This window comes from Rhodoferax sp. U2-2l, from assembly GCF_020594515.1.
In the GTDB taxonomy this organism is placed as follows: Bacteria; Pseudomonadota; Gammaproteobacteria; order Burkholderiales; family Burkholderiaceae_C; genus Rhodoferax.
Genome location: NZ_JAJCTH010000011.1, coordinates 57672 through 112256, shown reverse-complemented (window position 1 = coordinate 112256; position 54585 = coordinate 57672). Strand labels below are relative to the sequence as shown.

Here is a 54585-nt window from a genome sequence, read left to right as displayed (position 1 = left end):
TGATCAGGCCGGCCTCGTCGTTGTCGTCGCGGCTCATCTCGAACAGCTCGGTGTTGTCGGACAAATCGCGCTGCAGGTCGGTGAGCGTGACCACCACGCCGTCGAGCAGCTTTTTCTCTTTGCCCAGCTCCTGGGCGCGTTTGGGGTCATTCCAGACCGTGGGGTCTTCCAGGCTGGCGTTGACGGTTCTCAGACGTTCGAATTTGGCATCGAAGTCAAAGATACCCCCGTAAATCAAGGGCCCGGGCGCTCAAATCAGCGAGGAGGTTGCCAATGGCGTTGATGCGTTCTGCTTCCATGATGAATATCCTGTGTGGTTCTGTCTGACAAATAACAGGCTATTTTCTCACGCCGGGCTCGGTGATGAAGGCTTCCATCAACGCCGCCACCGCCTGCGGCTGGTCATGGTGCAGCATGTGACCGCAGTCGGGCAGCACCTCCAGGCGCAGATCGGGTACCGCCTGCAGGCGTTGGCGATGTTCGGCGCGGGTGAACTTGCTGTGCCACCACTGGGCAATGCTGTCGTCTTCGGCCTCCACCATCAGCACGGGTGCGCTGATGTGGCGGTGGATGGCCAGGATTTCGTCCACGCGGTAGAGCTGCGGGTTGGCCAGCTTGTGCGCCGCCTCGGCCAAAATTTGCCATTGGCCGGGAGCCGCCTCGACCGCCCAGTGGCTGGCCAGCCAGCTGGCCTTGTCGGCACCCAGGCGCGGGTTGTTTTTCTTGAGGCGGGCGGCCACGGCGTCCAGCGACGGGTAGGCTTTGAGCTGTGTTGTCTGGCCGTTTGGCGCTTTCAGCTCGTCCAGCCACTGGGTGAATCGCGCCACCGCCTGTTCGGGCTGGGTGGCGGGCAGGCCAAAACCTTCCAGATTGACCAGGCTGCGCACCCGCTGTGGGCGAATACCGGCGTACAACATGGCGATGTTGGCGCCCATGCTGTGGCCGACCAGATGCACCGGCGTATCGGGCGCGTAGTGGGCCAGCAGCGCGTCCAGGTCCGCCAGGTAATCGGGGTACCAGAAGCTGTCGGCGCCGCCTGAGGCGGTCAGGCCAAAACCGCGCCAGTCGGGGGCGATGATGAAGTGGTCCTGTTCCAGCGCGTCCACCACAAACTGGAAGCTGGCCGCCACATCCATCCAGCCGTGTAACAGCACCAGCGGCGGCTGATCCGCCTGGGGTTCGCCCCAGACCCGGACGTGGTAGTGCAGGCCGCGCACGGGAACAAAGACACTGCGGGAGATTTTTTGAGCGCTGTACATGCTGCCGATGATAAAGACGCCGCCAGTTCCCTTGGGGCACATCGTCAAGCCGTATGGGCATCGTTGCATAATTGATGACCCGATAAAAAATAACGAAAGTTGGCAATGACGCAGACGCTTTTAGTGGTCGACGACAGCAAGGTTTCCCGCATGATGATCAAGGCCAAGGTGCAGCAACTGCAGCCCACCTGGACGCTGTTGGAGGCCGCCAGCGGGGAAGAAGCCGTGGCCATGGTGCGCGTGAGTGCGCCGGACTTCATCACCATGGATGTCAACATGCCGGGTATCAACGGTTTCGAGGCTGTTGAGCAGATCCGCACCTTCAACACCACCGCGCGCATCGCCATGCTGACCGCCAACATCCAGGAAGCCAGTCGCGACCAAGCCGCTGCCTTGCAAGTCACCTTCATCAAAAAGCCCGCCACCGAGCCCGCCATTCGCGAGGCGATTGGCTATTTTCTTGCAGCAACATGAACCTGAACGACATTGAACTCGATGCCCTGACCGAGGTTTTCAATGTCGGCGTCGGTCAGGCCGCCGATGCCTTGAGCCAGCTGGCTGGCTCGCCGGTGCGCCTGAAGGTGCCGCTGGTCGCCATGCTGTCCAAGCAAGACATCAGCGACGACCTGATGGCCCAGGGCACGGAGCGCATTTGCGCGGTACGCCAAGATTTCAGGGGTGTGCTCAACACCGAAGCCGTGCTGATGTTCCCGGTGCAGCAAAGCCTGCAACTGGTGCAGATGATGGTGGGCGGCGACGTGCCGCTGGAACAGCTTGGCGAAATGGAGCAGGAAGCCATGGCCGAGATTGGCAACATCCTGCTCAACTCGGTGGTTTCAGGCATTGCCGATGTGCTGCGGCTCAGGTTTGAAGGTTCCCTGCCGCAGGTTGAAATGGGCCCGGTGCGCGACGTGTTGTGCGGCCAGGGGCAACTGCAAGAACAGGTGCTGAGTCTGCAGATTGACTTCACCCTGGATGCCTTGGCCGTCCAGGGTTATCTGGTGTTCATGCTGGATGTGGAGTCTGTCGCATCGCTCAAGGCCACGGTGCAAGCCTTCCTGCAGACCTTGCACACATGAATTCGCCCGAAATCGCCGCCAACCCGCCCTGGTCAGACTGGGCGCTCGACAACCTGCAGCTGGGCCTGATCGTGCTGGATGGCCAAAGCCGCGTGGTGTTTGCCAACAAGTGGTTTTTGCGCCATGCCGAGATGGCGTTTGACCAGATGGCGCAAAAAAAGCTCGACGAGGTCTTTCCACAGCTGGTGCGCAGCCACTTCATGCTGTTTCTGACGCAGGCGCTGGCCAGCGGCTTCCCGGCGCTGCTGTCGCAGACCTTGCATCCGGCACCTTTTCCGCTGTACCTGCCATCGGCACAGCGCAGCCAGGACAAGGTGTTGCGCCAGTCCATCCGCATCATTCCGATGGGTTTTCAGGCGACCCGCATGGCCGACCAGCGTTACACAATGATCCAGATCAGCGATGTCACCAACTCGGTGATGCGTGAGCGCCTGCTCAAGGCGCAGGCCGACAAGCTGCACGACATGGCCAACCTCGACACCCTGACTGGACTGGGTAACCGTCGCCTGCTGGATGACAAGCTCGCACAGGAGCTGCGTGCCGCTGACCGCCTGGGCACCAGCGTGGCGGCAGTCATGTTCGACATCGACTACTTCAAGCAATTCAATGATTTGTACGGTCACCTCAAGGGTGACGACGTCCTGCGCAGCGTGGGGGCCGTGCTGCGCGAGATTTGCCGGCGCCCGCGCGACGTGGCAGCACGTTTTGGCGGCGAGGAATTGGTGGTCATCCTGCCCGAAACCGACCAGGCCGGCGCCATGCAACTGGCCCATGAGGTGTTGCGGCGCGTGCGCGATCTGCAAATAGCGCACGCGGGCAGCGATTGTGCGCAGGTGTTGACCCTAAGCGCGGGAGTGGCGGTGTCCGCCCCCCACCAGGTACTCACTGCCGAGAGCCTGCTGAACCTGGCAGACATCGCGCTGTACCGCGCCAAGGATGCCGGGCGCAACCAGGTCTGCGGCACAGCGCCTGTTTTTTCAGAGCATGTGGATCAACCTCAAGGTGCGTGACACTGTCCCGGCTGCGTTCAAACGTGGCGTTGCGGGCTTGGATGCGGGCCATAAACTTGTGCGACCGACGTTTTGACAACTTTTTTGACACCCATGAATACGCTTCAACTTGGCAGCAGCGATCTCTTTGTGACCCCCATTTGCCTGGGCACCATGACCTTTGGCGAGCAAGTCGATGAGGCCCTGGCCTTTGCCATTCTGGATCGCGCGCTGGAGCGCGGCATCAATTTCATCGACACGGCCGAGATGTACGCCGTGCCGCCGCGTGCCGAAACCTTCAACGCCACCGAGCGCATCCTTGGCAACTGGCTGGCGCAGCGTCCGGGCGCGCGGCAAAAGCTCATTCTTGCCACCAAGGTGGCGGGCCCCAGCCGTGGCATGCCGTGGATTCGCGGTGGCAGCACCGACTTGACGCCAGACGACATCCTGGCCGCGTGCGACGCCAGCCTGCAGCGCCTGAAAACCGATGTGATTGACCTCTACCAGATCCACTGGCCGGTACGCAGTGTGCCGATGTTTGGCAGCCTGTATTTCCAACCGCGTGAGGAAACAGGCGCCTCCATCCACGCCCAGTTGGAAGCGCTGGGCCAACTGGTCAAGGCCGGCAAGGTGCGCGCGGTGGGTTTGTCGAATGAAACGCCGTATGGCGTGCACGAATTTGTGCGCCTGGCCGAGCAGCACGGCTTGCCGCGTGTGGCCACCGTCCAAAACGGCTACAGCCTGCTCAACCGCAGTGTGGAGAACGCGCTGGACGAAACCCTGCACCACCTGAGCGTGTCGCTGCTGGCGTATTCGCCGCTGTCATTTGGCTTGCTGAGTGGCAAATACGACGACACCGGCCTGACCGGGCCCGGTGCGCCCGCACAAGCGCGCCTGACCAAATTCGAGGCCAGCCGCAAACAGCGCTGGGGCCGCCCCGAGGCGCTGGTGGCAGCCAAACGCTACAGCGCATTGGCCCGCGCGCACGGGCTCACGCCGACGCAACTGGCGCTGGCCTTTTGTTACAACCAGTGGCGGGTGGCCAGCACCATCATCGGTGTGACCTCGGTGGCGCAGCTGGATGAAAATATCGACATCTGGGGCACGTCCTTGTCGCCTGAACTGCTCCAGCAAGTGGATGTGATCCGCTGGGAGCTGCGTGACCCGGCCATGTGAGTGTTTGGCTGACGTGCTGTTGGAGGGTTAAATGAGTTTGGTGCAGTTGATCTACGTGAGCGATTTGGTCAATAAGGACGAGACGCAGATTCCGGCCATTCTGGCCTCGTCGGTGCGCCACAACGAGGAAGACGGCATCACCGGCATGCTGCTGTACGCCCAGGGCAATTTTTTGCAGGTGCTTGAAGGCGAGCGCGAATTGGTCAAGCGCACCTACGACCGCATTTGCCAGGACGTTCGCCACCGGAACACGGTGCTGCTGACCGAAGAAACCGTGACCGAGCGGCATTTCGCCGACTGGCGCATGGGTTACCGGCAACTTGAGCCCGGTTTGGCTGCCAAGGTGCCTGACTACGCGCCGTTTTTCGAGTTTGGTTTTGATGCCGCCGCGATCAGTGGCAAGCCAGGGGTGGCGCTCGAAATGCTGGAACTCTTCAGCCGGGGCATGCTTTGACGGTCACATGGCCAAGAAAGACCACGTCAGCCTGACGCCTGCCACTCAGCTGCTCAAAGCCAGCCGGGTGGCTTTCTCTGAACACCCTTACGACTATCTGGAACACGGTGGCGCTTTGCACAGCGCGGCCGAGCTGGGCTGGGATCCGTACGCGGTGGTCAAGACGTTGATCATGCAGGACCAAGACGCCAAACCGTTGGTGGTGCTGATGCATGGCAACCGCAAGGTGTCGACCAAAAACCTGGCGCGCCAGATCGGCGCCAAGTCGGTGGAGCCGTGCACGCCGGAGGTGGCCAACCGGCACAGCGGTTATCTGGTGGGCGGCACCTCGCCGTTTGGCACCCGAAAAACCATGCCGGTGTTTGTTGAGGCCACCATTTTGGCGCTGCCCAAAATCCTGATCAACGGCGGACGCCGGGGTTACCTGGTGGGGCTGGCGCCGCAGGTGTGTGTGGACCTGCTGGGTGCAAAGCCGGTGACTTGCGCGCTGGCTGAGGGGCTGGGCTGAGGTTTTGGCGCGGCCAACGCAGGCTGGCAAAATACCGGTTTCACGCCCGCCATGTCGGGCAGCAGGAGTGTTGTTTGGAATTCATGCAAAGTTTTGGGCCTTTTCTGGCCGTGCTGGCCGCGTATCTGGTCGGGTCGCTGTCGTTTGCGGTGATCGTCAGCCGCATCATGGGCCTGAACGATCCGCGCACCTTTGGCAGCAAAAACCCTGGGGCCACCAATGTGTTGCGCTCGGGCTCCAAGGCGGCTGCCATCATCACGCTGCTGCTGGACGCCGCCAAGGGCTGGCTGCCGGTGGCGCTGGTGAGTTGGTATGGCGCACCCTATGGTCTGGGCGAGGGCACGCTGGCGATGGTCGGGCTGGCGGCTTTTCTGGGGCATGTGTACCCGGTGTTTTTCAAATTTGAAGGCGGCAAGGGCGTGGCCACCGCGCTGGGTGTGCTGCTGGGGGTGAGCGGTTGGCTGGGTCTGGCCACGCTGCTGATCTGGGTGCTGATGGCAGCCGGGTTCCGCTACTCGTCGCTGGCGTCGATCACTGCGGCGGTGATGGCGCCGGTGGTGTACCTGCTGGCGGGTGATACGTTTTGGCTCAAAAACACCCCGGTGGCGTTTGGCATCACCGTGATGGCGCTGTTTCTGCTTTATCGCCACGCTGACAACATCAACCGGCTGATCAAGGGCACCGAGTCAAAGCTGGGCAAAAAAGCAGTGCCACCGGCGGCGTTGCCGGACCATGGTGCGCACCGTGGCCACCCGCATCACCGGCCCGCCAAGTCAGACCACCCGGCTGAACACAAGCCACCCCACTCAGGCAAACGTCGCTCATGAAACTCTGCATCCTCGACAACGATTACCTCGACCCGGCGGTAGCGCCGATCTACCAAAGTTATGGCGCCATGACGGAGCGCCTGCTGCGCGATGCCGGTGCCACCGGCCAGATCGACCTGTTCAACACCATGCAGGGGCACTATCCTGCGTCATTTGATGCGTATGACGCGGTGTTGTTGACCGGCAGCCGGGCCGACGCTTTCTCGCAAGAGCCCTGGGTGCTGGCGTTGCGCCAGCAGGTCGAGCAGCTGCTGCAGGCCAAAAAGAAATTGATTGGCATCTGTTTTGGCCACCAGTTGATTGCGCTGTGTCTGGGCGCACGGGTCGGCCGGGCGCCGCAGGGTTGGGGTGCCGGGCGCATGGCCTACCAATGGCTGGCGCCCGACATGGCCCAAGGACGCACTGACCTGGGCTTGCTGGCCAGCCACCAGGACCAGGTGTTTGACTTGCCCGAAGGCGCCACGCTGCTGGCCACCAGCGACTTTTGCCCGGTGGCGGCCTTCGCGGTGGATGACCGGGTGTTTTGTGTGCAGCCGCACCCGGAGTTTGTGGAAGCCTACAGCGCGTTTTTGCTCGACAAACGGCGTGTGGCGCTGGGCGAGGCGCAGTATCTGGCGTGTACCGACAGCCTGGCCAAGGGGCATGACGGCGCTGTCGTGGCGCGCATGATCGTCGCCTTTATCGAGGGTGTACCGTCGCCGGTCTGACCTGACGTTGCCAAGGCCCGCCGGGCGGATCGTGTCCGCCACACCTGCCAGCATCAGCGCGGCTTGAGCACGCTGGCCAAATCCTCGGGCGCCACCGATCGGGCTGCACCGAAACCCGCCACCTGTCGCGCGGCCAGGGCGGTGATGGCAAAAAAGCTGAAATCACCCAAGTGGGTCATCATTTCCGCGTCAGGAAAGCGCGCGAGATAGGCGCTTTTGGCAGCCCGCCAGTCTGCGCTGTCAGGCATCAGGCGGGCAGCGGTGCCCTCCAGCGACAGGCGGGGCAGGGCGTGCACCGGCTCCCCCGGCACCTCGGCCTGCATCACCAGCATCGACACCGTTGGGTCAGACATCAGGTAACGCGTGTGCGGCGCCAACTGGCTGACATGGATGATCAGCGCGCCACGGTGTGGCTCAATGGCAAACGGCACCATCGACACAAATGGCTTGCCCTGCCCATTGAGCGTGCCCAGGGCGGCCACGCGCTGGGTGTGGAGCAGGGTGCGCAGGGCCCGGTTCAGGCGGGTTTCGTGCGGCTGGGTGCCTTCAGGTTCTTCAGCGTTCATAGATCAAAACGGCCTTCAGTCCTTATGGATCATGGGCTGGCAGCTATCCCTAACGGTTCAGGCGGGGACGGCACTCGCAGCCCCAATTTGCAGAATCAGGTGGTGGTTGACCCGCTCACGCACGGCCGAGGCCAGCAGCGCCGACGCAATGCCCGCGCCCGCACCCGAGGTGGCATGTAACAGCGGTGGGCGGATCAGCTTGGCCTGCGCGTCCATCACCACCACCACGTCGGGTTGGTTGATCTGTTGGGTGCGCCGCGTGACGATGGCCACGCGCCCGTCTTCCAGTTGCACAAAGGTGCCTGGCGGGCAAAACCCCACCCTGCGAACCAGCGCCTGCCCGATGGCGCCGCCGTGTTCGGTGTGGCCCTGGATCAGGTGGCGGGCCGAGTCGGCGGCACTTTGCCCTTCGCGCGACTCACGCGGGCTGATCATGGCGGCGTAGCGGTCGACCACCAGCAGAATATGCGCCAGTCGCCGTGGCGCGGGCAGCATGATCAATGCCACGGGCGAGCGGTCTTCGACATGGTGCAGCCGCACCACATCCAGCCACAGCGCGTCGGTGATGCCCTTGCCCGCCAGCATCTCGGCACCTTTGATCGGGTGCTCGTTGATGGCGGCCTGCTGTTCGCGCGTGGGGCGGCTGCGCTGGCTGGCCATCTCGTCCTGCAGCACGGTCATGGCCACGTTCATGGTGAGCGCGGCGCGCACCAGGCTGTCGCGCTGGCTGCGGGGCAGGGCAAAGTCGGTGGCGATCAGGTCGCACAACACGGCGCACACCAGGGCATGCGAGGCGCTGTAACCCACTGGCGACTTGGTCGCGAGCTGAAAAAGCAGGTACAGGCTGACGTCGGTGTCTTGTCTGAGCAAGTCCTGCAGCCAGCGGTCGTACTGGTGAATGCGCTGGCTGAATTCCTGCACGCTGTCAGGATGCGTCAACACCATCGCCAGCCCGGACTCGAGGTCAGACCATTGGCCGAGCAAGTCCTCGTACTCGTCTTCGGTTTTAACGATCAGCGCCATGCTCAAAAACGCTTGTCCAGCACCATCTGATCGTTGTTGCGGTTCATCTGGAAGCGGCTCAGAAAGTTGTTGCCCAGCAGCACGTAAGGCATGGCGCCTTCGGACACCACCGCGTCCATGTTGTACAGCGTGACGCTGCCCACGCGCAGTTGGTCGAGCTTGATGCGCCAGGCGGGAATGACGCCATTGGCCGTGCTCATGGCTTGTGGCCGCCCCTGTGTGTAATTGAGGCCCAATTGCCGGGCTTGCTCTGCCGACAGGCTGACCATGGAGGCGCCCGTGTCGACCATCATCGACGCGCTGCGCCCGTTGATCTGCCCCTGCGTCATGAAATGGCCACGTGCGTCAGCATTCAGCACCAGCTTGTTGCCACCCGCGGCATCGCCAGAGCCACCCACGCTGACCGGTGTGCCGCCCAGGCGCAACAACATGCGCTCGCCCGCCATTTCCACCGTGGCTTGATCACCCTGCAGGCTGAGCAGTTTGACGCCTTCGTGAGATTCTCCCGGTGCCAGACTGCGCGGCTGGCCGCCGTCGATCACCAGCAGCGCCTTGCTGCCCAGCAGGCCAGCCAGCGCCACATTTTGGGCGGCGCTCGGCAAGGCCACAGTGCACAGCAGCATCGCGCTGGCCACGGCGGGCAGGGTGCGCAGCAGCGGGTGCATCAGTCGCGGTAGTTGTCAAAACTCAGGGGAATGTCGGTGATTTCCTTGCGCATCAGGGCTTGGGCGGCCTGCAGGTCGTCGCGGTCTTTGCCGGTGACGCGCAATTTTCCGTCCTGGATGGCAGCCTGCACCTTGATCTTGCTGTCCTTGATCAGGCGCTGGATTTTTTTGGCCAACTCGGTCTCGATGCCGTCGCGGATCTTGATGACCTGCTTGACCTTGTCACCGCCGATTTTCTGGACGTCACCCTTGTCTAGAAAACGCACATCCACCTCGCGTTTGGTGAGTTTGTTGCGCAGGATGTCCTCGATCTGGCTGAGCTGGAAGTCGGCGTCCCCAATCAGGGTGATTTCCTTGTCTTTGAGTTCGACAGCGGCGGGTGTGCCTTTGAAGTCAAAACGGGTGGCAATTTCTTTGGACGTGTTTTCCACGGCGTGTTTCACGTCCACCATCTTGGCTTCACAAACGGTGTCAAAAGAGGGCATAAGAGTTCTCGCTAAATAAATGTTCGACAATTCCGCCATGTTAGTTCAGAACAATGTGCCGCTACAGGCCTACAACAGCTTTCACATCCTGGCCAAAGCCAATGCGCTGGCCCACATCAGCACCCAAGCCGACATCAGCACCCTGCTGGCCGACCCGCTGTGGGTCGATTTGCCCAAATTTGTGCTGGGCGGCGGCAGCAATGTGATCCTTACCGGTGATGTCAAACCACTGGTGCTCAAGGTCGAGATTTTGGGCCGCCAACTGGTGGCCGAGACCGACAAAGCGGTCATCGTTGAAGCCGGTGCCGGTGAAAACTGGCACGATTTTGTGGCCTGGACGCTGGCGCAGGGCTGGCCCGGCCTGGAGAACATGGCGCTGATCCCGGGCACCGTGGGCGCCGCGCCGGTGCAGAACATCGGCGCTTATGGGGTGGAGCTGCAGGACCGCTTTGATTCGCTCGACGCGATTGACCTGGTGACTGGTCAGGTGTTCACCCTGAACGCCGCCCAATGCGCCTTCGGTTACCGTGACTCTGTTTTTAAACATAGCAGTGCAGCCAATCCAGATGCGGGCCAGCAGGCCATTGGCCTCAAAGACCGGGCGCTGATCCTGCGTGTGCGTTTTGCCCTGCCCAAACCCTGGAAACCGGTGCTGGGTTACCTGGACCTCGAGAAAAAAATGGCCGAGCACGGTGTGGACCAGCCCACCGCGCAGCAGCTGTTTGACTGGGTGTGTGAGATCCGCCGCGCCAAACTGCCCGATCCGGCGGTGATTGGCAACGCGGGCAGTTTCTTCAAGAACCCCACGGTGACACCCGAGCAGTGCGCCGACATCATTGGCCGCGACCCCAAGGTGGTGTTTTACCCGCTGGCCGACGGCAGCTTCAAGCTGGCGGCGGGTTGGCTGATCGACGCCTGCGGCTGGCGCGGCAAGTCGGTCGGCAAAGCGGGCGTCTACGAGAAACAGGCGCTGGTGCTGGTGAACCGTGGCTCGGTCGACGGCCCCGATGGCGCCACCGGTGGTGAGGTCATGACCCTGGCCAAAGCAATCCAGACCAGTGTCTACGAGCGATTTGGTATTTGGCTCGAGCCCGAACCGGTGGTGGTGTGAGCTGCTTTCGGTAACAGGCCGCAACGGATAGTTTGTGTTTTTTTTGGCCTCTGGCCCCGGATTTATTGGGCATCTAGCTATTGTTAGCATAGTGTGTTGATGGCTTCAATCGGCCACTGCGGCGGGTGCCCTGTGGCAGCGTCGGGCTATCTGTGCGCTTAAGCGGATTTCAGCGCCCATTTGAGACATGATGCAGCCATGAAAAAAATCCTTGTGCTTGGGGGTACCGGCTTTGTAGGTGCCCATGTGTGTGAAAAACTGGTGCGTGACGGCTGGGCCGTCACCGTGCCCACAAGGCGGCGCGCCAACGCGAACCACATCAAGCTGCTGCCCGGCCTAACCGTGCTGGAACTCGATGTGCACAATGAAGCAGCCCTGGCCCAGGCCGTGGCTGGACACGACGCTGTGGTCAACCTGGTGGCCATCCTGCACGGCACACAAGACGCGTTTGAGTGCACCCATGTGGCCCTGCCACGAAAAATTGCCAAGGCTTGCCTGGCCCACGGCGTGAAACAGCTGGTGCATGTCAGCGCCCTGGGCACCGATGCGCTGCAGCCACAAACCCTACCGTCGATGTATTTGCGCTCCAAAGGCGAGGGTGAGGCGGTGCTGATCCAGGCCGCCACCGGTGCGGTGGCAGGCAGCAGCGAGCGCGGCGGCTTTGACCTGAGCATCCTGCGCCCGAGCGTGATTTTTGGTGCCCAGGACAAGTTCCTCAACGTGTTTGCCAAGTTGCAAAAAATCTTCCCGGTGCTGCCGCTGGCCGGTGCCAACGCGCAGTTTCAGCCGGTGTGGGTGCAAGACGTGGCCAGCGCCGTGGTGCGTTGCCTGGCTGGCGCCAGTCAAGCGGCCTCACCACGCACCATCGAAGTGGTCGGCCCCGAGGTGTTCACCCTGAAACAGCTGGTGCAACTGTCCGGCCAGCTGGCGGGCCTGGGTGGTGGTTTTGGCCGCCCCGTGTTTGGCCTGCCCGACTGGGCCGCCCGCCTGCAAGCCAAACTGATGGGCCTGGCACCGGGTGAGCCGGTGATGAGCACCGACAACCTCGACTCGATGAAAGTGCCCAACGTGGCCACTGGCAAATTCCCGGGCCTGGACTCCCTGGGCATCACCGCCTCGGCCTTGCAGCCGATTGCTCAGGGGTATTTGCAGGGGAGGTAGGGGCAAGCTGGCGCGCTCATGTCGTCAGAAACGACATGAGCGCCATACGTGTCGTCCTATTGCAAAAACGAGGGCGAGTTTTCTGGGGAAAGAGGGATAGGCAATCGTAAGATTGCCGGTTTCACCCCGGTCATCCGAAAAGCGCGATCTTTCAACCATGCCCCCGTCCCACTTCACCTACGACCAGCCTGCCAGCAAGCCGAGTCACGTTGTCAAAGAAGATCAGATCGAATACGGCTTTATCGGCAAGCTGCAGGGGCTGAAGTACGAGTACCGCCAAGACATTCGCGACCGTGCCGCGCTTGAGCGCAACTTCCGCGAGAAGTTTGAAGCGCTCAACCGCGTCAAGCTCTCAGACGGCGAGTTCGCCCGTCTGCTCGACGACATCGTCACCCCCGACGTGTTCACGGCGGGCAAGACCCTGCGCAGCATCAACGCGTTCACGCGTGAAGACGGCACACCGCTGAACTACACCCTGGTCAACATCAAAGACTGGTGCAAAAACACCTTCGAGGTGGTCAACCAGCTGCGCATCAACACCGACTACAGCCACCACCGGTATGACGTGCTTATCCTGATCAACGGCGTGCCCTGTGTGCAGATTGAGCTCAAAACGCTGGGTATCAACCCGCGCCGCGCCATGGAGCAGATCGTTGACTACAAAAACGACCCCGGCAACGGCTACACCAAGACGCTGCTGTGCTTTTTGCAGCTTTTCATCGTCAGCAACCGCACCAACACCTATTACTTCGCCAACAACAACACGCGTCACTTTGCGTTTAATGCGGACGAGCGCTTTTTGCCCATTTACCAGTTTGCGGACGAAGCCAACAACAAGATCACCCAGCTCGACGAGTTTGCCGACAAGTTTTTGGTGAAGTGCACCCTGGGCCAGACCATCAGCCGCTACATGGTGCTGGTGGCCAGTGAACAAAAGCTGCTGATGATGCGCCCATACCAGGTGTACGCGGTCAAACAAATCGTGGACTGCATCCACCAGAACTGCGGCAACGGCTACATCTGGCACACCACCGGCAGCGGCAAAACACTCACCTCCTTCAAAGCCTCCACCCTGCTCAAGGACAACCCCGACATCGAGAAATGCCTCTTTGTGGTGGACCGCAAAGACCTGGACCGCCAAACCCGCGAAGAATTCAACCGCTTCCAAGAAGGCTGCGTAGAGGAAAACACCAACACCGCCACGCTGGTGCGCCGCCTGCTGTCTGACGACTATGCCGACAAGGTCATCGTCACCACCATCCAGAAGCTGGGTTTGGCGTTGGATGAAAACAGCAAACGCAACAAACAACAAAAGAAAGACGGCAAGGCCACCTTCAAAGAGCAGCTGGCACCGCTCGCCGACAAACGCATCGTCTTCATCTTTGACGAATGCCACCGCTCGCAGTTTGGCGACAACCATGACGCCATCAAGACCTTTTTCCCGAAAGCCCAGCTCTTTGGCTTTACCGGCACGCCCATCTTTGAAAAGAACGCCACGGTCAAGCAGTTCGAGGGTGAGGAAGGCCAGTACCGCACCACCGAAGACATCTTCCAAAAGCAGCTACACGCCTACACCATCACCCACGCCATTGAAGACGCCAACGTGCTGCGTTTCCATGTGGACTACTTCAAGCCAGAGGGGAAAAACCCACCCAAGGCCGGTGAGGCCCTGGCCAAAAGGGCCGTCATTGAAGCCATCCTGGCCAAACACGACACGGCCACTGCAGGCCGCCGCTTCAACGCCATCCTGGCCACCGCCAGCATCAATGACGCCATCGAATACCACAGCCTGTTTGCCGACCTGCAAAAGGCCAAGCAAGCGGCAGACCCCGCTTTTGTGCCCCTGAACATCGCCTGCGTGTTTTCGCCCCCGGCGGAGGGCAATGCCGATGTGAAGCAACTGCAGCAAGACCTGCCGCAAGAAAAGCAAGACAACCAGGTCGACCCCGATGGCAAAAAGACCGCCCTCAAAGCCATCTTGGGCCAATACAACACCCGCTACGGCACCAACCATCAGCTGAGCGAATTCGACTTGTATTACCAGGACGTGCAAAAGCGGATCAAAGACCAGCAGTGGCCCAATGCCGACTACCCGGCAGCCAAAAAAATCGACATCACAATAGTGGTCGACATGCTGCTCACCGGCTTTGACAGCAAATACCTCAACACGCTGTATGTGGACAAAAACCTCAAGCACCATGGCCTGATACAGGCGTTTTCGCGCACCAACCGCGTGCTCAACGGCACCAAGCCCTACGGCAACATCCTCGACTTCCGCTATCAAAAAGACGCAGTGGATGCCGCTATCGCTATGTTCTCCGGTGAAAAGACTGCTGAACAGGCCCGTGAAATCTGGCTGGTGGACAAGGCCCCGGTGGTTATCCAGAAGCTGGACGCCGCCGTCACCAAACTGGCTGATTTCATGCAAAGCCAGGGCTTGGCTTGCACGCCCGAAGCCGTGCACAGCCTCAAGGGCGACGACGCCCGCGCCGCCTTCATCAAAAATTTCAAAGAAGTGCAGCGCCTCAAAACCCAGCTCGATCAGTACACCGACTTGACCGAAGACAACACCGTAGCCATCGAACACATCTTGCCCGCAGTGGACCTGCAAGCCTTTCGCGGTGCGTACCTTGAAACCGCTCAGCGCCTGAAAGCCCAACAGGCCAAGCAAGACCATGGTGGCGCGGCAGGCAGCGACGCCGCCGCTGTAGACCAGCTCGACTTTGAGTTTGTGCTGTTTGCCAGCGCGGTCATTGACTACGACTACATCATGGGCCTGATGTCCCGGTATTCGCAGGGCACCGGCAAACAGAAGATGACCAAGGACGAGCTGATTGGCCTGATCTTGGCCGACGCCAAGTTCATGAACGAGCGCGACGACATTGCCGCCTACATCAACACCCTGAAGGCGGGCGAGGGCCTGAGCGAGACCGCCATCCGTGAGGGCTACACCCGGTTCAAAAAGGAAAAAGACAGCACCGAGCTGAGTTCAATAGCCACCCGGCATCAACTGGCTCCTGCCGACCTGCAAACCTTTGTCGATGGCATCTTGCAGCGCATGATTTTTGACGGTGAAGCGCTCAGTGACCTGATGGCCCCGCTGGACTTGGGCTGGAAGGCACGCGCCCAGGCAGAAACGGTGCTGATGAAAGAGTTGGTGCCGTTGCTGCAAAAACGTGCGCAAGGGCGTGACATTTCGGGGTTGAGTGCGTATGAGCAGTAGAGCGCTACTTGAAGAGGTGTTAACGCTGGAGTCCCCTCAGGGCCCAGACGTCAGCAGCACCTTGCATGCTCAATACACCGAGGCGCTGGCCTTCATCAAACGCAACCTGCGCCGCGTGCAGGGTGACCAGGGCTTCAACTCGCCGGGTATCCTGGAAGTGCCTGAAATCGCCCTGCAAGAACTGCTGGTCAATGCGCTCGTCCACCGCGACTACTTCACCAGCGCCTCCATCCGCATTCTGGTGTTTCGCGACCGCATCGAGATCATCAGCCCCGGCCCCTTGCCCGACAGCCTGAGCATTGACGACATCCGCCACGGCAAAAGCAACCGCCGCAATCCCACGCTGAGCGAGCACGCCTTCCGACTGCTGCCCTACCGAGGCATGGGCAGCGGCATCTCCCGGGCGCTGGGCGAATGGCCGCAAATTGAGCTGATCAGTGAGGTCAGCGGTAACCAATTCACCGCCCTGGTGCGGCGGCCTCAAGGGCAAGGGGAAGCCGCTGGCGAACAAGTCACAGGGCAAGTCACAGCGCTTCTCATGGCCGTCGGTGAAGGTTCGTGGAGCCGCAAAGAGCTGATGGAAAAGCTAAATCTCAAAGGCAGAGACAATTTTGAAAAACTGTATCTGGCACCTGCGCTAGAGGCAGGCTTGGTTGAACGCACCATCCCCGACAAACCTAACAGCCGTTTGCAGAAATACCGCCTGACCGAACAAGGCAGGGGGGTGCTGAAATGATTTTGCCCCCACCGCACGCCACCGCGCCGAACGCTGACCCTTACCTGGAGTTGCTGGATACGCTCTCTGCGGCCATGGCCCCACTGCAGGCACTTCACCAACAGGCCGTCGAGGCACTGGCACCCACCGTCCAGGCCATCCTGCGCAGCGACAGCCCCGATGCCCTCTGGATCGAGCACACGCTGGATCAACTTCTGAATCACGCTTGCACACCCAAAGGACTTGCTCTCTTCAAAGCCCTGTGCCGCCATTACTGGCAACTGGACCCGCAAGCGACCGCCAGCTACATCCATGCCTACCGTGAGATGTGGGATGGTGAGGACAAGAACGACACAGCAGAGGGGGAGCCATGAACCGCAGAACAACCAAGACCAGCACCCTGGACATCCAGGGCACCAGCGTAGCGGTAGTCACGTCGCCTCAAGGCGACTACATCTCGCTCACCGACATGCTGCGCGCGAAAGACGGTGACTTTTTCATCTCAGATTGGCTGCGCAACCGCAATACGGTCGAGTTCTTGGGCATTTGGGAGTCCATCTACAACCCTGCTTTTAATTACGGCGAATTCGCCACAATTAAAAGTCAGGCAGGCCTCAACAGCTACAAAATCAGCGTCAAAGAATGGGTTGAAAAGACGGGAGCGGTTGGACTTAAAGCGACTGCAGGGCGCTATGGCGGCACGTACGCGCACCCCGATATTGCCTTTGAATTCGGCATGTGGATCAGCCCCGAGTTCAAGATTTACCTGGTCAAAGAGTTCCGCCGTCTCAAAGAAGAAGAAAGCAGCCGCCTCCAACTCGGCTGGAACTTGCAGCGCACCCTGTCCAAAATCAATTACCGCATCCACACCGATGCCATCAAAGAAACCTTGGTTCCACCCACCATCACCAAAATCCAGGCCAGCCATGTCTACGCCAGCGAGGCCGACTTGCTGAATGTGGCCCTCTTTGGGCAAACCGCCAAACAGTGGCAAGACAGCCATCCCGACGCCCAAGGTAACCAGCGCGACAACGCCACGCTGGAGCAATTGGTGGTGCTCACCAATCTGGAAAGCCTCAACGCCGTCTTCATCCGCCAAGGGTTGCCCGCACCAGAGCGCCTACTCAAGCTTAACGACATTGCCATCACGCAAATGCGTAGTTTGTTGGCTGACCACCATATGAAGAGACTGGCATCATGAAACGAGAAAAAACCAACTTGGTGCCGAAGCTGCGGTTTCCGGCGTTTCGGGATGCGGATGGGTGGAGCGAACAATTTGGCGATAACCTGTTCAAGCAGATAAGCGATAAGAACCCCGAGCCCGGTCTTCCCGTATTGGCGATTACCCAAGAATATGGCGCGATCCCCAGACACATGATTGACTATCACGTATCGGTGTCTGAAAAAAGCATCGAAAGTTACAAGGTAGTTCAGGTAGGTGATTTCATCATCAGCCTCAGGTCGTTTCAGGGCGGCATTGAGTACTCGCAATACAAGGGAATATGCAGTCCGGCTTACGTCATCCTTCGGCGGCGCGGTCAAGGAAACGATGCATATTTCAGGCATTACCTGAAGACTGACAGATTCATTCAAATCCTCACAAAAAATCTGGAAGGTCTTCGCGACGGGAAGATGATCAGCTACAAGCAGTTTTCAGAATTACGAATTCCCGTCCCATCACCAGAAGAACAGAAAAAAATCGCCGACTGTCTGAGTTCCTTGGACGAACTGATCGCCGCGCAGGCCCGCAAAGTGGACGCGCTCAAGACCCATAAAAAAGGGCTGATGCAGCAGCTTTTCCCCCGCGAAGGTGAAACCCAACCGCGCCTGCGGTTTCCTGATTTTCGGGGTGCGGGGGAGTGGGAGCTTAGGAAGCTTGAAGACTTGGCCAAAAGAGGCTCTGGCCATACACCCAGCAAAAGCAGTTCAGAGTATTACGACGGAGGCATCAAATGGGTTTCTCTTGCCGATTCGAAGCATTTGGATGCAGGATTGATTTCGACTACCAAGATAGAAATTTCCAAACAAGGTATTGAGAACTCGTCAGCGGTACTGCATCCCGCAGGTACGGTGCTAATTAGTCGTGATGCGGGTGTTGGCAAAAGTGCTGTCATGGCTGTGCCCATGGCGGTTAGCCAGCATTTCATTGTCTGGGTTTGTGATGATCAAAAACTAGTAAATTGGTTTTTGTATTACTTGCTTCAGCTAATGAAGCCTATTTTTGAACGGATAGCCACGGGTAGCACGATCAAGACCATCGGCCTTCCCTTTTTCAAAGAGTTGTGCATATCAGTGCCGCCCTTGCGTGAGCAACAGCGAATCGCCGACTGCCTAATCTCCCTCGACGCCCTCCTCACCACCACCAACCAAGAGCTCGACACCCTCAAGACCCACAAAAAAGGGCTGATGCAGCAGCTCTTCCCCTCGGTGGAGGCAGTTGAGGGATGAGCGAGAAGATCAAGATTCACCGCTTCACCAGCTTGCGCAGGCTCGCTGCCCGGCTGCGCGATGACTTGAATGGTGGCAGCCAGGACTTTGTGCTGCTCTATGCCTACAACGGCACGGGCAAAACCCGGCTCTCCATGGAGTTCAAGGATGCAGGCAAGCGCAAAAATAAGGGCCAGCCCGACACGTTGTATTTCAACGCCTTTACCGAAGACCTGTTCTACTGGGACAACGACCTGGATCAAGACAAAGAGCGGCGGCTGCACATCAATGCAGATTCCAAGTTTTTCAAGGGCGTGAAGGACTTGGCCCTGGATGAGCGCATTGGCCACTACCTGGGACGGTATGCAGACTTTCTGTTCGACATTGATTACGACAAATGGACCATCAGCTTTCGCAAAAGTGAAGAGGAGCGCCACATCAAGGTGTCGCGTGGTGAAGAGAACATCTTCATCTGGTGCCTGTTCATGGCGATTTGTGAGCGTGTCATTGACGGGCTGGAAACCTATGCATGGGTTAAATACCTTTACATTGACGACCCCATCACCTCGCTGGACGACAACAACGCCATAGCTGTGGCCAGCGATTTGGCCAAGCTGCTGCGCAAGGCCAAGAGCAGAACCCGACCTGAAGCCGTGGTAGCCGACGGGCCTGGGCAGGCTGATAACCCACCACGCATGGTGCCTGCGCCCATCAAGGCCGTGGTGTCATCCCACCACGCCTTGTTCTTCAATGTGGTGTGCAATGAGGTAAAGAAGGATGCGCACAAGAAGTACTTGCTGCAACGGCCTGAGCGCGGCACCATCTACACGCTGCGCGCCACGGACGATACGCCGTTTTTTCACCATGTCTCGATGTTGGCAGAGCTTCAAAAGGCATCTCAGGGCGGCACGCTTTACACCTACCACTTCAACATGCTGCGTAGCATTTTGGAGAAGACCGCTACCTTTTTCGGTCGCGACGATTTTTCTGCCTGCATTCATGGGCTGGATGATGCGGACCTTTTTTCTCGCGCACTCAACCTGCTAAGCCACGGCAAGTACGATATCTACCAGCCCTTGGAGATGGTGGATGACAACAAGAAATTATTCAGACAGATTCTTGATGCGTTTTTGGGTCGCTATGAATTTGTGCTACCCGACGTCTTTGAATCCCCAACCAAGAAGAAAGCTGAAGGGGCTGCTGCATGATTGACGTACTCCTCTACGACTGGAAATGTGGCATATCAGTTGTCAAGCATTGGTTGACAACTGAAGTTACGACAGGTAGCTGGGCAACTGGCAAGGAATTCTTGACAGTTCAGACCTGCGGAAAAGGCGAGCTTGCAAAATGACGAAAAAAATCATCATCATCGCCGGGCCAAATGGGGCAGGCAAAACCACGTTTGCCCGGTCGTTCCTGCCACAAGAAGCACAGTGCCAGCGCTTTATCAACGCCGATCTGATTGCCGCAGGTTTGTCCCCTTTTGCGCCCGAGCAAGCGGCTATCAAGGCGGGGCGTTTGATGCTCTTGGAAATGGATGAATGTGTGCGCAAGGGCGAGAGCTTTGCGTTTGAAACCACGCTGGCAGGGCTGGCCTACGTGGGGCGTATTGGGCAATGGCGGGCACTTGGCTACCACGTCAGCCTGTTTTTTCTGCGCCTGCCCGATGCACAGACGGCTATTGCGCGCGTGGCAGAGCGCGTGCAGCAAGGCGGACACCATATTCCGGAGGATGTGATTCGTCGTCGTTTTGTTGCAGGTCTGCACAACTTTGAAAATGCCTACAAGTCCGCAGTGGATGCATGGGCGGAATTTGACAACGTTGGCGAAGAGCCAGCACTTTTGCAATGGGGTGAAAACCAATGAATGCCAACGACTTGGCCAAAGCCAAAGACCCGGATGTGCGCGCTGCCCTGGGTGCGCTGCGCCGTGCGGCCCAATCGGCCCGCAAGACGGCGATGCAAACCAATACCCATCTGGTCATCATGAAAGATGGGCGCTTGCAACGCATTTCCGCCTCAGACCTCGTGCTGCAAGAAGCCGCAAAAAGCAGACCTAAATGACCGAACACAACCAAAAACAACTGGGCAACACCCTGTGGGCGATTGCCGACCAATTACGCGGCGCGATGGATGCGGATGACTTCCGCGACTACATGCTGTCCTTCCTGTTCCTGCGCTACCTGTCTGACAACTACGAGGCGGCGGCCAAGAAGGAGTTGGGCAGTGACTACCCCACGGTGGAACAGAAAGACGACAACAGTGCGCGCCCCGTGCCGCTGGCGTTGTGGTACGCCAACAACCCGGCGGATATCACGGCGTTTGAAAAACAAATGCGCCGCAAGGTGCACTACGTGGTCCAGCCGCAGCACTTGTGGAGCAGCATTGCCAATATGGCGCGCACCCAAAGTGATGAGCTGCTCAACACGCTGCAGGCGGGCTTCAAATACATTGAGAACGAGTCTTTTGAGAGCACGTTTCAAGGCTTGTTTTCTGAAATTGACCTGGGTTCGTCCAAGCTGGGTAAGACGTACACCGATCGCAATACCAAGCTCTGCACCATCATCCAGAAGATTGCCGATGGACTGGCCGAGTTCTCCAAAGAAATGGACGCGCTGGGTGATGCGTATGAGTACCTGATTGGTCAGTTTGCTGCGGGCTCGGGCAAGAAGGCGGGTGAGTTTTACACGCCACAGCAAATCTCGGACATCCTCTCAGCCATCGTGACGCTGGACAGCCAGGAGCCCAAAACCGGCCCCAAGCAGCGACTGGAGAGTGTGATGGACTTTGCCTGCGGGTCTGGCTCGCTGTTGCTGAACGTGCGCAAGCGCATGGGGCCGCATGGCATTGGCAAGATTTACGGCCAAGAGAAGAACATCACCACCTACAACTTGGCGCGTATGAACATGCTGTTGCACGGGGTGAAAGACACCGAGTTTGATATCTTCCACGGTGACACGCTGACCAACGATTGGGACATCTTGCGGGAGCTGAACCCGGCCAAAAAGCCTGCGTTTGATGCCATTGTGGCCAATCCGCCGTTCAGCTACCGCTGGGAGCCGACCGACGCGTTGGCGGACGACGTGCGCTTCAAAAACCATGGCCTGGCGCCCAAGTCGGCCGCGGACTTTGCATTTTTGCTGCACGGCTTTCACTTCTTGAAAGACGAAGGCGTGATGGCCATCATCTTGCCGCATGGTGTGCTGTTCCGTGGCGGGGCGGAAGAACGCATCCGCACCAAGCTGCTGAAGGACGGCCACATCGACACAGTGATTGGGCTGCCGTCCAATCTGTTTTATTCCACAGGTATTCCGGTGTGCATCCTGGTGTTGAAGAAGTGCAAAAAGCCGGATGACGTGTTGTTCATCAATGCGGCAGAGCACTTCGTCAAAGGCAAGCGCCAGAACCAGCTGACAGGTGAGAACATCGCCAAAATCATCAAGACGTACCAGTTCCGCGAGGAAGAGGCACGTTACTCACGCAGGGTGGGAATGGCCGAGATTGAGAAGAACGAGTTCAACCTGAACATCTCGCGCTACATCAGCACGGCGGTAGGTGAGGCGGAGATTGACCTGGCCGCGACACACGCCGACTTGGTCCAGATTGAAAAAGACATTGCGGCGGCCAAACAAAAGCACAACGGTTTTTTGGCAGAGCTGGGTTTGAAGCCGCTGTCCTGAGCCCGCTTGATATGTAGGAAGCACAAAAAAGCCCTCCAAGCTTCCACTTGGCGGGCTTTGTTTTGTTAGAGCTTGAGGCCGCTTACTTACCCAGCTTCAAAAAGTCATCCCCCTTACCCAGCTCCAGCAACCCGGCTTTGGCATAAATGCCCAGCTTGGCGCGGGTGTCGGTGATGTCCAGGTTGCGCATGGTCAACTGGCCAATGCGGTCGAGTGGGCTGAAAGGCGCGTCCTCGACCTTTTCCATGCTCAGGCGCTCAGGTGCGTAGGTCAGGTTGGGGCTCTCGGTATTGAGCAGGCTGTAGTCGTTGCCACGGCGCAGTTCCAGTGTGACGGTGCCGGTAATGGCGCTAGCCACCCAGCGTTGGGCGGTTTCGCGCAGCATGATGGCTTGGCTGTCGAACCAGCGGCCTTGGTATAGCAGGCGGCCGAGTTTGCGGCCACTGCTCCGGTACTGCTCGATGGTGTCTTCGTTGTGGATGCCAGTCACCAGGCGCTCGTAGGCGATGAACAGCAGAGCCAGGCCGGGGGCTTCGTAGATGCCACGGCTCTTGGCTTCGATGATGCGGTTTTCGATCTGGTCACTCATGCCCAGGCCGTGGCGGCCACCGATGCGGTTGGCTTCCAGGAACAGGCTGACTAAGTCGGGGTATTCCACGCCGTTCAACGCGACCGGACGGCCTTCTTCAAAAGTCACGCTCACTTCTTCGGCCTTGACCACACAGTCGTCGCGCCAGAACGGCACACCCATGATCGGGTTGACGATGCGGATGCCGGAGTTGAGGTTTTCCAGGTCTTTCGCCTCGTGCGTGGCGCCCAGCATGTTGGAGTCGGTGCTGTAGGCCTTTTCGGCGCTCATCTTGTAACCAAAACCGTGCGCGGTCATGAAGGCGGACATTTCGGCGCGGCCACCGAGCTCGTCGATGAAGGCCTGGTCCAGCCAGGGTTTGTAGATCTTGAGTGCCGGGTTGGTCAGCAGGCCGTAGCGGTAAAAGCGCTCAATGTCGTTGCCCTTGAAGGTGCTGCCGTCGCCCCAAATGTTGACGTCGTCCTCTTTCATCGCCGCCACCAGCATGGTGCCGGTCACCGCGCGGCCCAGCGGCGTGGTGTTGAAGTAGGTCACGCCAGCGGTGCTGATGTGGAAGGCGCCACTTTGCAAGGCGGCCAGACCTTCGGCAGCCAGCTGCTGGCGGCAGTCGATCAGGCGGGCTTTTTCAGCGCCGTATTCCATCGCCTTGCGCGGGATTTCGTCATAGTCCGACTCGTCGGGCTGGCCCAGGTTGGCGGTGTAGGCATAGGGCAGGGCGCCCTTGAGCTTCATCCAGTGCAAGGCGGCGCTGGTGTCAAGCCCGCCTGAGAAAGCGATGCCGACCTTTTGGCCGACGGGAATGTTCTGCAGAATGGTGTTAGACATGATTTTGGTCTCTAGACCTTATGAAATAGGGGTAGGTAGCTATGAAAAATCAACCGAAATGGCAAATGTAGTGGTAGGGCTCGGTGACGCGGATCTCAAAGCTGCTGTTGCCAGGGATGCTGAAGCTCTCACCGGGGCCAGAGGTCAGCCACACCTCGCTGCCCTTGGGTTTGTACTCACAGCGGCCAGCCACACATTCCATGATTTCCGGTGCGCCGGTGTTGAAGGTCAGGGTGGCGGGCAAGACCACGCCGACCGATTTTTTGCTGCCATCCGCCAAGGTGATGCCGTGGCTGATGCATTTGCCGTCAAAGTAAACGCTGGCTTGGGTGGCGACGGTCACGCCTTCAAATTGTGTGGTGGTCATGGTGGGTCTGGTTCCGGGCGATGAAAGCCTTTGATTTTAGGGGAGCCCCGACTCAAATCCGCCCGGCAAAAACCTCGGCATCAAACCCCACAGTCACCGTCCCATCACCCCACACCACCACCGGCCGTTTGATCACACTGGGCTGGGCCAGCATCAACGCCGTGGCCGAGGCGTCGTCCATCACTGCCAGCCGGGTCGGCTCATCGAGTTTGCGCCAGGTCGTGCCCTTGCGGTTCACCAACGTTGGCCACCCCACCGCCGCCAGCCAACCCGGCAACAGATCCGCGGGCACGCCTTGCTTTTTGAAGTCATGAAACGTCACCTCCAGCGCCTGTTCTGCCAGCCAGGTGCGTGCCTTTTTGACGGTGTCGCAGTTGGGAATACCGAAAACGGTGACTTTTTGGGGGAGGTGGGTAGGATTTTTCATGCCCGCCATGTTGCCATTAATCGGGTTAACCCTGCCCGGTGTAGCCACCTGCGCGACAATTCAGCCCGCTATGACACATTCTTTCCAAACCCTCAACGAGTGGCTGGCCTACTGCGAGCAGCTTCACCCCACCGCCATTGACATGACCCTGGAGCGTGTGCGCACCGTGGCGCAGCGCATGGCCATCACCATTAAATGCCCGGTGATCACCGTGGCTGGCACCAACGGCAAGGGCTCCACCTGCGCGATGCTGGAGGCGATTTTGCAGCAGGCGGGTTACCGCACTGGCGTCTACACCTCGCCGCATCTGGTGCACTTTGAGGAGCGCCTGCGCCTCAATGGTCAACCGGTGGCTGCTGCCGAATTGGTCGCGGCCTTTGCAGCGGTGGAAAGCGCCAGATGCCAGAAGAATGATGTGATTTCGCTCACCTATTTTGAATTCTCGACGCTGGCTATTTTTGACGTGTTGCGGCATCACCCGCTGGATGTGGTGATTCTCGAAGTGGGCCTGGGTGGGCGCCTGGATGCGGTCAACATCATCGAGCCCGACTGCGCCATCATCACCAGCATCGACCTGGACCACATGGCTTTGCTGGGCCCGGACCGCGAAGCCATCGGCTACGAAAAAGCCGGCATCATGCGCACGGGCAAACCCGTCATCGTGAGCGACCCGGTGCCGCCGCAAAGTGTGCTGGACCGTGCGCTGGAGGTGGGTGCAGACCTGTGGCGGGTGGGCGTCGATTTCAATGTGTCGGGTGACAAACAACAATGGGGCTGGGCCGGGCGGGGTCGGCGCTACGCCGGCATGGCGTACCCGGCGCTGCGTGGTGCCAACCAGCTGGTGAATGCCGCCGGTGTGCTGGCGGCGCTGTCAGCGCTGCGCGATCAGTTGCCGGTGACGGCGCAGGCGGTGCGCTCGGGCTTGCTGGCGGCCGAGTTGCCGGGGCGCTTCCAGATCGTGCCGGGTCAGCCGACGCTGGTGCTGGATGTGGCGCATAACCCGCACGCGGTGGCCGCGCTCACTGCTAATCTGGACGCCATGGGGTTTTTCCCGACCACCCACGCGGTGTTTGGTGCCATGGCGGACAAAGACCTGTCCGCCATGCTGGCGCGTATCGGACCGATCATCGACAAGTGGTATTTCACCGATTTGCCCACCGCGCGGGCGTTGGCCGCAAGCGACCTGCTGGCGCAGTGGCAGGCGCAAAACCTGCGCAAAAACGCCACGGCCAGCACCTACGCCGACCCAGAATCCGCCCTGCAGGCGGCCCTGGCTGGCGCGGACCCCGCTGATAGAATCGTCGTCTTCGGGTCGTTTTACACCGTGGGCGGCGTCTTGAAAGACGGTGTGCCCCGGCTGGCGGCCAAGCATCTCCCCACCCCTTGAGTCACCACCACACACCAGCATGGCTTTTTTCAAGTTTCGCAAGGGCGCTGATGCATCTCCGAGAGCGCCCGCGCAACCGCAAAGCATCGAAGCCATCCGCCAGCGTGCCAAATACCGTCTGACCGGCGCCACGGTGCTGGTGCTGGTGGGCGTGATTGGCCTGCCGATGCTGTTTGACAAGCAGCCGCGCCCCATTGCGGTGGATACCCCTATCTCGATTCCTGACCGAAACAAGGCGCAGCCGCTGGCTTTTCCGGGCGCACCCGCTTCAACGCCTGCCGTCGTGGTGGCTGCGCCCGACAAGTTGCCAGGCCCCGCGCCCGAACTGCAGACCAAGGTGACACCCACTGCGGACCCTGACAAGACTGACGCGCCAAAACTGCCGCCAGTCCAGGCCGATAAGGGGTCAGCGGTGACCGATGCGCCGGGTAAAGCGACCACCCCAGCCCCCAAACCGACAAGCAGTGCCGCGGCTCCCAAGCCTGATGTGGCCAAGCCTGAAATCAACCGGGCCCAGGCCCTGCTGGACGGCAAGGAGGCCGAGGCCAAAGCTGCCACCAAAACGCCTGCCACCGAGAGCCGGTTTGTGGTGCAAGTCGGCGCCTTTTCCGACAACGCCCGTGCCCAGGAAGTGCGCATGAAGCTGGAGCGTGCTGGCTTGAAGACCTACGCCCAGACGGCTGACACCAAGGACGGGCGGCGTATTCGTGTGCGTCTGGGCCCCTTTGCGACCCGGGCCGAGGCCGAAAAGGCCGTTGACAAAGTCAAGAAGTTGAACTTGCCCGCGTCCTTGCTCACGCTTTAGTGCGATGGGGTTGAGCATGGCTGCGTTGGACTGGATTTTTGCGGTGGTGCTGTTGTTGTCGATGGTGCTGGGCGCCTGGCGTGGTTTGGTGTACGAGGTGCTGTCACTGATCAACTGGGTGGTGGCATTTGTGCTGGCCCGGATGTTGGCGTTGGATGCCGCCGACCTGTTGCCGATGAGCGGTGCCAGCGCCGCCATGCGTTACGCGGCGGGGTTTCTGCTGGTGTTTGTGCTGGTGCTGGTGGCCGGTGGCCTGCTGACCGTGCTGATCAAGAAGCTCACCGCGGCGGTGGGTCTGAGCCCGATCGATCGCACGCTGGGTGCGGTTTTTGGCGCGGCGCGCGGTGTGCTTTTGATACTGCTGGCCACCTTGGTGGTGCACCTGACGCCGATGAAAGACAGTACCACCTGGCAGGCGTCGGTGGGCGCCAGGCTGGCGGAGGTGACCTTGAAAGGGCTCAAGCCCACCTTGCCACGTGATCTAGAGAAGTTTTTGCCCGCTTGAGGCGTAACCAGGAAATTTAAACATGTGTGGAATCGTCGGTGTTGTCAGCCAATCACCAGTCAACCAGCTGATTTATGACGCCTTGCTGCTGTTGCAGCACCGGGGTCAGGATGCGGCCGGAATCGTCACCCAGCAGGAGCGCAAGTTTTTCATGCACAAGGCCAAGGGCATGGTGCGCGATGTGTTTCGCACCCGCAACATGCGCTCGTTGCCGGGCAACTGCGGCCTGGGGCAGGTGCGTTACCCGACGGCGGGCAACGCTTTCAGTGAAGAAGAGGCTCAGCCGTTTTATGTGAACGCGCCGTTTGGCATCGTGCTGGTGCACAACGGCAACTTGACCAACGCCCATGCGCTCAAGGCTGAGCTGTTCAATGCCGACCACCGCCATATCAACACCGAGAGCGACTCCGAAGTACTGCTCAACGTGCTGGCGCACGAGATTGAAGCCACCACCCGCGGCATGCCGCTCACGCCGGGCGATGTGTTTGAAGCGGTGCGCAAGGTGCACCGGCGCATCAAGGGCTCTTACGCGGTGATTGCCATGATTGCCGGCCACGGCGTGCTGGCGTTTCGCGACCCGTTTGGCATCCGGCCGCTGTGCCTGGGCCGCACGGACGACACCTGGATGATCGCCAGCGAATCGGTGGCGTTGGAAGGCACCTCGCACAGGTTCGAGCGCAATGTGGCGCCCGGCGAGGCGGTGTTCATTGACATGCAAGGGCAGATGCACGCGCAGCAATGCGCCGACGCGCCGGTGTTGAATCCGTGCATTTTCGAGTTTGTGTACCTGGCCCGGCCGGATTCGGTGCTGGACGGTATCTCGGTCTACCAGGCGCGCCTCAACTTGGGCGAGACCCTGGCCAAGCGGGTGATCTCCACTGTGCCGCCCAATGAGATTGACGTGGTCATCCCGATCCCCGAGTCCAGCCGCCCGAGCGCCGCCCAACTGGCGCAACTGCTGGGCCTGCCGTACCGCGAAGGTTTTGTGAAAAACCGTTATGTGGGGCGCACCTTCATCATGCCGGGGCAGTCGGTGCGCAAAAAATCGGTGCGCCAGAAGCTCAATGTGATCGCCAGCGAGTTCAAGGGCCGCAATGTGCTGCTGGTGGACGACTCGATTGTGCGCGGCACCACCTCCAAAGAAATTGTGCAAATGGCGCGCGACGCCGGTGCGCGCAAGGTCTACATGGCCAGCGCCGCGCCGCCGGTGCGTTACCCCAATGTGTACGGCATCGACATGCCGACCTCGCAAGAGCTGGTGGCGCACAACCGCACGGTGGATCAAATTCGCGAGATCATTGGTTGTGACGCGCTGATTTACCAGGACGTCGAGGCCATGAAAAAAGCGGTGGGCTCGCTCAATGGGGACGTCAAGGGGTTTGATGCCTCGTGTTTTGATGGTGTCTACGTCACGGGTGACATCACTGCCGCCGACATCGAGCGCCTGAACACCCATCGCGTGGGTGCTGACGAAAACCAGGACGACAACTCGCGTCTGGCCTTGCCCAACCTCGAGGACTGAACATGGCAGCGCCACAACGCCCCGACCACCTGCATCGCGACACCCTGGCGGTTCGCGCTGCCTCGCAGCGCAGCCAATACGGTGAAAACTCCGAGGCGCTTTTTCTCACCAGCGGCTACGTGCAGCCCAGCGCCGAGGCCAGTGCCCGCCGCTTTGCCGGCGACGAAGAAGGCTTCACTTATGGCCGTTACGGCAACCCGACCGTGGCCAGTTTTGAGCAGCGCCTGGCCGCGCTTGAGGGTGCGCAGGCCTGTATTTCCACCGCCTCGGGCATGTCGGCCATTTTGATGATGTGCATGGGGCTGCTCAAAAGCGGTGACCATGTGATCTGCTCGCACTCGATGTTTGGTTCCACCATCAAGCTCATCGGCTCGGACCTGGCCAAGTTTGGTGTGACCTCGACCTTTGTGCCGCAGACCGACGCAGCGGCCTGGCAAGCCGCCGTGCAGCCCACCACCAAACTGCTGTTTGCCGAAACCCCCACCAACCCGCTGACCGAGGTGTGTGACATCCGCGCACTGGCTGACATCGCCCACAACGCTGGCGCTTTGCTGGCGGTGGACAACTGTTTTGCCACACCCGCTTTGCAACGGCCCATGGCGCTGGGGGCCGACATCGTCACGCATTCGGGCACCAAATACCTGGACGGCCAGGGCCGTGTGATGGCGGGTGCCCTGTGCGCCAGCGACAAGCTGGTCACCGAGACATTTCTGCCGGTGCTGAAAAGCGCCGGTATGACGCTGGCGCCATTCAATGCCTGGGTGGTGCTCAAGGGGCTGGAGACGCTGGGCATCCGCATGGAGGCCCAGTCGGCCCGTGCGCTGGCACTGGCGCAGTGGCTGCAAGATCACCCATCGGTTAAGCGCGTGTTTTATCCGGGCCTGGCCAGCCACCCGCAGCACGCGCTGGCCATGGCGCAGCAGTCCAACTGCGGTGGTGCGGTGTTGTCGTTTGAGGTGAAAGCCCTGGACGATGACCAAGCCCGCCAGCGCGCCTTTCACGTGCTGGACAGCCTGCAAACCTTGTCACTCTGCACCAACCTGGGTGACACCAAAAGCCTGCTGGCGCATCCGGCCAGCACGTCGCATGGGCGCCTGACCCCGGCGCAGCGGCAACTCGCTGGCGTCAGCCAGGGGTTGATTCGCGTGGCCGTGGGTCTGGACCACCTTTCTGACATTCAGGCCGATCTTGATCGTGGCCTCACTTCTTTTTGACATGAACGCAACCGTGACCTCTTCTCAACACACCCGCACCCGTTTCGCCCCGTCGCCCACTGGCTTCATCCACCTGGGCAACATCCGTTCGGCGCTGTACCCGTGGGCTTTTGCCCGCGCTACCGGCGGTGATTTCATTTTGCGCATCGAAGACACCGACCTGGAGCGCTCCAGCCAGGCCGCCGTGGATGTGATCATCGAGGGCATGGCCTGGCTGGGCCTGGACCACGACGAAGGCCCGTTCTACCAGATGCAGCGCATGGACCGCTATAAGGAAGTGCTGGCTGAGTTGGTGGCCGCAGGCCATGTGTATCCCTGTTACATGAGCATGGCAGAACTCGACGCCTTGCGCGAACGCCAGACCGCCGCCAAGGAAAAGCCGCGTTACGACGGTACCTGGCGCCCGGCCGAGGGCAAGGTCTTGCCACCGGTTCCCGAAGGTGTGGCGCCGGTGCTGCGCTTCAAGAACCCGCAGAGTGGTTCCGTCGTGTGGGAGGACAAGGTCAAAGGCCGCATCGAGATCAGCAACGACGAACTCGACGATCTGGTGATTGCCCGTCCGGACGGCACGCCCACCTACAACTTTTGTGTGGTGGTGGATGACATGGACATGGCCATCACTCATGTGATCCGGGGTGACGACCACGTCAACAACACACCGCGCCAGATCAACATCTTCAAAGCTTTGGGCAAAGATCACCCGGTGTATGCCCATCTGCCGACCGTGCTCAACGAGTTGGGCGAAAAGATGAGCAAGCGCAACGGTGCCAAACCGGTCACCCAATACCGTGAAGAAGGTTATCTGCCCGACGCGATGGTGAACTACCTGGCGCGCCTGGGCTGGAGCCATGGCGACGATGAAATTTTCAGCCGCGAGCAGTTCTTGCAGTGGTTCAACCTGGATCACCTGGGTAAAAGTGCCGCTCAGTTTGACGAGGCCAAGCTGCGCTGGGTCAACGCCCAGCATCTCAAAGCCACGCCCGACGACGTGCTGGCACCGCTGGTGCAGGCGCAGTTGCAAAAGCGTGGCATCACGGTGGATGAGCGTCTGACCGCTATTTGTGCGCTGTTCAAAGACCGTTGCGACACCACCGTGGCGCTAGCAGACTGGGCCGCCGTGTTTTATGCTGATGTGACACCACCTGAAGCCGAACTGGCGCAGCATGTCACCGACGCCGTCAAACCCGCCCTGAGCCTGCTGGCAGACAAACTGGCCAGCTGTACCTGGGACAAAGCGGGTATCGCGGCCGCTATCAAGGAAGTGCTGGCGGCTTGTAGCTTGAAGATGCCGCAACTGGCCATGCCGGTGCGCGTTTTGGTCGCCGGTACGGCCCACACACCATCGGTCGATGCGATGCTGGCGCTTTTTTCTAGAGAAAAAATTATTCAAAGCTTGCGCAAAGCCTAATTTCCGTTCTATAATTTGAGGCTTGGAAACGACGAGTAGCTTGAAAGAGTAGCAAGTGGTTTAGGGGGTATAGCTCAGCTGGGAGAGCGCTTGCATGGCATGCAAGAGGTCAGCGGTTCGATCCCGCTTACCTCCACCAAAAAGTTTCCAAAGTGTTGACTGGTTAGTCCAAAGGTTTTGACCCCATCGTCTAGAGGCCTAGGACATCACCCTTTCACGGTGAGTACCGGGGTTCGAATCCCCGTGGGGTCGCCAAGTTATCTTCGGATAGCACGGCGCAAGTCGGTAACGGTTTGCTGTCACAAGCAAATGACTTGGCTCGAAAGAGCAAACGTTAGCTACCAGGAGTGGTAGTTCAGTTGGTTAGAATACCGGCCTGTCACGCCGGGGGTCGCGGGTTCGAGTCCCGTCCACTCCGCCAGTACTAAGGGCTTGCAACTATGAAAATAGTCGCAAGCCCTTTTTTATTGTTTGATTCCGAGGTTCGGGAAGTACCGATTCACTTCAACCTCTGTTGCACGGCGTCGCCAGGCAAAAAAAAGCCTGCCACGTCGGTCGTGGCAGGCGGGTAGTGTGAGAGGGGCGGTCAGTCGGCGAAGCTCAACTGCACCTTCATTTGCGTCGATCGATCCCGGGCAATCGTCAGAGCTTCAGCGACCCGTTCCATGGGCAGGGTCTTGGTGATGACTGGCTTGACGTCGATGCGCTGGTCACGGATCAGGCTCGCGGCCACGGCGTACTCGTGGTGGAAGCGGTGGGTTCCCACCAACCGGATCTCCTTGCCGACCAGTGCGTTGACCGGGATGTCGGCACTGCCGGTCACACCCACCTGAACAATCGTGCCGCGTGGCTTGATCACCGGAAAAGCTTGTTTGAGGACGGCGCCAACGCCCGTGCATTCAAAGACCACGTCGAAATAACCCTTGTCCGCCGAATAGTCAGTTATCAGACGATCGGGCTCCAGCGCGGCATTGATGGCCACCTGGGCGCCCATGGCCAGCGCGGTCTTGAGAGGCGCCTCAGAGATGTCCATGGCCACAATTTCACGCGCTCCGGCGACGCGAACCGCACCAATCAGCAAAGCGCCAATCGGTCCGGCGCCGGTCACCAGCACCCGTTTGCCGACCAGGCTGCCCGCCTGATTGACCGCGTGCACACCGACTGCCAACGGTTCGGTGCAGGCCGCTTCGCCGAGTGACACCTTGTCGCCCATCGGCTCGCACTGGTAGTCCTCGGCAATCAGCCGGTCACGGAAGCCGCCGTGGGTGTGCGGCTTGCGCATGGCGCTGCCGAAAAATTGCATTTCAAGGCAATGCTGTTGTTCGCCGTCCAGGCAGAACTTGCACTTGCCGCAGGGGCGGCTGGGGCACACCGCAATGCGGTCACCGGGGCGCACTTTGGTGACGTTGGCGCCGACGGCTTCAACAACACCGGCCACTTCGTGACCCATGGTGATGGGCTCGGTGACGCGGATGGTGCCGATGCCGCCTTCCCAGTAATAGTGGATGTCAGAGCCGCAGATACCGCCGGCGCCGATGCGCACCAGCACCTGCTGCGGGCCCATCTCACCGACTTCACAAGTTTCAATACGGACGTCTTCCTGGGCGTGAAGAACACAAGCGCGTGTTTGCATGGTGATTCCTTGGTTTCAGAGTGACTGGATCTTGGCCCACACCCCGTCATCGACGGGAATGCCGTTGGCCAGGTTGGCGTTGCGGATCGCCAGAGAGCTTTCGCCGGGATAGCGCACGGGTTGGGCGGGGTCTACAGGCACCGAGCCGTGCAGGTTGTCCAGCACCTCATTGACCGTGTCGGCCAGATGGCCTTCACCGGCGATGCGCTTGGCATCCAGCGCGATGAACATCTGCGACAGGCTGTACTCGTCGCTGGACATCTTGCCGATATTGGCTACCGAACGACCGCCAGAGAGCACCGTGGCCACCAGGTCCAGCACGATGGACAGGGCCGATCCTTTCCAGTAACCAATGGGCAGCACACGCCAGGTTTTGGCGATTTCTTTCGGGTCACAGGACAGCTGACCCTGTTCGTCGTAACCGCCCGGCACCGGCAGCATTTCACCGCGCAAGGCCTTGTTGTCCATCTGGCCATACGAGAACTGCGCCATGGCGATGTCCACCACCACGTGGCCGCCTTCGCGCGGCACGGCCATGATGAACGGGTTGTTGCCGATGCGCCGGTCACGTGCGCCCCAGGCGGGCATGTTGGGCTGGGTGTTGGTCCAGCAGATGCCGACACAACCGGCTTCTGCGGCCTGCCAGCCGTAGCTGCCACCGCGCAACCAGTGGTTGGTGTTGGCCATGGCCACGCAGCCAATGCCGTTCTCGCGGGCCAGTTCAATGGCGCGGTCCATGGCCAGTTTGGCGTTGACATTGCCCAGGCCGAGGTTGCCGTTCCAGCGCTCAAAGGCGCCCATGCCGTCCACCTTGGTGGGTGCGGCCTTGACGTCGATATACCCTTTGTCGATGTACTCGACAACACGGGCAAAGCGGTTCACGCCGTGTGAATACACGCCGTCGCAACTGGTTTCGGTCATCAGCTGCGCCGACAGGTCGGCGGCAGCGTCGTCGCAGCCCTTTTTGATCAGGACGCGTTTGAATTCGGCTTTCAGGTCTTCAAAGGAAATGCGTGGCATGTTGGATAGTCCAATGAGTTGGTTACGATAAAACGGGCTCAGTAGCCCTGTTGCTGGCGGTAGTTTTGCAGCACGGTATCGGCCACCCAGCTGGAGCGCACCGCGCTCTCGACACTGCCAGGGCAGGGGGCGACACCGTTGAGGTCGTCCACGATGCTCTGGATGAACGGTTGCTGCACATGCGCCGGGTTGGCGATGTCAACCAGCTGTTCACCTTCTGCATTGACCAGCCTGAGCGGCTTGTCTGAGAAAAATTCAAAACTGATCGTGCCTTGGGAGCCGACGATCTCGATCGCATCCTCACCGTGCCCGCTCACATAACACCACGAGCCGTAACCCTGCACGCCGCTGGCATGCCGCCAGGTGGCAGTCACCGTGTCTTCCACGTCGTACAGGCCACCTTGGTTGCTGGCGATGCCATGCACTTCTTCGATGGCACCAAACAAAAAGTCGAACACATCCAGTTCGTGGATACCCATGTCCAGAAACTTGCCACCGCCCGCCACGGCTGGCATCAGCCGCCAGGGCAGCGTGGCGCGCGACAGGTCTTCAGGGGCTGGGGGCTGATGCTGCACCGCGCGCACATTGCGCACTTTGCCAATGGCACCGCTGTCGATCCATGCCTTGACCTGCAGGAAGCGTGGCATGGCGCGGCGGTAAAACGCGACGAACAGGCGCACACCTTTGTGCTCACAGGCGTCGACGATCTCGCGGCATTCTTCAAACCGCATGGCCATCGGTTTTTCGACATAAACATGTTTGCCCGCCTTGGCCACCAACAGTGCCAAAGGCTTGTGGGATGAGGGCGGTGTGGCGATGTAGACCGCGTCAATGTCCGGGTCGGCCACCAATTCTTCATTGGTCTGGTAGACCTTGGCAACGCCATGACGCGCCGCAAACGACTGCGCCTGCGCGCCGTCGCTGCTGGTCACGGCCAGCAGGGCGCTTTGGTTGGCCTTGTAGAAGCCCGGCCCGCTCTTGACTTCGGCGACGGCGCCGCAGCCGATCATTCCCCATCGAATTGTCTTCATGGTCTGCCTCACGCCAGCAGGGCGGCGCACACCTTGACCACCACTTTGCGAATCTCTTGGGGAGCGCCTGCGGCACAGCCGGGGCGATGGACGTCAGTGGGCAAAAAGACGGCAAAACTGCCAGGGGTCATGGTCAGTGTGGATTCGTTTTCCATGCCGGTGTACAGCAGCAGGTCGCGTTCGGCCAGCATGTCTTTGCCAACCTGGTTGTTGCCGGTGTCGGTGGCCACGCCAATCTGTTCGCTGCCACGCACCAGAAACTGCACGTCAATGTTCTGGCGGTGGACTTCCGGATGGGTCTCGCCAATGGGGCGCGTCATCATGTCAATCACCTGAACAATGATGTCCTTGCCCTGCAACTCGTAGTTGCCAGCGGGCAGGGCGGCGAAATCTGTCGTCTTGAGGTGCTCGACAGCCGTCCTGAGCGGTGCTGGCAGCCAGGCGAAGCTGGTGTCCAGGTCTTTGACGTTTCCAAAAATCATTTTTTCAACTCCTTGAGTGGGTGCAATGGCCGATGCTGCCGGGTCAGGACATGCATCTTCAGTGACAAAGCGCCACGCCCAACCGACAGGTCGACGTGGCGCTCTGGGGGTTCAACGGCAGAAATTACTTGGTGTCGCGCTGGGCATCAATGGCCTTGATGACATCCGCACCGCCGAACTTGGCGACGAAGGTGTCACGGCCTGGTTTGGTGACTTCCAGGAATGGTCCACCGTCAACTTTTTCCACGACTTGCAGGCCGGCTTTCTTCAGGTCACCAACGATCTTGGCCGTGCCGTCGTTGTTGAGCTGGCGCTGGTATTGACCGGCTTCACGCGCGGCTTCGACCAAAGCCTTTTGATGGGCCGGTGGCAAGGCGTCAAATTTGGCCTTGTTCATCGACAGCACCAAGGCGCTGTAGGCGTGGTTGGTCAGGCTCAGGTGTTTCTGCACTTCGTACAGCTTGGCCGACCAGAGAACACCAATCGGGTGCTCTTGTGCGTCCACCGTTTTCATTTCCAGCGCGGTGTACAACTCTGCCAGCGGCATCGGCACCGGGTTGGCGCCCAGCAGCTTGAAGGCCTCAATATGCGCCGGGCTGCCGGTGGTGCGCATTTTCATGCCTTTGAGGTCTTCGGGTTTGGTGATCGGGCGAACGTTGTTGGTCATGTTGCGCCAGCCGTTGTCCCAGAAAGCCAGGCCCTTCAGGCCGAAGGCGCCCAACTTGTCGAGCATGTCTTGCCCCACTTTGCCATCCAGTACACGGTAGGCATGCGCGGTGTCTTTGAACATGAACGGGATGTCAAAAATACCGAGCAGCGGCACCATACCGCTGTAGTTGCCCGAGCCTGAAATAGCCATGTCGATGGTGCCACCGCGCACACCGGCAATGGCTGCCTGGAACGCACCGAGCGAGCTGTCCGCAAAAATCTTGATGTCGAGCGCGCCATTGGTCTTGGCCTTGAGCAGCTCATTGAAGCGCTGGCCGGCAATTGACTGGGTATCGGTGCGGGGCGCTTCCGACGAAAAGCGCAGCGTTTCGGCGCTGACTGTGCCCACTGCACCGGCGACCAGGCCGATGGCCATGAAAGACGCCAATAAACCATTTTTCAACTTCATTTCACTTCTCCTCGATTAAAGAAACAACAAGGTGCAAACACATCCGTTCCTGAGGCACCCGGCGCTGCCGCCGAAGCCTTGGGAAAAGATTCAGGACCGCCCGACTCATGAGATCCATCTCAACGGGGCAAGAATGAGGGCCGGGAACAAGGTGAACAACAGCAACAAGCCGAGCATGGCCGTCAGGTAGGGCAACACGCCTTTGACACATTGTTCAAAAGGCAATTTCGACACACCGGTGATCACGTTCAGCACATTGCCCACCGGCGGCGTGATCAGCCCGATCGAGCAGTTCAGGATGAACAACACGCCGAAGTAGACCGGGTCGATACCGGCTTCGCGCACCAGCGGCATCAGCACCGGCACCAGGATCAGGACGGTAGGCGTCAGGTCCATCACCATGCCAACGATCATGATGAACAGCATGATCGCCAAAAGCAGCAATGTGGGTGAATCCACCAGCGGTTGCATCAGGTCCACCACCATCAGCGGCACTTCGGCAATGGTGATCAGGAAGGCCGACACCGCCGAGGCCGCCACCAGCAGCATCACGATGGCGGTGGTTTCAGCCGCGGCAAACAGCACCTCGAACAGATCACGCACCTTCATTTCTCGATAGACGAACAGCGCGACAAAGAGGGAATACACCGCAGCCACCGCACCGGCTTCAGTTGGGGTGAAAACCCCGCTGCGGAAACCACCGACGATGATCACTGGCAACAGCAAGGCCCAAGCGCCTTCTTTCACCGACTGCCAGATTTCCTGCTTGGAGGCTTTGTCGGCCATCACCATGTTGGACTTGCTTGACCGCCACCACCAGACCAGGGCGAGCGCCACACCCATCATGATGCCGGGCGCAATCCCCGCCAGGAACAGCTTGGAGATCGACACCCCACTGGCCACACCAAAGATGATGAACGGAATGGACGGCGGAATGATCGGGGCGATGATGCCGCCGGTGGCGATCAGCCCGGCAGAGTCGCCCGGCTCATAACCGGCTTTCCTCATCATTGGCAGCAAAACCATACCCAGTGCCGCTGTGTCAGCCGCAGCCGAGCCTGACAGGCTGGCCATCAGCACCGAGGCGATGATGGCCACGTAACCCAGGCCACCTTTTTTGTGGCCGATCATTTTCAAAGGCAGGTCCACAATGCGTTTGGAGATGCCACCAGCGTTCATCAGCTCACCCGCCAGCACAAAGAACGGGATCGCCAGCAGCGGAAAGCTGTCGGCACCGGTCACCAGGTACTGCGTCATGATCTGAAGGTCGACCATGTCGAGTTGGAACATCAGCGCCAGGCCACACAACAACAGCGAGAACGCAACCGGAATGCCCAAAAAGATGCAGCCGAGCAAAGTGCCCAAAAAGATCAGGATCGTCATTGCGATGCTCCCTTACCGGATTGAGAGAGCTGACGCCACACACGCAGCATCAGCAAAACACCGACGATGACGCTGAACGGCACGCTGGCAAAGTACAGCGTGGCCACCGGCAGATCGCTGATCGGCAGGTAATTCGCCATGTTGCCTTTGGTCAGCTGCCAGCCGCCGATGAGGATCAGGATGCAACAGGCCAGCATGGCCAGATCGCTGAGGATGCCGACCATCCGCTGCATGTTGGGTGGCATGCGTTGCAAAAAGGTGTCTACACGCACATGCCGGTTGCGGACAAATGCGGAAATACCCCCGAGGAAGGTCAACCAGACAAACAGATAACGCCCGATTTCCTCGGTAATGCTCAGGTTCGAGTTGAAGCCGTAGCGCAGCACGACGTTCAAGAACACCAGCGTGGTCATGCTGCCGATGATCAGCACCATCAACCATCGCAACAGGCGCTCCGCTGGATTGGCTTTGGATAATTCAGACATGTTTCCAACTCTCCTCACTATGTGTATGAATGGCGATCAAAAACCGTTCTGTTGCATTCGGGACAGCGCGGGTGGGCGGGTTGTCTAGCGCCCCATCCAGCCACCATCCACGGTGAGGATGGTGCCGTTGACGTAGTCGGACGCGTTGGAGGCCAGGTACACGGCGGCACCCACCATGTCTTCGGGGCGGCCCCAGCGGGCAGCGGGAATGCGTTCCAAAATCTGGCGGCTGCGGTTGGCGTCAGCCAGCAGCGCGGTGTTCATGTCGGTGTCCATGTAACCCGGCGCAATGCCGTTCACGTTGACGCCCTGGCTGGCCCATTCGTTGGACAGCGACTTGGTGAATTGCGCCACGGCGCCCTTGCTGGCCGCATAGGCTGGCACGGTGAGACCGCCCTGGAACGACAGCAGCGAGGCGATGTTGATGATCTTGCCCTTGCCTTGCGCGAGCATGAGTTTGCCCACTTCCTGGCACATGAAAAAGACCGCGCTCATGTTCACGCCAACCACAAAGTCCCAGTCTTGACGCGGAAACTCGGCAGCCTTGTGGCGGCTTTGCACACCGGCGTTGTTGACCAGGATGTCGATGTGGCCAAAGTCAGCCTTGACCTGGGCCACCAGAGCGGGAATGCCGTCGATGTTGGCCAGATCAAATTCGTAGAACTTGGCGCGTTGCCCGGCGGCGCTGATCTGGTCGAGCACATCCTGGTCGTGATGGCGGCCGACCACGGCCACATCGGCACCGGCCTGCGCCAGACCCACGGCCATGGATTTACCGAGACCGCGGCTGGCGCCAGTGAACAGGGCGACCTTGCCCTGGAGGTTAAAAATGTCGAGCATGTCAGTTCCTTGAAGTATTCAGGTGAGCAGCTGCTGATCAGGCTTGCGCCTCAAGCTGAAACAGCATCTTGATGGCGTCGGTGTTGCCCGTCAGCAGGTTGCGGAACTGCTCGGGCGCCTCTTCTGGCGTGGCCACGGTGAGCAGCCGCTCAAAGTTGACCCGCCCACTTTGCAGGATGGCAATCGCCACCTCAAAGTCGCGCCGCTCGTACACGCGGGTGCCCACCAGGGTGAGTTCCTTGAACTCAACTTTGAGTAGGTCCACTTCCGGCGGCTTTTTGTAAGAGCCGACCACCACGCTGGTGCCTTGCACCCGCAGCACGTCCAAAATACTGGTGTGCACGCTGGGGTGGGCGGCGCAGTCAAAGGTCAGGTCGGCATTACGGCCCTGGGTCACTTCAAGCACCTTGGCCTTGATGTCGTCCTTGGCCGCATCGATGGTGATGAAACCAAGCTCCTGCGCCACTTTGAGGCGGTTTGGGTTGGCTTCCACCACCATCACTTTGGACGCGCCAAAGTACTGCAGGCAACCGGCCACACACAGGCCAATCGGGCCCGCGCCATACACCACGGCGCTGTCGCCGGGTTGGTAACCCGAGCGGCCAACCGCATGCACACCGACCGCGACGGGTTCAATGAAAGCGCCGAGTTTGAGCGAGAAGCCCACCGGGATCGGCATCACCTTGTCTTCCGGCACCTTGACGAATTCAGCCATGCCGCCGTCAAAGTCGATACCAATCAGCCGCAGGGTATTGCAGACATGGGCGTAGCCGTTTTTGCACGGTGCACAGGTGCCGCAGCTCACCAGCGGGTACACCGTGACCGGCGTGCCGGGTGGCAAGGTGCTGTGCCCTTTGACGATGGTGCCGGAAAACTCGTGGCCCATCACCAGCGGCGCCTTGGCGCGGGGGTGTACGCCCTGATAAATGATCATGTCCGAGCCGCAAACACCGGCGTAGGCGACCTTGATCAGCACTTCGCCCGCGCCTGGTTCCGGCACGCTTTTGTCGGCCATTTCAACGTGCTGCGTGGCCTTATATTGAATACTTTTCATGAACATGTCTCCTCAGAATTGGTTGACTTGGTACATCGGGGTTTCACCACGCAGAACGCGTCGGGTTTCTTCCGCGGCCTTGCGTTTGAGTTCTTGTGCCGACTCTTGCGAATGCCAGGCCATGTGAGGCGACACCAGAAAGTTGTCGTGTTGGAACAAGGGATGTGCGGGCGAGCCGGGCTCCGTGCTGAGCACATCGAGTGCCGCGCCAGCAAGCAGTTTGTCTTCCAACAGGGTGTTCAGGGCGGTCTCATCCACAATCGATCCGCGGGCCGTGTTGATCAGGTAGGCGCTGGGTTTCATCAGGCGCAGCTTGGCCGCGTCGAGCAAATAGCGTGTGCTGTCGTTGAGCGGGCAGTGCACCGACACCACGTCTGATCGGCGCAGCAGGTCGTCCAGGCTGACAAACTCCACGTAGTCGGGGCGGGTGGCGGGGTCCACAAAGGGGTCATGCGCCAACACCTTCATGCCCAGCGCATGCGCCTTGTGCGCCATGGCGCTGCCGATGCGGCCAATGCCCAGAATGCCGATGCTCTGCACCTGGTGGCGGTGGATCGGGCGCATCAGCCGGAAGTCCCACTGGCCGCTTTTCACCAGCGTGTTGGCCAAAGCGATCTTGCGGGTCAGGCACAACATCATCGCCAGCGCATGGTCAGACACCTCGTGGGTGCCGTAATCGGGCACATTGCTCACCACAATGCCCAGCTCGGCAGCGGCCTTCAGGTCGACCGTGTCAACCCCCACGCCATAACGCACGATGACTTTGCATTTGGGCAGTTGCGCCAGCACGCGCCGCGTCATGGGCGCATACATGATGATCAAGCCCTCGGCCTCGGCGCATTGGGCAATGACATCGTCTTCGGTCTTGCAGCGCAACCACGGTACATCCGGGCAAATGTCGGCCAGCACGGCTCGCTCGATGTCCACTGAGGCGTGATCACAATCCACGATCAGCACCGCGTGTTGGTTGCCAGGCTGGTTGACACCAGCTGCTGGGGATGTAGGTTCAGTAACCGCCATGATGGACCACCCGCTACAAAAAAGAAAAAAACGCTAACTGTTGGGAGCCACCCTCAGGCGGCAGACAGCGGTGCCACGCCAAGTGTGGCGGCACACGCGGCGAGTTTGGTCAGTGTGGCCTCGCTCAGCTGGATGCCTTCTGTCTGGGCGCGCAAGATGTTGCGATCCGCTTGATCACCCGGCAGCCTGACCGGAACACCTTCTTGGGCGGGTGCGCTGGCGCGGCAGGCGTCGCCGGTGAAGTCCATCTGTGCCACAAAGCTCTCAGTACCTGCAAACGCCTCTGGGTCCAGCAGCTGCAGAAAGACGTTGCCACCCCAGCGTTTGGGCGCGTCCAGCCGCCCTTGGCCCGACAAACCTTGGGTCAACGCCTCCACCATCAGCGCCAGGCCAAACCCTTTGTGACCGTATTCGGCACCGCCCAGCAGCAACAAGGAGCCGCGCGGTGTGGTCTGCTCCAGCACCCGTGGGTCGGTGGTGGGGTTACCCTGGTTGTCGATCAGCCAGGGGTGATCAAAATCCACGCCGGCAGCGGCCTTGGTCCGGGCCATCGACACGGTGGTGATCGAGGCAGAAATGTCCACCAGCACCGGCCCCTTGGTGCCGGGGTAACCGATGGCAAACGGGTTGGGCGTCATCACTGGCTCGCGGCCACCAAAAGGGGCCACAAATTTGCCGCTCGGGTCGGAGGTGGCCAGAATCGCCACGTAGCCCTTGTCGGTGGCCTGTTTGACCAGTGCCGCCAGGCAGGCAATGTGGTGGCTGCGCCGCATGACCGCGGTGACCACGCCGTGTTCTTTGACCCGCTCAAACGCGATGTTCAAGGCCTTGTCCACCAGCCAGAGCCCGGGCAGGTAGTGGCCGTCCCAGACGAGGGTGGAGCCGGTGTCCTTGACCACCTCAGGCTCGCCGTCTTTTGTCATCAGCTGGTTGTTGAGCTGGTCGATATAGAGCGGAATCAGCGCCGTGCCGTGGGTATGGCGCTGCATCATGTCGGTCAAGGTCAGCAGTCGCGCCACCGTGGCGGCTTTGTCGTCTGCCATACCGGCTGCTGACAACAAGTCTTGCGAGAACCGAGTCAGTTCTTGTACTGAGACCGCGGGACGGAGGGTCATGGCGCGTTGACGTTACGGCTAAGCAACGTTTCCAAAAAGTTACTTGAAACTCGGTGGTCTGACCACCAAACGTATATTTCGGCGGGAGTTTAGTCCTGGTTTCCACATTTGTTGTAGTGGTAAACCATTAGATGGATTTTTGGTATACCAATTAAGATGTTGACTGCCTCCTTGAGGCGGGTGCGGGTGGGCCGTGGTTGCAGCCAGCGTCCCGGCCCTTGTCGGCAGTGTTTGGTTTGCGCGGCCTGTTAGCATCTTGATGGCGTCCACGGCACGGCCTGGGCGGTATTTACAGGGATAGGCATATCTATGGCAATGGAACTGATGACACCCGGCGTGCAAGGCACAGAGCTTGTGGATGACGTCAATGTTGACCGCGCGTATCTTCGACTGGCCAACCAGATTGGCGAGTTGTTGACCAAATCCGGTCTCAAACCGGGCGACCGGTTGCCCTCCGAGCGCGCACTGGCTGACCAATTTGAGGTCAGCCGAACCTCGGTGCGGGAGGCCATCATCGCCATGGAACTCCACGGTATTGTGGAGGTGCGTGGTGGCTCCGGGGCGTATCTGGTCCAACCACCTGTGCGGGTTTACGGCACGACCGCCTTCATGCCCGAGTCAGGCCCGGGTCCGTTTGAGTTGCTCAGGGCGCGTTGCCTCATCGAATCCGAAGTGGCCTTTGTGGCCGCTGAAACCCGCAAGGACTCCGACCTGGACCGGATTTTTGAGGCCCTGGCGGACATGCGCCTCTACATTGACGACAAGGCTGCCAACATCGCGGCCGACCGGCGTTTCCATGTCTGTATTGCGGATGCCACGGGCAACAGTGTGTTGCTGCAGATGGTGACCGCCATGTGCAACCAGACCAAAAGCCCGGTCTGGAACAAGATGGACCAGCACTTTCACTCGGCGGACATGCGCGAGGCCTCGCAGCACGACCACCAGTTGATTTTTGACGCCTTGCTCGCTCGCGACCCGTTCGCGGCACGGGCTGCCATGCGCGCGCACCTGGAGCGGGTCATCAAGGTGTTTTCACAAAGCTGGCGATAACGCCCGCCTGGCCGCTTTACAAGCTGCCCACAAAGTCCGGCGGCGCAGGCCGCACACGCGCGGGTTTGCGTTTGGACACCGTGCCCACATTGATGCAACACACCGCCTGTTCGCCCTCGCTGAGCGCAAACAGCTGGCGCAGCGGCTCGGCGCGCATCGCCTGGCCACTGGTCAGACCACTGCCAAACCCCATGCTGTGGGCACACAGCAGGATGTTCTGAATCGCGGCGCCCAGCGACACCATGCGCTCCAGCGGGTCAATGTCGGGCTCGGCCGGGCCGAGGCGGGCAATCGCCAGCGCCAGAAATGGTGCCCGGAAGGCTTTTTCGCGCGCTGATGCGATTTGTTGCTCGGTGGCCTCGGCATCGCGGTCCACCAGGGCCTGGGCAAACACATCGGCCAGTAACGGGCGCTTGTCTGGCGGCACCAGCACAAAGCGCCATGGCCTGATCTCGCCATGGTCGGGCGCAGCAGCGGCCGCCAGAAACAGGTCATGGGCCTGATCTGCGCTCGGGCCGGGCGCCACCAGCCGCCGGGGGGAGATGTTTTGGCGCGTGGTGATCAGGTTCAGCGCAAAACTGGTTTCTTCTGAACGGTCTGCGCAGGCGTCATCGGCAGTGCTGGAGGGTGTTGGGTTGGTCATGGCCGCTAGTGTGCCAGCGAACAGACCGGCGGCCCCCATCCGCCTATAACCCCCGGTATCAAGAGTGATCCTGCGCTTGATGGACTTACAGGAGATGAACGATGACGATAACCTCAAGCCGCTGGCTCGCAGCTTTGTTGGGCTTGGCCGCCGTGTTGGCCGTGGGCTGCAGCAGCCTGAAAACCCCCGCCACCGCCGATGTGGCGGTTTCAAAAGCCGCCGTTGACAACGCCGCCGGTGCCGGCGGTGTGCAATACGCACCGGTCGAGATGATGGCTGCGCGCGACAAGATGGCGCTGGCCAACAAGGCCATGGCCGACAAAGACTACAAGCTGGCGCGAGAACTCGCCGCCCAGGCCGAGGTCGATGCCAAGCTGGCCCAGAGCAAGGCCAATTCCGCCAAGGCACAGGCCGCGGCCAATGCGCTGCAAGACGACATCCGTGTGCTGCGCACCGAGCTTGAGCGCAACAACTGAAGCGCCGTTCACCCCACCCACACCCACTGGACTTTCTTATGAAACACAACTACCTCACCCCCATCGTTCTGGCCGTGGCCGCCTTGCTGGCAGCCTGCGGCTCCACGCCCAAAGCCACCTCCTTGCTCGACCAGACCCGCGCCGAATACCGCATGGCGCAAGCCAGCCCGGCCGTGGCCACCTACGCCCCTATGGAGATGAAACTGGCCACCGACGCCATGACCCAAGCCAACGCCAGCGCCGCCGAGCGTGACAGCGACGCCGAGATCGACCGGCTGGCCTACCTGGCGCGGCAAAAAATTGCCCTGACGCAGGAAGTCACCAAACGCAAGGTCGCCGAGGCCGAGGTGGCCAACGCTGGCAAACAGCGTGACCAGCTGGTGCTGGACCAGCGCACCAACGAAGCCAACGCCGCCCAGATCCGGGCCAACACGGCCAATCAGGCCGCAGTGATTGCCCAGAACGATGCCGCCAACGCCAAGCAGCAAACCCTGCTGGCCCAGGACGAAGCCGCCGCCGCGCAAGCGCGCAACGCCCAACTGGAAGCCCAGCTGAGTGATCTGGCCGCCAAAAAGACCGAGCGCGGCCTGGTCATCACCCTGGGTGACGTGTTGTTTGGCACCGATCTGTCGCAACTCACCAGCGCGGGCATGGCCAGTGCCCAAAAGCTTGCCACCGTTCTGCAAAACAACCCCATGCGCAATGTGCTGATCGAAGGGTTTGCCGACAGCACCGGTGCGTCGGACTACAACCAGGCGCTGTCCTTGCGCCGCGCCACCGCCGTGCAAACGGCGCTGACGCAGTTTGGCATCGCACCGGGCCGTATTGCCATGCAAGGTTATGGCGAGGCCTTCCCGGTGGCCGCCAACGACACGGCGCCAAACCGCCAGTTGAACCGCCGGGTCGAGATCGTTTTGTCGGACGACAGCGGCCAGATCCGGGCCCGCTGATGCCCACCCGGGGCGACGCGCACAGCCGTCGCCTGGCCGTCCATACCTGCCACTGAGGCGAATTCGGGCAGCGCAACACACAGTTGCGCTGCCCGTTGTCATGGTGCTGACGCCCGCTCGCGCGTGATCAGGGTTTTGGATCGATGTCGCCTTGCAGCGCTTTGCCCAGCTGGTCCACCACGCCGGACCAGTCTGAATCCTGGCTCAGGGATTCGCGCAGAAAGGCGGCCTGCGCGGGGGTCCAGAACGTCGCATCGGGCAGCCGATTGCCCGCCGGTAGCGGGGCGTGCCGGGCCAGAAACCGGGCAATGCTCTGGTCGTCATTGGGCAGACCCAGCTGCGCAAACAGATCGCTGAAGTGGGGGAGGGTCGTGTTCATGCTGCGTGCCTGCGGACCCAGGCCACATACTGGTCCATCCAGCCTTGCAAAAACGTTTTGCTGCCGGCCCCAATGTTGCCGTCAACGTCAAATAAATCGTCCTTGGCCTGGATGAAGGCCTCGGGCTGGCCCAGCGTGGGCACGTCCAGATAGGCCAGCACATTGCGCAGGTGCTGCTGCGCCAGCGCGGTCCCGATGGCACCCACCGACACGCCCAGCACACCGGCGGGCTTGCCTGCCCAGGCGCTGGCGCCATAGGGGCGCGAGGCATGGTCGATCGCGTTTTTCAGCACACCGGGCATCGAGCGGTTGTACTCCGGCGTGACAAACAGCAGGCCTTGGGCGGCCTGGATCTCCGATTTGAGCCGCAGCACGGGCACCGCCTGCTGCGCGTCGTCGTCCTGGTTGTACAGCGGCAGGTCGCCGATCTGGATCTGCTGGAAGGTGAAATCAGTCGGTGCCAGCCGGGTCAACGCGGTGGCGAGTTTTTTGTTGAACGAGTCCTGTCGAAGACTGCCCACAAAAACGGCGATATGGATAGGGGCCATGGTTTTCTCCAAAAAAAAGGATGGTGCGTCAGCACTGTGCAGGTGACTGTGCGCCAGCGAACGGTGGCCGGCCGATGACCATCAAAGCGTCGCGGGTATCAACAGCCTGGCTTGAAGTGGTTACCGTGTTGGCACACAAGGGTTTTTCAAAACGGTTCTTGGGATCACACCTTGTTGATGAAAGGGATGCCGCCATGAATCCAGACACGTTGCACGCCGGGGTGTTGTGGGGCGCACAAACCGCCCGCAGCCTGCATTTTTTTGCCATTGGCGAGCAGCGCATGCCGCTCGACATCATCCACGCGCTGGCCTGGATCAAGTGGGCCAGCGCCTGCGTCAACCGCGACCTGCAGTTGCAAGACCCCCGCAAGGCGCAAGCCATTGCCGACGCCGCCCAGCGGGTGGCGCACGGCGAATGGGATGGCGAATTTCCGCTGTCGGTGTGGCAAACCGGCTCGGGCACCCAGAGCCACATGAATGTCAACGAAGTCATTGCCACACTCGCCAGTCGGGCGCTGGGGCAGGGCGGCAGCGGCCCCCCGCTGGTGCATCCCAATGACGACGTCAACCTGGGCCAGTCGTCCAACGACGTGTTTCCCAGCGCCATGCACATCGCGGTGGCACTGACAACGCAACAGACCCTGCTGCCCGCGCTGGACGAGTTGCGTGCGGCGCTGGCTGCCCAGGCGCAGGCATTTGAGTCTGTGGTCAAGATCGGCCGCACCCACTTGCAAGACGCCACCCCGGTCACGCTGGGCCAGGAGTTGGGGGGGTATGGCGCCCAACTCAGGCTGTGCCGCGACAGCCTGGTGTTTGCGCTGGGCGCGGTTCACACGCTGGCCCTGGGCGGCACGGCGGTCGGCACCGGTCTCAACACCCACCCGGAATTTGGCGCCCGTGTGTGTGCCATGTTGGCAAATCAGCTGGGTTTGCCGCTGCGCCAGGCCAGCAACCTGTTTGCCGCCATGGCGGGGCATGAAGCGCTGGTGGCCTTGCACGCCAGCCTGAAGATGCTGGCGGTGGCGCTCACCAAGATCGGCAACGATCTGCGCCTGATGGGCAGCGGCCCGCGCGCCGGGCTGGGTGAGGTCACGCTGCCGCAAAACGAACCCGGCAGCTCCATCATGCCCGGCAAGGTGAACCCGACGCAGGTGGAGGCGCTGACCATGGTCTGCGCACAGGTGCTGGGGCATGACGTGGCGATCAGTTTTGCCGCCAGTCAGGGCCAGTTTGAACTCAACGTCTACAAACCGCTGATCGCCCTGAACGTGCTCGACAGCCTGCGCTTGCTGGCCGATGCCATGCGCAGTTTCGCCAGGTTTTGTGTGGTCGGCATGGTGGTCAACCAGGCGCGTGTCGACGCGCTGCTGCAAAGCTCGCTGATGCTGGTGACGGCGCTGGCGCCGCACATTGGCTACGACCGCGCGGCCGCCATTGCCCAACATGCGCAAACCCACCACACCACACTGCGCCAGGCCGCGCTGGCCTTGGGCATGGTGACCGCCGAGCAATTTGATGCCTGGGTGGATGCGCGTCACATGCTGGGCACCCCGCAGACGGACTTGATGCGTGGCCCCTGAACCACACCAACCCCGCTGTGTTCGCCAGCCCACCGACAGCGCCGCCACAAGCACCTAAGCTGCAGTTTTTAAAGGACACACCATGAAATACACCCTCTTGATTTCCGCCGTGATCGCCACACTGAGCCTGGTCGCCTGTGAGCGTGCCACGGTGGTCACACCCGCCCCGGCCACCGTTGTGGTGCCCGGCCCGGCCGGCCCCACAGGTGCGACCGGCGATCAGGGTGCAACCGGCGGGCAAGGTGCCACAGGTGGACAAGGCGCCACCGGCTCGACAGGTGATCAGGGCGCCACAGGCGCTACCGGCAACACAGGCAGTGGCACCACGGTGATCGTGACGCCACCGGCATCCGCGCCAGCCAACTGACCTGATTAGCCTTGAGTGCTCGTCAGCGAGCAACTGGCATGCGCAGCCCTGCCGCTCGCCAAAGCCGACGGTCTCCCGGCTTGAACCTGTCAGTCGGCCTGCTGCTGGCCGCGCTGGCTGGCTGCAGCCCGACACGCTTACCCGGCGCTGAGGTGGGTGTGGGCGCGCAGCCCCCATTGCCCGCCCCCGATCGCTCTCTGATTCCCACCGTGAACATCGCGCCCGCCACGGGCTGGCCCGTTGGCATGGCACCAACATCTGCATCCGGCACCCGAGTGGCAGCTTTTGCCAGTGGCCTGGACCATCCGCGCTGGCTGTATGTGCTGCCCAATGGCGACGTGCTGGTGGCTGAAAGTAACGCCCCGCCCAAGCCAGAAGGCGCCAAAGGTTTCAAAAGCTGGGTCATGGGCCTGGTGATGAAGCGCGCTGGTGCCACCGTGCCCAGCGCCAACCGCATCACCTTGTTACGCGACACCAATGGCGACGGTGTGGCCGATGTGCGCTCGGTGTTGCTGGCGGGGCTGAACTCGCCCTTTGGTATGGCGCTGGTGGGGCGCAGCTTGTACGTGGCCAACACCGACGCGGTGCTGGGTTTTCCGTACACGGACGGCACCACCCAAATTCTGGCGGCGGGCACCAAGGTGATTGATTTGCCAGGCGGCCCGATCAACCACCACTGGACCAAAAACCTGATCGCCAGCGCAGACGGCAGCAAACTCTATGTCACCGTGGGCTCCAACAGCAATGTGGCTGAACGTGGCATGGCGGTGGAAGCCGGGCGCGCCGCCATCTGGGAGGTGGACATCACCACCGGCCTACACCGCTTTTTTGCCACCGGCCTGCGCAACCCGAACGGCCTGGCCTGGGAGCCCACCAGCGGCGCCTTGTGGACGGTGGTGAACGAGCGTGACGAACTTGGCAACGACCTGGTCCCTGATTATTTGACGTCGGTGCGCGACGGTGGTTTTTACGGCTGGCCGTACAGCTACTTTGGCCAGCATGTGGATACGCGGGTGACACCGCAGCGACCCGATCTGGTGGCGCAGGCGCTGATGCCGGACTACGGCCTGGGCGCCCACGTGGCGCCGCTCGGCCTGGCCTCTGCCAAGGGCAACACGCTCGGGCCGGTTTTTGCCAACGGCATGTTCATCGGCCAACACGGTTCCTGGAACCGCCAGCCGCACAGTGGCTACAACGTGGTGTTTGTGCCCTTTGCCAACGGTCAGCCTGCTGGCCGACCCATCGACGTGTTGACTGGCTTTCTCAGCCAGGACGGCAAAGCGTATGGCCGACCCGTGGGCGTGGCGCTGGACAAACAGGGCGCGCTGCTGGTGGCAGACGATGTGGGCAATGTGGTGTGGCGGGTCAGCGCGCCGGGCTTGTAAAAAAAAGCGATCCGCGCTTAAAAAAAGGCGAATCGCTGGTGGCTGCACCGGGTCATCACACCAAGCCTCGGGGCAGGTTTTGCCGCCCAAAAGCCTGGTCAACCCGATCACAGCGCCTGGGTTGCTGGCGCGGTGGTGCCGTAGTAGTCGTGCACATCCTTGGCCCAGGTCTGGTCCGACATGTTGGGCCAGTTGTCCTTGTCAAAGCCGGGGGCATTTTCCAGACGCTCTTTGGCCACATCCAGGGTGAAACGTTTGTTCTCGGTGTCCAGGGTCAGCGCTTCCCACGGCACGGCAAACAGCTTGTCGCCAATGCCCAGAACGCCGCCATACGACAGCACCGCGTAGCTGATGCGCCCAGCGCGCACATCGAGCATGATCTCCTTGATGTCGCCCAGATCCTCGCCCTGGTCATTGAACACATCGTTGCCCATCAGGGTGTCGGCACCCATCAGACGGGGGCCGGGGCCGTTGCTGTCGGCAACAGCGTACATGCCAAAACTGTCACGTTCTACATAGTTCATGGTCAATTCCTATTGTTGGGGGGGCGAAGCAGGCGGGCAGGGGTCAAGTGCTTGATTTCACGGCTTTTTTCACCGCGTCGCGGGCGTCCTCGGTAGCTTCCTTGGCATCGCCGTAACCCTTTTGCAACTTGCCTTCTACCTGCAACTTGGCGCCTTTGGCGCGCTGTTCTTTGCTGTCTACCAGTTTGCCAGCGGCTTCCTGGACCTTGCCAGCGATGTCTTTGGCCTGGCCTTTGACTTGGTCTTTGTTCATGATGATTCCTTGTAAAAAGTGGATGGAGACGAACAGGAGCCTGATCCAGACTCTGTACCAAGATTAGCCACGGCCGGGTGGCGCGTCGGTGCGCTTGCATACACACTGACAGGCGTCTGCCGCCTGCCGGCTACTGCGTGCGCAAGCGCACCGACAGGCCTTGGCCGTCTGCCTAAGCTGCAACAGGAAAGCAGCCGTTCTGCTGCCCCCCCCCATTGAGTCAACCAGGAGCAACCATCATGACCACCCGAGACGCCTACATCGCCAAAATGAAACTTCAGCTCGACGAGCTGAACCTGCAAATGGGCAAGCTGGAGCTGCGTGCGCAGGAAGCGCGCGAAGACGTGCGCGACAAATACAAGGCCGAGATGGCCAAGCTGCACGACCAATCCGAACTGGCCAAAGCCAAACTCGCCGACATGCAAGCCAGCACCGAGTCGGCCTGGGACGGCATGGTCGCTGAAATGGACAAGATTCGTGACGCGTTTGTGCACTCGTTTAGCTACTTCAAGTCACAGCTTTAAGACATTGGGCATGGAGGGCGGATCCAGTCCGCCATGACACCTTCAGCCGGTTATTGCGCGGTTTGCTGTCGCAGATGTTCGGCCCGCTTCATCGTCAGATAGGCGGGCCGTTCGATCTCATGCAGCTGGCGCGGGTAGCGCTCTGAGGCGGTGAACCAGGCTTGCAGGCTGTGCTCAAAGCGTTGATCGGCGGGCTGTTTGGCAGACGCCAGATAGCTGTCAATGGCCAGGTAATAACGCATGGTGTTGCGCTCCACCAGCGCGCGCACGCCGCGGGTCCAGGCGGGCTGGCCATTCACTGGCGCGCCTGCCATGGTAAACCCCACCTTGTCGCTGCCCACGGTGGCCAGGTAGCCCTGCATGGCCAGCTTGGCTGCCAGACCGGCGCTGTAGGCGTAGGTCAGGTGCAAAAAAGTCTGGTTGTCGGGCAAAGCCACGGCCTGCAGCGTTATCCGGTAGTTGCTGGTGCCCAGCGGGCCCTGGCTGGCGCGCAGCGCGACTTCAAAATAATCGGGTTGTGTGGCAGCCACCGCAAAGCTGAACACCACGCGGCTGGCCTGGGCCAGTTCCTGCGGGGTTTTGCTGCCGATGTTGACGTTTAACACCGCACCTTGCGGCCCTTGGGTGGCGTGGCAGTATTTGGTGTTGAGGTGCAGGATCATCACCTCGCACCATTGCGGCGGGTCTTGCAGCGCGCGGCTGACCTGCGCAAACGGGAACGCCACCAGCGCGTAAATGTCGCCGCGCAAACCGTCTGAGGTCTCGGACGACTGCAACACCAAGGGCCGTGCAAAGATGTTGTGTTCGAGTTGTGCGCGCAGGGTCTGGCGTTGTGTGCGCAGCGCCTGCGCGGCGTCTGGCTGGGTGGGTGCCTGCGCCAGCGCCGGGCCTGCCAGCACACAGGCTGCCAGCCCCAGCGCGCTCGCCATGCGACGAAGGGCGACCCCGTTCAAGGAATCGCCCTTCGGTACAGGAAAGACCTGCTATTTACTTGGTGACCTGGTGGCCGACCACACCGCCCACGGCAGCGCCCACGCCGGTGCAGGCCAAGCCACCGCACAGCACGTTGCCAGCCACGCCGCCAATCACGGCGCCAGTGGCGGTACCTTTTTCTTGGCGTGTCATGCCGGCACAGCCAGCCAGGCCCACGCTGGCCACCAGGAAAATGACCGACAGACCGGTAGAGAGACGTGTATTGAGTTTCATGGCGAATTTTCCTGACGTTGAATGGATGTTTTGATTGTCGCCACGGGTGACGCAGCGACAGGCGGAAGTCATTATGGGTCTGTTGGCCAGGCGCGGTCTGTGCGCCAGCACACGCCGGTGCCAAAAGACAGGGGGCATGGATGGCGGATCAAGTCCGCCAGGACAGCGCAGAATTCAACCAGCTCGGTGGTGCGAACGAGCCGATGCATTCGCCGCCATGTCAGTCAGGCGTCTGTGTCGCGCAATCGCTCCGTGGTCGCAATGGCGTACACCTTGCCTTGGGCATTCACAAGCGGGGTGGCTACCAAGGTGATGTCCACCGCCGCGCCGCTTTTGGTCAGCCGCTGGGTGTGGTGCAGCCCCAGCACTTTGGACTCGCTGAGCTGTTTGAGCCGCTCCAGGGCCTCGCCCATCAGCGCTGGCGGAATGCGCTCGGGCAGGTTCAAGTGCAGCGCCTCGGCCTCGGTCCAGCCATACAGGCGTTCGGCACCCGGGTTCCAGGCCAGGATGTGGCCCTGCAGGTCGGTGGTGGTGATGGCGTCAAATGCGTCGTTCACCACCACGGCCAGGCGGGCGCGCTGGTTGGCCTCGGCCAGCGCGGCTTCCGCGCGCTTGAGCTCGCTGATGTCGCTGAAGGTGATCACCGCGCCCTCGATCACGTTGTCCAGCGTGCGGTAGGGGCGGATGTGCATGGTGAACCAGGCGCCATCGGTGGTCTGCACCTGCACGTCTTTGGGCACCAGGGTGTCGAGCACACCCTGGGTGTCGGCCACCAGCCCGGTGTAACCCACCAGGTTCGAGACGATGTGGCCCACCGGTCGGCCCACGTCGCCAGCAATCAGGTTGATGAGTTTGGACGCCATGGGCGTGAAGCGCAGGATGCGCAACTGGTGGTCCACAAACACGGTGGCAATGCCGGTGCCCGCCAGCAGGTTGTTCATGTCATTGTTCAGGCGCGACAGGTCGTCCACCTTGGAGTTGAGCTCGTAGTTGACGGTGGACAGCTCTTCGTTGACTGACTGCAGTTCTTCCTTGGAGGTTTCCAGCTCTTCGTTGGTGCTTTGCAGTTCTTCGTTGACCGACTGCATTTCTTCGTTGCTGGATTTCAGCTCCTCGTTGGAGCTTTCCAGCTCTTCGTGGGTGCTTTGCAGGTACTCCTCCTTGGCGCGCAATTCCTCGCGCAGCGCCGCAATCTGTGCCGCCGCGTCGGCACCCAGGGGCAGGGTGGTGTCGGCGGAGGTGCCGTTCGGGGCGGTCGCTGGCGCCGCTTCAGGGGGGGGCTCAGGCGCTTCTTCCAGAATCACCAGGTACAAATGGGCTTCTTTGGCGCTGGGGGGCCACAATGCTTCGGCGTCGACCGGAAGGCTGGTGGCAGGTACGTTGACGGGCACCGGGCACACGCTCAGGTTGACCCGGGTGAAGTGGCCGTTGGTGCGCACCCGCAGGCCCGGCGTGCGCACCGGCTCCTGCACCGCCACACAGCGGTGCAGCGCGTTCGAGAGCGCCGGGCGCAGGCCTTCGCGCGCCATCTTGATCACATTGGCCACGCCGACCTCGCCCGGGGTCGGCTCCAGGTACATGCCGGTGCGGCCATGCAGGTAAAGGATGTCGCCCAGGCTGTTGACCAGCGCGCCCGCCGGTGCCACCTGGGCCAGCATAGCCTGTTCGGTCAGCTCGCGCAGCGGCAGCTTGACCGCAAACGTGTCCTTGCCCGGCCCGCGTGGCAGCGCCGCTTCCAGCGCCGAGAGCGGTGGCAAATACCGGCTGGGTGTGCGCACCGTGGCCAGGTCGGTGTTTTTACGCTGGTAAATTTTGGCCTTGCGGTCCAGCGCGCCAAACAGCGTCAGAAAGTCGCCAATGCCTTCCGAGGTGCCCAAAAACAGCAGCCCCTGCGGGTTGAGCGCGTAGTGAAACAGCGGGATCAGCCGCTTTTGCAGCTCGGCGCCGAGGTAAATCAGCAGATTGCGGCAGGTGATCAGGTCCAGCCGGGAAAACGGCGGGTCCTTGATCAGGTCTTGCTCTGAGAACACCAGCATGTCGCGGATGCTTTTGTGGATGCGGTAGCCACCGCCGTCGGGCTCGGGCGTGAAAAAACGCGCCAGGCGCAGCGGCGTGATGTCACCCGCAATGCCCAGCGGGTACAGCCCGGCGCGGGCAAAGGCAACAGCGCGGCTGTCAATGTCGGTGGCAAACACCTGCACGGTGTAACTTTGTTTGACCGCCTCCATGTACTCTTGCAGCAGGATGGCGATCGAATACGCCTCTTCGCCGGTGGAGCAGCCCGCCACCCAGATGCGCACCACACCGCCCTGGGTCGGTTTGCCGGCAAACAGCATCGGGATGACCTGCGCCTCCAGCGCCGCAAACGCTTCGGGGTCGCGGAAAAAATTGGTCACCCCGATCAGCAGGTCGCGAAA

General features: G+C 60.8%; 60 protein-coding genes and 3 tRNA genes (2 of these 63 running past the window's edge). 35 read left to right on the top strand and 28 right to left on the bottom strand.

Going from position 1 to position 54585, the window contains the following annotated elements:
- Positions 1–299, bottom strand: a protein-coding gene (gene prfB, locus LHU53_RS11515) for a peptide chain release factor 2 (RefSeq protein WP_227332800.1) whose coding sequence is annotated in 2 segments (ribosomal slippage) — positions 1–217 and positions 219–299 — 1104 coding nt in all (it extends 806 nt beyond the left edge of the window). Because the reading frame shifts where the segments join, the coding sequence is not laid out codon by codon here.
- Between the two features lie 39 nt (positions 300–338).
- Positions 339–1259: an alpha/beta fold hydrolase gene (locus tag LHU53_RS11510; RefSeq protein WP_227332799.1), complete on the bottom strand. Its 921-nt coding sequence runs from the start codon at positions 1257–1259 to the stop codon at positions 339–341.
- A 105-nt stretch (positions 1260–1364) separates the two neighbouring features.
- Here LHU53_RS11510 and LHU53_RS11505 point away from each other — a divergent pair, with 105 nt between their 5' ends.
- The 8 genes from LHU53_RS11505 (at position 1365) to LHU53_RS11470 (ending at position 6999) form a co-directional block, all read left to right on the top strand.
- A complete protein-coding gene (locus tag LHU53_RS11505) occupies positions 1365–1733 on the top strand; it encodes a response regulator transcription factor (protein ID WP_227332798.1) in 369 nt (122 codons plus the stop codon).
- Positions 1730–2338, top strand: a complete 609-nt coding sequence (locus tag LHU53_RS11500) for a chemotaxis protein CheC (protein WP_227332797.1) — start codon at positions 1730–1732, stop codon at positions 2336–2338. Before LHU53_RS11505 ends, LHU53_RS11500 begins: the two co-directional genes overlap by 4 nt.
- Positions 2335–3348, top strand: coding sequence for a sensor domain-containing diguanylate cyclase (locus tag LHU53_RS11495; protein WP_227332796.1), 1014 nt, complete (start codon positions 2335–2337; stop codon positions 3346–3348). The genes LHU53_RS11500 and LHU53_RS11495 overlap by 4 nt, the downstream gene beginning before the upstream one ends.
- Before the next feature lie 93 nt (positions 3349–3441).
- Positions 3442–4503 carry an aldo/keto reductase gene (locus LHU53_RS11490; RefSeq protein WP_227332795.1) on the top strand — a complete coding sequence of 354 codons (1062 nt, stop codon included), beginning with the start codon at positions 3442–3444 and terminating at the stop codon, positions 4501–4503.
- 31 nt (positions 4504–4534) lie between these two features.
- A complete protein-coding gene (locus LHU53_RS11485) occupies positions 4535–4957 on the top strand; it encodes a BLUF domain-containing protein (RefSeq protein WP_227332794.1) in 423 nt (140 codons plus the stop codon).
- Between the two features lie 7 nt (positions 4958–4964).
- Positions 4965–5465 (top strand): aminoacyl-tRNA deacylase, encoded by a 501-nt coding sequence (locus LHU53_RS11480; RefSeq protein WP_227332793.1) that lies wholly within the window; start codon positions 4965–4967, stop codon positions 5463–5465.
- 83 nt (positions 5466–5548) lie between these two features.
- Positions 5549–6292 (top strand): glycerol-3-phosphate 1-O-acyltransferase PlsY, encoded by a 744-nt coding sequence (gene plsY, locus LHU53_RS11475; protein WP_227332792.1) that lies wholly within the window; start codon positions 5549–5551, stop codon positions 6290–6292.
- A complete protein-coding gene (locus LHU53_RS11470; protein ID WP_227332791.1) occupies positions 6289–6999 on the top strand; it encodes an amidotransferase in 711 nt (236 codons plus the stop codon). The genes plsY and LHU53_RS11470 overlap by 4 nt, the downstream gene beginning before the upstream one ends.
- A gap of 53 nt (positions 7000–7052) precedes the next feature.
- On the opposite strand, the gene LHU53_RS11465 is transcribed toward LHU53_RS11470, so the two are convergent.
- From LHU53_RS11465 to LHU53_RS11450, 4 genes are read right to left on the bottom strand one after another with little or no spacing between them, the layout of a single operon-like run.
- Positions 7053–7565: a HugZ family protein gene (locus LHU53_RS11465; RefSeq protein WP_227332790.1), complete on the bottom strand. Its 513-nt coding sequence runs from the start codon at positions 7563–7565 to the stop codon at positions 7053–7055.
- A gap of 57 nt (positions 7566–7622) precedes the next feature.
- Positions 7623–8588: an HD-GYP domain-containing protein gene (locus LHU53_RS11460; RefSeq protein ID WP_227332789.1), complete on the bottom strand. Its 966-nt coding sequence runs from the start codon at positions 8586–8588 to the stop codon at positions 7623–7625.
- 2 nt (positions 8589–8590) lie between these two features.
- Positions 8591–9253 (bottom strand): TIGR02281 family clan AA aspartic protease, encoded by a 663-nt coding sequence (locus LHU53_RS11455; protein WP_227332788.1) that lies wholly within the window; start codon positions 9251–9253, stop codon positions 8591–8593.
- Positions 9253–9738: a YajQ family cyclic di-GMP-binding protein gene (locus LHU53_RS11450; protein ID WP_227332787.1), complete on the bottom strand. Its 486-nt coding sequence runs from the start codon at positions 9736–9738 to the stop codon at positions 9253–9255. Before LHU53_RS11450 ends, LHU53_RS11455 begins: the two co-directional genes overlap by 1 nt.
- Positions 9739–9775: 37 nt before the next feature.
- Between LHU53_RS11450 and murB the strand changes: the two genes are divergently transcribed.
- From murB to LHU53_RS11395, 11 genes are all read left to right on the top strand, one after another.
- On the top strand, positions 9776–10849 hold the full coding sequence (gene murB / locus LHU53_RS11445; protein WP_227332786.1) for a UDP-N-acetylmuramate dehydrogenase: 1074 nt from the start codon (positions 9776–9778) through the stop codon (positions 10847–10849).
- 198 nt (positions 10850–11047) lie between these two features.
- Positions 11048–12010, top strand: coding sequence for a complex I NDUFA9 subunit family protein (locus tag LHU53_RS11440; protein WP_227332785.1), 963 nt, complete (start codon positions 11048–11050; stop codon positions 12008–12010).
- 157 nt (positions 12011–12167) lie between these two features.
- Positions 12168–15233: a type I restriction endonuclease subunit R gene (locus tag LHU53_RS11435; protein ID WP_227332784.1), complete on the top strand. Its 3066-nt coding sequence runs from the start codon at positions 12168–12170 to the stop codon at positions 15231–15233.
- Entirely contained in the window at positions 15223–15969 is a 747-nt protein-coding gene (locus tag LHU53_RS11430; protein WP_227332783.1) for a Fic family protein, read from the top strand. The genes LHU53_RS11435 and LHU53_RS11430 overlap by 11 nt, the downstream gene beginning before the upstream one ends.
- A complete protein-coding gene (locus tag LHU53_RS11425; protein WP_227332782.1) occupies positions 15966–16322 on the top strand; it encodes a hypothetical protein in 357 nt (118 codons plus the stop codon). Before LHU53_RS11430 ends, LHU53_RS11425 begins: the two co-directional genes overlap by 4 nt.
- Positions 16319–17149, top strand: a complete 831-nt coding sequence (locus LHU53_RS11420; RefSeq protein WP_227332781.1) for a KilA-N domain-containing protein — start codon at positions 16319–16321, stop codon at positions 17147–17149. The genes LHU53_RS11425 and LHU53_RS11420 overlap by 4 nt, the downstream gene beginning before the upstream one ends.
- The gene (locus LHU53_RS11415; protein ID WP_227332780.1) at positions 17146–18396 is read left to right on the top strand and encodes a restriction endonuclease subunit S; all 1251 of its coding nucleotides are present in this window, start codon (positions 17146–17148) and stop codon (positions 18394–18396) included. The genes LHU53_RS11420 and LHU53_RS11415 overlap by 4 nt, the downstream gene beginning before the upstream one ends.
- On the top strand, positions 18393–19583 hold the full coding sequence (locus LHU53_RS11410) for an anticodon nuclease (protein WP_227332779.1): 1191 nt from the start codon (positions 18393–18395) through the stop codon (positions 19581–19583). The genes LHU53_RS11415 and LHU53_RS11410 overlap by 4 nt, the downstream gene beginning before the upstream one ends.
- A 139-nt stretch (positions 19584–19722) precedes the next feature.
- Positions 19723–20241, top strand: a complete 519-nt coding sequence (locus LHU53_RS11405) for a zeta toxin family protein (RefSeq protein WP_227332778.1) — start codon at positions 19723–19725, stop codon at positions 20239–20241.
- Complete coding sequence (locus LHU53_RS11400; RefSeq protein WP_227332777.1) at positions 20238–20438, top strand: hypothetical protein; 201 nt, start codon at positions 20238–20240, stop codon at positions 20436–20438. The genes LHU53_RS11405 and LHU53_RS11400 overlap by 4 nt, the downstream gene beginning before the upstream one ends.
- Positions 20435–22054, top strand: coding sequence for a type I restriction-modification system subunit M (locus LHU53_RS11395; protein WP_227332776.1), 1620 nt, complete (start codon positions 20435–20437; stop codon positions 22052–22054). Before LHU53_RS11400 ends, LHU53_RS11395 begins: the two co-directional genes overlap by 4 nt.
- 82 nt (positions 22055–22136) lie before the next feature.
- Here LHU53_RS11395 and argG read toward each other — a convergent pair whose 3' ends face one another.
- From argG to LHU53_RS11380, 3 genes are read right to left on the bottom strand one after another with little or no spacing between them, the layout of a single operon-like run.
- Positions 22137–23468 carry an argininosuccinate synthase gene (gene argG / locus LHU53_RS11390; protein WP_227332775.1) on the bottom strand — a complete coding sequence of 444 codons (1332 nt, stop codon included), beginning with the start codon at positions 23466–23468 and terminating at the stop codon, positions 22137–22139.
- A 49-nt stretch (positions 23469–23517) separates the two neighbouring features.
- Complete coding sequence (locus tag LHU53_RS11385) at positions 23518–23835, bottom strand: pyrimidine/purine nucleoside phosphorylase (protein ID WP_227332774.1); 318 nt, start codon at positions 23833–23835, stop codon at positions 23518–23520.
- Positions 23836–23887: 52 nt separating this feature from the next.
- The gene (locus LHU53_RS11380; protein WP_227332773.1) at positions 23888–24271 is read right to left on the bottom strand and encodes an ArsC family reductase; all 384 of its coding nucleotides are present in this window, start codon (positions 24269–24271) and stop codon (positions 23888–23890) included.
- Between the two features lie 61 nt (positions 24272–24332).
- Between LHU53_RS11380 and folC the strand changes: the two genes are divergently transcribed.
- The 9 genes from folC to LHU53_RS11335 all read left to right on the top strand — a co-directional run bounded on the left by folC (position 24333) and on the right by LHU53_RS11335 (position 31524).
- Positions 24333–25649 carry a bifunctional tetrahydrofolate synthase/dihydrofolate synthase gene (folC, locus tag LHU53_RS11375; protein ID WP_227332772.1) on the top strand — a complete coding sequence of 439 codons (1317 nt, stop codon included), beginning with the start codon at positions 24333–24335 and terminating at the stop codon, positions 25647–25649.
- A gap of 19 nt (positions 25650–25668) precedes the next feature.
- Positions 25669–26454, top strand: a complete 786-nt coding sequence (locus tag LHU53_RS11370) for an SPOR domain-containing protein (protein WP_227332771.1) — start codon at positions 25669–25671, stop codon at positions 26452–26454.
- A gap of 16 nt (positions 26455–26470) precedes the next feature.
- The gene (locus tag LHU53_RS11365; RefSeq protein ID WP_227332770.1) at positions 26471–26959 is read left to right on the top strand and encodes a CvpA family protein; all 489 of its coding nucleotides are present in this window, start codon (positions 26471–26473) and stop codon (positions 26957–26959) included.
- Between the two features lie 22 nt (positions 26960–26981).
- On the top strand, positions 26982–28481 hold the full coding sequence (gene purF, locus LHU53_RS11360) for an amidophosphoribosyltransferase (protein WP_227332769.1): 1500 nt from the start codon (positions 26982–26984) through the stop codon (positions 28479–28481).
- Positions 28482–28483: 2 nt separating this feature from the next.
- Positions 28484–29695: an O-succinylhomoserine sulfhydrylase gene (locus LHU53_RS11355; protein ID WP_227332768.1), complete on the top strand. Its 1212-nt coding sequence runs from the start codon at positions 28484–28486 to the stop codon at positions 29693–29695.
- Between the two features lies 1 nt (position 29696).
- Complete coding sequence (gene gltX / locus LHU53_RS11350; protein ID WP_227332767.1) at positions 29697–31103, top strand: glutamate--tRNA ligase; 1407 nt, start codon at positions 29697–29699, stop codon at positions 31101–31103.
- A 63-nt stretch (positions 31104–31166) separates the two neighbouring features.
- Positions 31167–31242: transfer RNA gene (locus LHU53_RS11345), tRNA-Ala, on the top strand.
- A 40-nt stretch (positions 31243–31282) separates the two neighbouring features.
- Positions 31283–31358: transfer RNA gene (locus LHU53_RS11340), tRNA-Glu, on the top strand.
- Positions 31359–31447: 89 nt separating this feature from the next.
- Positions 31448–31524: transfer RNA gene (locus tag LHU53_RS11335), tRNA-Asp, on the top strand.
- A 165-nt stretch (positions 31525–31689) separates the two neighbouring features.
- On the opposite strand, the gene LHU53_RS11330 is transcribed toward LHU53_RS11335, so the two are convergent.
- From LHU53_RS11330 to LHU53_RS11280, 11 genes are all read right to left on the bottom strand, one after another.
- Complete coding sequence (locus LHU53_RS11330) at positions 31690–32736, bottom strand: L-idonate 5-dehydrogenase (RefSeq protein ID WP_227332766.1); 1047 nt, start codon at positions 32734–32736, stop codon at positions 31690–31692.
- Between the two features lie 15 nt (positions 32737–32751).
- Positions 32752–33756, bottom strand: a complete 1005-nt coding sequence (gene yiaK, locus LHU53_RS11325) for a 3-dehydro-L-gulonate 2-dehydrogenase (RefSeq protein WP_227332765.1) — start codon at positions 33754–33756, stop codon at positions 32752–32754.
- A gap of 38 nt (positions 33757–33794) precedes the next feature.
- Complete coding sequence (locus LHU53_RS11320; protein ID WP_227332764.1) at positions 33795–34787, bottom strand: Gfo/Idh/MocA family protein; 993 nt, start codon at positions 34785–34787, stop codon at positions 33795–33797.
- A gap of 8 nt (positions 34788–34795) precedes the next feature.
- Positions 34796–35269 (bottom strand): YhcH/YjgK/YiaL family protein, encoded by a 474-nt coding sequence (locus tag LHU53_RS11315; RefSeq protein ID WP_227332763.1) that lies wholly within the window; start codon positions 35267–35269, stop codon positions 34796–34798.
- Positions 35270–35393: 124 nt separating this feature from the next.
- Positions 35394–36386: a TRAP transporter substrate-binding protein gene (locus LHU53_RS11310; RefSeq protein WP_227332762.1), complete on the bottom strand. Its 993-nt coding sequence runs from the start codon at positions 36384–36386 to the stop codon at positions 35394–35396.
- A gap of 105 nt (positions 36387–36491) precedes the next feature.
- The gene (locus tag LHU53_RS11305; RefSeq protein ID WP_227332761.1) at positions 36492–37769 is read right to left on the bottom strand and encodes a TRAP transporter large permease subunit; all 1278 of its coding nucleotides are present in this window, start codon (positions 37767–37769) and stop codon (positions 36492–36494) included.
- Complete coding sequence (locus tag LHU53_RS11300) at positions 37766–38254, bottom strand: TRAP transporter small permease (RefSeq protein WP_227332760.1); 489 nt, start codon at positions 38252–38254, stop codon at positions 37766–37768. Before LHU53_RS11300 ends, LHU53_RS11305 begins: the two co-directional genes overlap by 4 nt.
- A gap of 84 nt (positions 38255–38338) precedes the next feature.
- Positions 38339–39094 carry a 2-dehydro-3-deoxy-D-gluconate 5-dehydrogenase KduD gene (gene kduD / locus LHU53_RS11295; RefSeq protein WP_227332759.1) on the bottom strand — a complete coding sequence of 252 codons (756 nt, stop codon included), beginning with the start codon at positions 39092–39094 and terminating at the stop codon, positions 38339–38341.
- A gap of 37 nt (positions 39095–39131) precedes the next feature.
- Positions 39132–40148 (bottom strand): zinc-binding dehydrogenase, encoded by a 1017-nt coding sequence (locus LHU53_RS11290; RefSeq protein WP_227332758.1) that lies wholly within the window; start codon positions 40146–40148, stop codon positions 39132–39134.
- Positions 40149–40160: 12 nt separating this feature from the next.
- Positions 40161–41168, bottom strand: a complete 1008-nt coding sequence (locus tag LHU53_RS11285) for a C-terminal binding protein (RefSeq protein WP_227332757.1) — start codon at positions 41166–41168, stop codon at positions 40161–40163.
- A 53-nt stretch (positions 41169–41221) separates the two neighbouring features.
- Positions 41222–42283, bottom strand: coding sequence for an Ldh family oxidoreductase (locus LHU53_RS11280; protein ID WP_227332756.1), 1062 nt, complete (start codon positions 42281–42283; stop codon positions 41222–41224).
- Positions 42284–42598: 315 nt separating this feature from the next.
- Between LHU53_RS11280 and LHU53_RS11275 the strand changes: the two genes are divergently transcribed.
- Positions 42599–43333: a FadR/GntR family transcriptional regulator gene (locus LHU53_RS11275; RefSeq protein WP_227332833.1), complete on the top strand. Its 735-nt coding sequence runs from the start codon at positions 42599–42601 to the stop codon at positions 43331–43333.
- A 16-nt stretch (positions 43334–43349) separates the two neighbouring features.
- Here LHU53_RS11275 and LHU53_RS11270 read toward each other — a convergent pair whose 3' ends face one another.
- Entirely contained in the window at positions 43350–43976 is a 627-nt protein-coding gene (locus LHU53_RS11270) for a nitroreductase family protein (protein ID WP_227332755.1), read from the bottom strand.
- Between the two features lie 101 nt (positions 43977–44077).
- On the opposite strand from LHU53_RS11270, the gene LHU53_RS11265 reads away from it, so the two are divergent.
- Together LHU53_RS11265 and LHU53_RS11260 are read left to right on the top strand one after the other, a co-directional pair.
- Entirely contained in the window at positions 44078–44452 is a 375-nt protein-coding gene (locus LHU53_RS11265; RefSeq protein ID WP_227332754.1) for a DUF4398 domain-containing protein, read from the top strand.
- A gap of 38 nt (positions 44453–44490) precedes the next feature.
- Entirely contained in the window at positions 44491–45402 is a 912-nt protein-coding gene (locus tag LHU53_RS11260; RefSeq protein WP_227332753.1) for an OmpA family protein, read from the top strand.
- 127 nt (positions 45403–45529) lie between these two features.
- Here the strand turns inward: LHU53_RS11260 and LHU53_RS11255 are convergent, their stop codons facing one another.
- Entirely contained in the window at positions 45530–45781 is a 252-nt protein-coding gene (locus LHU53_RS11255) for a DUF2789 domain-containing protein (protein ID WP_227332752.1), read from the bottom strand.
- On the bottom strand, positions 45778–46329 hold the full coding sequence (locus LHU53_RS11250) for an NADPH-dependent FMN reductase (protein ID WP_227332751.1): 552 nt from the start codon (positions 46327–46329) through the stop codon (positions 45778–45780). The genes LHU53_RS11255 and LHU53_RS11250 overlap by 4 nt, the downstream gene beginning before the upstream one ends.
- 194 nt (positions 46330–46523) lie before the next feature.
- Here LHU53_RS11250 and LHU53_RS11245 point away from each other — a divergent pair, with 194 nt between their 5' ends.
- The 3 genes from LHU53_RS11245 to LHU53_RS11235 all read left to right on the top strand — a co-directional run bounded on the left by LHU53_RS11245 (position 46524) and on the right by LHU53_RS11235 (position 49661).
- Positions 46524–47909, top strand: a complete 1386-nt coding sequence (locus LHU53_RS11245; protein WP_227332750.1) for a lyase family protein — start codon at positions 46524–46526, stop codon at positions 47907–47909.
- A gap of 82 nt (positions 47910–47991) precedes the next feature.
- Positions 47992–48276, top strand: a complete 285-nt coding sequence (locus LHU53_RS11240) for a hypothetical protein (protein ID WP_227332749.1) — start codon at positions 47992–47994, stop codon at positions 48274–48276.
- Between the two features lie 38 nt (positions 48277–48314).
- On the top strand, positions 48315–49661 hold the full coding sequence (locus LHU53_RS11235) for a sorbosone dehydrogenase family protein (RefSeq protein WP_227332748.1): 1347 nt from the start codon (positions 48315–48317) through the stop codon (positions 49659–49661).
- A 107-nt stretch (positions 49662–49768) separates the two neighbouring features.
- Here the strand turns inward: LHU53_RS11235 and LHU53_RS11230 are convergent, their stop codons facing one another.
- On the bottom strand, positions 49769–50185 hold the full coding sequence (locus tag LHU53_RS11230) for a PRC-barrel domain-containing protein (RefSeq protein ID WP_227332747.1): 417 nt from the start codon (positions 50183–50185) through the stop codon (positions 49769–49771).
- Between the two features lie 43 nt (positions 50186–50228).
- Positions 50229–50438: a CsbD family protein gene (locus LHU53_RS11225; RefSeq protein ID WP_227332746.1), complete on the bottom strand. Its 210-nt coding sequence runs from the start codon at positions 50436–50438 to the stop codon at positions 50229–50231.
- Between the two features lie 239 nt (positions 50439–50677).
- On the opposite strand from LHU53_RS11225, the gene LHU53_RS11220 reads away from it, so the two are divergent.
- Positions 50678–50962, top strand: coding sequence for a hypothetical protein (locus LHU53_RS11220; protein ID WP_227332745.1), 285 nt, complete (start codon positions 50678–50680; stop codon positions 50960–50962).
- Between the two features lie 50 nt (positions 50963–51012).
- Here the strand turns inward: LHU53_RS11220 and LHU53_RS11215 are convergent, their stop codons facing one another.
- From LHU53_RS11215 to LHU53_RS11205, 3 genes are all read right to left on the bottom strand, one after another.
- Positions 51013–51891, bottom strand: a complete 879-nt coding sequence (locus LHU53_RS11215; protein ID WP_370632279.1) for a hypothetical protein — start codon at positions 51889–51891, stop codon at positions 51013–51015.
- A 58-nt stretch (positions 51892–51949) separates the two neighbouring features.
- Positions 51950–52168: a hypothetical protein gene (locus tag LHU53_RS11210; RefSeq protein ID WP_227332743.1), complete on the bottom strand. Its 219-nt coding sequence runs from the start codon at positions 52166–52168 to the stop codon at positions 51950–51952.
- Between the two features lie 224 nt (positions 52169–52392).
- Positions 52393–54585: the 3' portion of a chemotaxis protein CheB gene (locus tag LHU53_RS11205; RefSeq protein ID WP_227332742.1), read on the bottom strand. Its footprint extends 930 nt past the window's final position; the window shows 2193 of its 3123 coding nt (coding positions 931–3123); its start codon lies beyond the right edge, outside the window — the gene reads right to left on this strand; the stop codon is at positions 52393–52395.

Bases quoted from the DNA above. Each gene is read 5' to 3' on its own strand.
- LHU53_RS11510 (WP_227332799.1), bottom strand. From the start codon at position 1,259: ATGTACAGCGCTCAAAAAATCTCCCGCAGTGTCTTTGTTCCCGTGCGC.
- LHU53_RS11505 (WP_227332798.1), top strand. From the start codon at position 1,365: ATGACGCAGACGCTTTTAGTGGTCGACGACAGCAAGGTTTCCCGCATG.
- LHU53_RS11500 (WP_227332797.1), top strand. From the start codon at position 1,730: ATGAACCTGAACGACATTGAACTCGATGCCCTGACCGAGGTTTTCAAT.
- LHU53_RS11495 (WP_227332796.1), top strand. From the start codon at position 2,335: ATGAATTCGCCCGAAATCGCCGCCAACCCGCCCTGGTCAGACTGGGCG.
- LHU53_RS11490 (WP_227332795.1), top strand. From the start codon at position 3,442: ATGAATACGCTTCAACTTGGCAGCAGCGATCTCTTTGTGACCCCCATT.
- LHU53_RS11485 (WP_227332794.1), top strand. From the start codon at position 4,535: ATGAGTTTGGTGCAGTTGATCTACGTGAGCGATTTGGTCAATAAGGAC.
- LHU53_RS11480 (WP_227332793.1), top strand. From the start codon at position 4,965: ATGGCCAAGAAAGACCACGTCAGCCTGACGCCTGCCACTCAGCTGCTC.
- plsY (WP_227332792.1), top strand. From the start codon at position 5,549: ATGCAAAGTTTTGGGCCTTTTCTGGCCGTGCTGGCCGCGTATCTGGTC.
- LHU53_RS11470 (WP_227332791.1), top strand. From the start codon at position 6,289: ATGAAACTCTGCATCCTCGACAACGATTACCTCGACCCGGCGGTAGCG.
- LHU53_RS11465 (WP_227332790.1), bottom strand. From the start codon at position 7,565: ATGAACGCTGAAGAACCTGAAGGCACCCAGCCGCACGAAACCCGCCTG.
- LHU53_RS11460 (WP_227332789.1), bottom strand. From the start codon at position 8,588: ATGGCGCTGATCGTTAAAACCGAAGACGAGTACGAGGACTTGCTCGGC.
- LHU53_RS11455 (WP_227332788.1), bottom strand. From the start codon at position 9,253: ATGCACCCGCTGCTGCGCACCCTGCCCGCCGTGGCCAGCGCGATGCTG.
- LHU53_RS11450 (WP_227332787.1), bottom strand. From the start codon at position 9,738: ATGCCCTCTTTTGACACCGTTTGTGAAGCCAAGATGGTGGACGTGAAA.
- murB (WP_227332786.1), top strand. From the start codon at position 9,776: ATGTTAGTTCAGAACAATGTGCCGCTACAGGCCTACAACAGCTTTCAC.
- LHU53_RS11440 (WP_227332785.1), top strand. From the start codon at position 11,048: ATGAAAAAAATCCTTGTGCTTGGGGGTACCGGCTTTGTAGGTGCCCAT.
- LHU53_RS11435 (WP_227332784.1), top strand. From the start codon at position 12,168: ATGCCCCCGTCCCACTTCACCTACGACCAGCCTGCCAGCAAGCCGAGT.
- LHU53_RS11430 (WP_227332783.1), top strand. From the start codon at position 15,223: ATGAGCAGTAGAGCGCTACTTGAAGAGGTGTTAACGCTGGAGTCCCCT.
- LHU53_RS11425 (WP_227332782.1), top strand. From the start codon at position 15,966: ATGATTTTGCCCCCACCGCACGCCACCGCGCCGAACGCTGACCCTTAC.
- LHU53_RS11420 (WP_227332781.1), top strand. From the start codon at position 16,319: ATGAACCGCAGAACAACCAAGACCAGCACCCTGGACATCCAGGGCACC.
- LHU53_RS11415 (WP_227332780.1), top strand. From the start codon at position 17,146: ATGAAACGAGAAAAAACCAACTTGGTGCCGAAGCTGCGGTTTCCGGCG.
- LHU53_RS11410 (WP_227332779.1), top strand. From the start codon at position 18,393: ATGAGCGAGAAGATCAAGATTCACCGCTTCACCAGCTTGCGCAGGCTC.
- LHU53_RS11405 (WP_227332778.1), top strand. From the start codon at position 19,723: ATGACGAAAAAAATCATCATCATCGCCGGGCCAAATGGGGCAGGCAAA.
- LHU53_RS11400 (WP_227332777.1), top strand. From the start codon at position 20,238: ATGAATGCCAACGACTTGGCCAAAGCCAAAGACCCGGATGTGCGCGCT.
- LHU53_RS11395 (WP_227332776.1), top strand. From the start codon at position 20,435: ATGACCGAACACAACCAAAAACAACTGGGCAACACCCTGTGGGCGATT.
- argG (WP_227332775.1), bottom strand. From the start codon at position 23,468: ATGTCTAACACCATTCTGCAGAACATTCCCGTCGGCCAAAAGGTCGGC.
- LHU53_RS11385 (WP_227332774.1), bottom strand. From the start codon at position 23,835: ATGACCACCACACAATTTGAAGGCGTGACCGTCGCCACCCAAGCCAGC.
- LHU53_RS11380 (WP_227332773.1), bottom strand. From the start codon at position 24,271: ATGGCGGGCATGAAAAATCCTACCCACCTCCCCCAAAAAGTCACCGTT.
- folC (WP_227332772.1), top strand. From the start codon at position 24,333: ATGACACATTCTTTCCAAACCCTCAACGAGTGGCTGGCCTACTGCGAG.
- LHU53_RS11370 (WP_227332771.1), top strand. From the start codon at position 25,669: ATGGCTTTTTTCAAGTTTCGCAAGGGCGCTGATGCATCTCCGAGAGCG.
- LHU53_RS11365 (WP_227332770.1), top strand. From the start codon at position 26,471: ATGGCTGCGTTGGACTGGATTTTTGCGGTGGTGCTGTTGTTGTCGATG.
- purF (WP_227332769.1), top strand. From the start codon at position 26,982: ATGTGTGGAATCGTCGGTGTTGTCAGCCAATCACCAGTCAACCAGCTG.
- LHU53_RS11355 (WP_227332768.1), top strand. From the start codon at position 28,484: ATGGCAGCGCCACAACGCCCCGACCACCTGCATCGCGACACCCTGGCG.
- gltX (WP_227332767.1), top strand. From the start codon at position 29,697: ATGAACGCAACCGTGACCTCTTCTCAACACACCCGCACCCGTTTCGCC.
- LHU53_RS11330 (WP_227332766.1), bottom strand. From the start codon at position 32,736: ATGCAAACACGCGCTTGTGTTCTTCACGCCCAGGAAGACGTCCGTATT.
- yiaK (WP_227332765.1), bottom strand. From the start codon at position 33,756: ATGCCACGCATTTCCTTTGAAGACCTGAAAGCCGAATTCAAACGCGTC.
- LHU53_RS11320 (WP_227332764.1), bottom strand. From the start codon at position 34,787: ATGAAGACAATTCGATGGGGAATGATCGGCTGCGGCGCCGTCGCCGAA.
- LHU53_RS11315 (WP_227332763.1), bottom strand. From the start codon at position 35,269: ATGATTTTTGGAAACGTCAAAGACCTGGACACCAGCTTCGCCTGGCTG.
- LHU53_RS11310 (WP_227332762.1), bottom strand. From the start codon at position 36,386: ATGAAGTTGAAAAATGGTTTATTGGCGTCTTTCATGGCCATCGGCCTG.
- LHU53_RS11305 (WP_227332761.1), bottom strand. From the start codon at position 37,769: ATGACGATCCTGATCTTTTTGGGCACTTTGCTCGGCTGCATCTTTTTG.
- LHU53_RS11300 (WP_227332760.1), bottom strand. From the start codon at position 38,254: ATGTCTGAATTATCCAAAGCCAATCCAGCGGAGCGCCTGTTGCGATGG.
- kduD (WP_227332759.1), bottom strand. From the start codon at position 39,094: ATGCTCGACATTTTTAACCTCCAGGGCAAGGTCGCCCTGTTCACTGGC.
- LHU53_RS11290 (WP_227332758.1), bottom strand. From the start codon at position 40,148: ATGAAAAGTATTCAATATAAGGCCACGCAGCACGTTGAAATGGCCGAC.
- LHU53_RS11285 (WP_227332757.1), bottom strand. From the start codon at position 41,168: ATGGCGGTTACTGAACCTACATCCCCAGCAGCTGGTGTCAACCAGCCT.
- LHU53_RS11280 (WP_227332756.1), bottom strand. From the start codon at position 42,283: ATGACCCTCCGTCCCGCGGTCTCAGTACAAGAACTGACTCGGTTCTCG.
- LHU53_RS11275 (WP_227332833.1), top strand. From the start codon at position 42,599: ATGGAACTGATGACACCCGGCGTGCAAGGCACAGAGCTTGTGGATGAC.
- LHU53_RS11270 (WP_227332755.1), bottom strand. From the start codon at position 43,976: ATGACCAACCCAACACCCTCCAGCACTGCCGATGACGCCTGCGCAGAC.
- LHU53_RS11265 (WP_227332754.1), top strand. From the start codon at position 44,078: ATGACGATAACCTCAAGCCGCTGGCTCGCAGCTTTGTTGGGCTTGGCC.
- LHU53_RS11260 (WP_227332753.1), top strand. From the start codon at position 44,491: ATGAAACACAACTACCTCACCCCCATCGTTCTGGCCGTGGCCGCCTTG.
- LHU53_RS11255 (WP_227332752.1), bottom strand. From the start codon at position 45,781: ATGAACACGACCCTCCCCCACTTCAGCGATCTGTTTGCGCAGCTGGGT.
- LHU53_RS11250 (WP_227332751.1), bottom strand. From the start codon at position 46,329: ATGGCCCCTATCCATATCGCCGTTTTTGTGGGCAGTCTTCGACAGGAC.
- LHU53_RS11245 (WP_227332750.1), top strand. From the start codon at position 46,524: ATGAATCCAGACACGTTGCACGCCGGGGTGTTGTGGGGCGCACAAACC.
- LHU53_RS11240 (WP_227332749.1), top strand. From the start codon at position 47,992: ATGAAATACACCCTCTTGATTTCCGCCGTGATCGCCACACTGAGCCTG.
- LHU53_RS11235 (WP_227332748.1), top strand. From the start codon at position 48,315: ATGCGCAGCCCTGCCGCTCGCCAAAGCCGACGGTCTCCCGGCTTGAAC.
- LHU53_RS11230 (WP_227332747.1), bottom strand. From the start codon at position 50,185: ATGAACTATGTAGAACGTGACAGTTTTGGCATGTACGCTGTTGCCGAC.
- LHU53_RS11225 (WP_227332746.1), bottom strand. From the start codon at position 50,438: ATGAACAAAGACCAAGTCAAAGGCCAGGCCAAAGACATCGCTGGCAAG.
- LHU53_RS11220 (WP_227332745.1), top strand. From the start codon at position 50,678: ATGACCACCCGAGACGCCTACATCGCCAAAATGAAACTTCAGCTCGAC.
- LHU53_RS11215 (WP_370632279.1), bottom strand. From the start codon at position 51,891: ATGGCGAGCGCGCTGGGGCTGGCAGCCTGTGTGCTGGCAGGCCCGGCG.
- LHU53_RS11210 (WP_227332743.1), bottom strand. From the start codon at position 52,168: ATGAAACTCAATACACGTCTCTCTACCGGTCTGTCGGTCATTTTCCTG.